Annotated in this window: 51 protein-coding genes (1 of these 51 running past the window's edge); 21 read left to right on the top strand and 30 right to left on the bottom strand. The window is 71.9% G+C overall.

The features are described from left to right. The 4 genes from ABD785_RS34115 to lepA all read right to left on the bottom strand — a co-directional run. Positions 1–811, bottom strand: partial view of an MBL fold metallo-hydrolase gene (locus tag ABD785_RS34115; protein ID WP_344836756.1) — the 5' portion only. 17 nt of this gene lie to the left of the window's left edge; 811 of the gene's 828 nt are visible here — the first part of the coding sequence; its start codon is at positions 809–811; the stop codon falls past the left edge of the window. A gap of 91 nt (positions 812–902) precedes the next feature. Continuing rightward, positions 903–1175 carry a hexameric tyrosine-coordinated heme protein gene (locus ABD785_RS34110; RefSeq protein ID WP_344836754.1) on the bottom strand — a complete coding sequence of 91 codons (273 nt, stop codon included), beginning with the start codon at positions 1173–1175 and terminating at the stop codon, positions 903–905. A 42-nt stretch (positions 1176–1217) separates the two neighbouring features. Next, on the bottom strand, positions 1218–1727 hold the full coding sequence (locus tag ABD785_RS34105; protein ID WP_344836752.1) for a DUF4870 domain-containing protein: 510 nt from the start codon (positions 1725–1727) through the stop codon (positions 1218–1220). Positions 1728–1739: 12 nt separating this feature from the next. Beyond that, positions 1740–3596 carry a translation elongation factor 4 gene (lepA, locus tag ABD785_RS34100; protein WP_344836749.1) on the bottom strand — a complete coding sequence of 619 codons (1857 nt, stop codon included), beginning with the start codon at positions 3594–3596 and terminating at the stop codon, positions 1740–1742. A gap of 188 nt (positions 3597–3784) precedes the next feature. Here lepA and rpsT point away from each other — a divergent pair, with 188 nt between their 5' ends. Together rpsT and ABD785_RS34090 are read left to right on the top strand one after the other, a co-directional pair. Next, a complete protein-coding gene (gene rpsT / locus ABD785_RS34095) occupies positions 3785–4051 on the top strand; it encodes a 30S ribosomal protein S20 (protein WP_344836746.1) in 267 nt (88 codons plus the stop codon). Positions 4052–4146: 95 nt separating this feature from the next. Further along, the gene (locus ABD785_RS34090) at positions 4147–4686 is read left to right on the top strand and encodes an RNA 2'-phosphotransferase (RefSeq protein ID WP_344836743.1); all 540 of its coding nucleotides are present in this window, start codon (positions 4147–4149) and stop codon (positions 4684–4686) included. Positions 4687–5044: 358 nt separating this feature from the next. Here ABD785_RS34090 and ABD785_RS34085 read toward each other — a convergent pair whose 3' ends face one another. The 5 genes from ABD785_RS34085 to ABD785_RS34065 form a co-directional block, all read right to left on the bottom strand. Beyond that, positions 5045–5518, bottom strand: coding sequence for a hypothetical protein (locus ABD785_RS34085; RefSeq protein ID WP_344836742.1), 474 nt, complete (start codon positions 5516–5518; stop codon positions 5045–5047). A 127-nt stretch (positions 5519–5645) separates the two neighbouring features. After that, on the bottom strand, positions 5646–6596 hold the full coding sequence (holA, locus tag ABD785_RS34080; protein ID WP_425547857.1) for a DNA polymerase III subunit delta: 951 nt from the start codon (positions 6594–6596) through the stop codon (positions 5646–5648). A gap of 160 nt (positions 6597–6756) precedes the next feature. Next, complete coding sequence (locus tag ABD785_RS34075) at positions 6757–9204, bottom strand: ComEC/Rec2 family competence protein (RefSeq protein WP_344836737.1); 2448 nt, start codon at positions 9202–9204, stop codon at positions 6757–6759. Between the two features lie 10 nt (positions 9205–9214). Continuing rightward, positions 9215–10246 carry a ComEA family DNA-binding protein gene (locus ABD785_RS34070; protein ID WP_344836734.1) on the bottom strand — a complete coding sequence of 344 codons (1032 nt, stop codon included), beginning with the start codon at positions 10244–10246 and terminating at the stop codon, positions 9215–9217. A 66-nt stretch (positions 10247–10312) separates the two neighbouring features. Further along, positions 10313–10729 (bottom strand): VOC family protein, encoded by a 417-nt coding sequence (locus ABD785_RS34065; protein WP_344836731.1) that lies wholly within the window; start codon positions 10727–10729, stop codon positions 10313–10315. Between the two features lie 87 nt (positions 10730–10816). Here ABD785_RS34065 and ABD785_RS34060 point away from each other — a divergent pair, with 87 nt between their 5' ends. Continuing rightward, positions 10817–11791, top strand: a complete 975-nt coding sequence (locus ABD785_RS34060) for a helix-turn-helix transcriptional regulator (RefSeq protein WP_344836729.1) — start codon at positions 10817–10819, stop codon at positions 11789–11791. On the opposite strand, the gene ABD785_RS34055 is transcribed toward ABD785_RS34060, so the two are convergent. The 3 genes from ABD785_RS34055 to hflX all read right to left on the bottom strand — a co-directional run bounded on the left by ABD785_RS34055 (position 11778) and on the right by hflX (position 15690). Further along, positions 11778–12617, bottom strand: a complete 840-nt coding sequence (locus ABD785_RS34055; RefSeq protein WP_344836727.1) for a DegV family protein — start codon at positions 12615–12617, stop codon at positions 11778–11780. The genes ABD785_RS34060 and ABD785_RS34055 overlap by 14 nt on opposite strands. 154 nt (positions 12618–12771) lie before the next feature. Then, on the bottom strand, positions 12772–13986 hold the full coding sequence (gene hutI / locus ABD785_RS34050) for an imidazolonepropionase (RefSeq protein ID WP_344836726.1): 1215 nt from the start codon (positions 13984–13986) through the stop codon (positions 12772–12774). Positions 13987–14289: 303 nt separating this feature from the next. Then, a complete protein-coding gene (gene hflX / locus ABD785_RS34045) occupies positions 14290–15690 on the bottom strand; it encodes a GTPase HflX (RefSeq protein WP_344836723.1) in 1401 nt (466 codons plus the stop codon). A 214-nt stretch (positions 15691–15904) separates the two neighbouring features. Between hflX and aceB the strand changes: the two genes are divergently transcribed. The 5 genes from aceB to ABD785_RS34020 all read left to right on the top strand — a co-directional run bounded on the left by aceB (position 15905) and on the right by ABD785_RS34020 (position 22315). Then, a complete protein-coding gene (aceB, locus tag ABD785_RS34040) occupies positions 15905–17500 on the top strand; it encodes a malate synthase A (RefSeq protein ID WP_344836720.1) in 1596 nt (531 codons plus the stop codon). A 119-nt stretch (positions 17501–17619) separates the two neighbouring features. Further along, positions 17620–19098, top strand: a complete 1479-nt coding sequence (locus ABD785_RS34035) for an FAD-linked oxidase C-terminal domain-containing protein (protein ID WP_344836718.1) — start codon at positions 17620–17622, stop codon at positions 19096–19098. A 19-nt stretch (positions 19099–19117) separates the two neighbouring features. Next, positions 19118–20254, top strand: a complete 1137-nt coding sequence (locus tag ABD785_RS34030) for an FAD-binding oxidoreductase (RefSeq protein ID WP_344836715.1) — start codon at positions 19118–19120, stop codon at positions 20252–20254. A gap of 29 nt (positions 20255–20283) precedes the next feature. Further along, on the top strand, positions 20284–21552 hold the full coding sequence (locus ABD785_RS34025; RefSeq protein WP_344836852.1) for a (Fe-S)-binding protein: 1269 nt from the start codon (positions 20284–20286) through the stop codon (positions 21550–21552). A 100-nt stretch (positions 21553–21652) separates the two neighbouring features. Beyond that, complete coding sequence (locus ABD785_RS34020) at positions 21653–22315, top strand: hypothetical protein (RefSeq protein ID WP_344836712.1); 663 nt, start codon at positions 21653–21655, stop codon at positions 22313–22315. A 3-nt stretch (positions 22316–22318) separates the two neighbouring features. Here ABD785_RS34020 and ABD785_RS34015 read toward each other — a convergent pair whose 3' ends face one another. The 7 genes from ABD785_RS34015 to miaA all read right to left on the bottom strand — a co-directional run bounded on the left by ABD785_RS34015 (position 22319) and on the right by miaA (position 29894). After that, positions 22319–23986 carry an ABC transporter family substrate-binding protein gene (locus tag ABD785_RS34015; RefSeq protein ID WP_344836710.1) on the bottom strand — a complete coding sequence of 556 codons (1668 nt, stop codon included), beginning with the start codon at positions 23984–23986 and terminating at the stop codon, positions 22319–22321. Then, positions 23976–25376 carry an ABC transporter ATP-binding protein gene (locus tag ABD785_RS34010; protein ID WP_344836709.1) on the bottom strand — a complete coding sequence of 467 codons (1401 nt, stop codon included), beginning with the start codon at positions 25374–25376 and terminating at the stop codon, positions 23976–23978. The genes ABD785_RS34015 and ABD785_RS34010 overlap by 11 nt, the downstream gene beginning before the upstream one ends. Further along, positions 25373–26149, bottom strand: coding sequence for an ABC transporter permease (locus ABD785_RS34005; protein ID WP_344836707.1), 777 nt, complete (start codon positions 26147–26149; stop codon positions 25373–25375). The genes ABD785_RS34010 and ABD785_RS34005 overlap by 4 nt, the downstream gene beginning before the upstream one ends. Beyond that, complete coding sequence (locus tag ABD785_RS34000) at positions 26146–27081, bottom strand: ABC transporter permease (RefSeq protein ID WP_344836705.1); 936 nt, start codon at positions 27079–27081, stop codon at positions 26146–26148. The genes ABD785_RS34005 and ABD785_RS34000 overlap by 4 nt, the downstream gene beginning before the upstream one ends. A gap of 265 nt (positions 27082–27346) precedes the next feature. Beyond that, positions 27347–28075 carry an SCO6745 family protein gene (locus ABD785_RS33995; RefSeq protein ID WP_344836703.1) on the bottom strand — a complete coding sequence of 243 codons (729 nt, stop codon included), beginning with the start codon at positions 28073–28075 and terminating at the stop codon, positions 27347–27349. A gap of 110 nt (positions 28076–28185) precedes the next feature. Beyond that, a complete protein-coding gene (dapF, locus tag ABD785_RS33990) occupies positions 28186–29007 on the bottom strand; it encodes a diaminopimelate epimerase (RefSeq protein WP_344836700.1) in 822 nt (273 codons plus the stop codon). Next, entirely contained in the window at positions 29004–29894 is an 891-nt protein-coding gene (gene miaA / locus ABD785_RS33985) for a tRNA (adenosine(37)-N6)-dimethylallyltransferase MiaA (protein WP_344836850.1), read from the bottom strand. The genes dapF and miaA overlap by 4 nt, the downstream gene beginning before the upstream one ends. Positions 29895–29992: 98 nt before the next feature. On the opposite strand from miaA, the gene ABD785_RS33980 reads away from it, so the two are divergent. After that, a complete protein-coding gene (locus ABD785_RS33980; protein WP_344836698.1) occupies positions 29993–30256 on the top strand; it encodes an antitoxin in 264 nt (87 codons plus the stop codon). On the opposite strand, the gene ABD785_RS33975 is transcribed toward ABD785_RS33980, so the two are convergent. Both ABD785_RS33975 and miaB read right to left on the bottom strand, forming a co-directional pair. Beyond that, positions 30243–30986: a class III extradiol ring-cleavage dioxygenase family protein gene (locus ABD785_RS33975; protein WP_344836695.1), complete on the bottom strand. Its 744-nt coding sequence runs from the start codon at positions 30984–30986 to the stop codon at positions 30243–30245. The two genes, ABD785_RS33980 and ABD785_RS33975, sit on opposite strands and share 14 nt — an antisense overlap. Further along, on the bottom strand, positions 30980–32527 hold the full coding sequence (miaB, locus tag ABD785_RS33970; RefSeq protein WP_344836692.1) for a tRNA (N6-isopentenyl adenosine(37)-C2)-methylthiotransferase MiaB: 1548 nt from the start codon (positions 32525–32527) through the stop codon (positions 30980–30982). Before miaB ends, ABD785_RS33975 begins: the two co-directional genes overlap by 7 nt. A gap of 103 nt (positions 32528–32630) precedes the next feature. On the opposite strand from miaB, the gene ABD785_RS33965 reads away from it, so the two are divergent. From ABD785_RS33965 to ABD785_RS33930, 8 genes are all read left to right on the top strand, one after another. Next, a complete protein-coding gene (locus ABD785_RS33965; RefSeq protein WP_344836689.1) occupies positions 32631–33380 on the top strand; it encodes an amino acid ABC transporter ATP-binding protein in 750 nt (249 codons plus the stop codon). Positions 33381–33390: 10 nt separating this feature from the next. Then, positions 33391–34233, top strand: a complete 843-nt coding sequence (locus tag ABD785_RS33960; RefSeq protein ID WP_344836687.1) for a glutamate ABC transporter substrate-binding protein — start codon at positions 33391–33393, stop codon at positions 34231–34233. Positions 34234–34241: 8 nt separating this feature from the next. Further along, positions 34242–34910 carry an amino acid ABC transporter permease gene (locus ABD785_RS33955; RefSeq protein WP_425547856.1) on the top strand — a complete coding sequence of 223 codons (669 nt, stop codon included), beginning with the start codon at positions 34242–34244 and terminating at the stop codon, positions 34908–34910. Further along, positions 34907–35776, top strand: coding sequence for an amino acid ABC transporter permease (locus ABD785_RS33950; protein WP_344836685.1), 870 nt, complete (start codon positions 34907–34909; stop codon positions 35774–35776). The genes ABD785_RS33955 and ABD785_RS33950 overlap by 4 nt, the downstream gene beginning before the upstream one ends. Before the next feature lie 162 nt (positions 35777–35938). After that, on the top strand, positions 35939–37912 hold the full coding sequence (locus ABD785_RS33945; protein ID WP_344836682.1) for a S9 family peptidase: 1974 nt from the start codon (positions 35939–35941) through the stop codon (positions 37910–37912). 104 nt (positions 37913–38016) lie between these two features. Then, positions 38017–38469 carry a nitroreductase family deazaflavin-dependent oxidoreductase gene (locus ABD785_RS33940; protein ID WP_344836679.1) on the top strand — a complete coding sequence of 151 codons (453 nt, stop codon included), beginning with the start codon at positions 38017–38019 and terminating at the stop codon, positions 38467–38469. A 96-nt stretch (positions 38470–38565) separates the two neighbouring features. Continuing rightward, positions 38566–39114, top strand: coding sequence for a TetR/AcrR family transcriptional regulator (locus tag ABD785_RS33935; protein WP_344836676.1), 549 nt, complete (start codon positions 38566–38568; stop codon positions 39112–39114). A 119-nt stretch (positions 39115–39233) separates the two neighbouring features. Next, positions 39234–41372, top strand: a complete 2139-nt coding sequence (locus ABD785_RS33930) for an MMPL family transporter (RefSeq protein ID WP_344836673.1) — start codon at positions 39234–39236, stop codon at positions 41370–41372. A 26-nt stretch (positions 41373–41398) separates the two neighbouring features. Here ABD785_RS33930 and ABD785_RS33925 read toward each other — a convergent pair whose 3' ends face one another. From ABD785_RS33925 to ABD785_RS33905, 5 genes are all read right to left on the bottom strand, one after another. Then, the gene (locus tag ABD785_RS33925; RefSeq protein WP_344836670.1) at positions 41399–42664 is read right to left on the bottom strand and encodes an RNA polymerase sigma factor; all 1266 of its coding nucleotides are present in this window, start codon (positions 42662–42664) and stop codon (positions 41399–41401) included. Then, positions 42661–43041: a YciI family protein gene (locus tag ABD785_RS33920; protein WP_344836667.1), complete on the bottom strand. Its 381-nt coding sequence runs from the start codon at positions 43039–43041 to the stop codon at positions 42661–42663. The genes ABD785_RS33925 and ABD785_RS33920 overlap by 4 nt, the downstream gene beginning before the upstream one ends. Before the next feature lie 20 nt (positions 43042–43061). After that, the gene (locus ABD785_RS33915) at positions 43062–44483 is read right to left on the bottom strand and encodes an MFS transporter (RefSeq protein WP_344836664.1); all 1422 of its coding nucleotides are present in this window, start codon (positions 44481–44483) and stop codon (positions 43062–43064) included. Between the two features lie 74 nt (positions 44484–44557). Continuing rightward, on the bottom strand, positions 44558–46081 hold the full coding sequence (gene rny, locus ABD785_RS33910; protein WP_344836659.1) for a ribonuclease Y: 1524 nt from the start codon (positions 46079–46081) through the stop codon (positions 44558–44560). A gap of 245 nt (positions 46082–46326) precedes the next feature. Then, complete coding sequence (locus ABD785_RS33905) at positions 46327–46839, bottom strand: hypothetical protein (protein WP_344836655.1); 513 nt, start codon at positions 46837–46839, stop codon at positions 46327–46329. Positions 46840–46912: 73 nt separating this feature from the next. Between ABD785_RS33905 and ABD785_RS33900 the strand changes: the two genes are divergently transcribed. Next, positions 46913–47107 (top strand): DUF3046 domain-containing protein, encoded by a 195-nt coding sequence (locus ABD785_RS33900; RefSeq protein WP_344836651.1) that lies wholly within the window; start codon positions 46913–46915, stop codon positions 47105–47107. Here the strand turns inward: ABD785_RS33900 and ABD785_RS33895 are convergent. The 4 genes from ABD785_RS33895 to ABD785_RS33880 form a co-directional block, all read right to left on the bottom strand. Further along, positions 47100–47549, bottom strand: coding sequence for a DUF350 domain-containing protein (locus ABD785_RS33895; protein ID WP_344836649.1), 450 nt, complete (start codon positions 47547–47549; stop codon positions 47100–47102). The genes ABD785_RS33900 and ABD785_RS33895 overlap by 8 nt on opposite strands. A 14-nt stretch (positions 47550–47563) precedes the next feature. Then, entirely contained in the window at positions 47564–48700 is a 1137-nt protein-coding gene (locus ABD785_RS33890; RefSeq protein WP_344836645.1) for a glutathionylspermidine synthase family protein, read from the bottom strand. A gap of 3 nt (positions 48701–48703) precedes the next feature. Continuing rightward, entirely contained in the window at positions 48704–49063 is a 360-nt protein-coding gene (locus tag ABD785_RS33885) for a hypothetical protein (RefSeq protein ID WP_344836642.1), read from the bottom strand. 129 nt (positions 49064–49192) lie between these two features. After that, complete coding sequence (locus ABD785_RS33880) at positions 49193–50056, bottom strand: ATP-grasp domain-containing protein (protein ID WP_344836638.1); 864 nt, start codon at positions 50054–50056, stop codon at positions 49193–49195. Between the two features lie 256 nt (positions 50057–50312). On the opposite strand from ABD785_RS33880, the gene recA reads away from it, so the two are divergent. From recA to ABD785_RS33865, 3 genes are all read left to right on the top strand, one after another. After that, positions 50313–51437 (top strand): recombinase RecA, encoded by a 1125-nt coding sequence (gene recA, locus ABD785_RS33875; RefSeq protein WP_344836635.1) that lies wholly within the window; start codon positions 50313–50315, stop codon positions 51435–51437. A gap of 183 nt (positions 51438–51620) precedes the next feature. Continuing rightward, positions 51621–52199, top strand: coding sequence for a regulatory protein RecX (locus ABD785_RS33870; RefSeq protein WP_344836632.1), 579 nt, complete (start codon positions 51621–51623; stop codon positions 52197–52199). A 165-nt stretch (positions 52200–52364) separates the two neighbouring features. Next, positions 52365–56387: DEAD/DEAH box helicase (locus tag ABD785_RS33865; protein ID WP_344836627.1), on the top strand; the 4023-nt coding region annotated here is incomplete at its 3' end.

Below are 56387 nucleotides of genomic sequence, written 5' to 3'. Positions count from 1 at the left end.
CGCGGAACTCCTTCGGGTCGTGGGCGGAGAAGATCGTGACCTCCTTGCCGTGCGCGGCGGCGAGCTCGTGCAGCCGGCGCTGGTTGGCGTGGCGGGCCTTGCCGTCGACCTGGACGACCGTCTGGAACAGCCGCAGACCGGGGGTGCTGTGCGGCTTCACGGGGTCGACCTCGCCGTGGAAGAAGTAGGAGTCGCCCGCGTGCAGCAGCCAGCCGTCGCCGGTGTCGACCGCGACGCCCACGTGCCCGCGCGTGTGCCCGTACAGCGGGATCAGCACGAGCCCGCCGGGCAGTTCGCGGACCGAGGCGAACCCGAACCAGTCGTCACCGCCCGCGGCGAGGTCGTGCAGCCGCCAGTCCGGCCCGTGCGACCACTCCACGGCCCGGTAGCGGGACTTCTCCAGCGCGGTGCCCGGGTTCGTCGCCGCGGCGTGCTCAGGGGCGTGGACGTGCACCTGGGCCTGCGGGAAGTCCGCGAGCCCGCCCGCGTGGTCGAGGTCCAGATGGGTGACGACGATGTGCCGGACCTCGGCGGGATCGAATCCCCTGGCCAGGACCTGGGCGTGCGCGGTCTCCTCGGTCCGCAGCGCGGGACGCGTGCTCGCCGTGAAGCTCCTGCCGAGGATCTCACCGGGCCGCTCCACCGCCGCGCGGCCGATCCCGGTGTCGACCAGGATCAGCCCGTCGGAGCCGGTCTCGATCAGCAGGCAGTGGCAGACCATCTCGCCGCGGGCGAACAGGCCGCCCTCGCCGTTGATCAGCTTCTTCGACCCGGGCCGCATCGTGCCGCAGTTGAGGTGATGCACACGCATGAGCCGCCTCCAGTACACCGTACGAATCCGCCGAATGTAGCCCGTTCCTGTACGGCGTACAAGGTGAACCGCGTCATAGGCGCGGCGGCGCTCAGCCGCGGGTGTCCGGGCGGTAGCCGCGCTTCCAGGCGGGCTCGCGCCAGTAGTGGTTGGCGGCGGCGATCGTCGCGAACTCGATGGCGACCACGTGGGCGGCGTCGATGAGGGCGCCGGGGTCGTCGGCGTACTTGAGGCGGCCCGCCTTCAGGACCTCGGAGTCGGGCTGGACGGCCTTGATCGACTTACGGGCCAGGGTGATGGCCAGTTCCCTGCCCTCCTGCGGAGAGTCGCAGATCAGGGAGTTGCCCGGCACGAGTTCTTCCATGATCGGATACCTGCCGGGCAGGGGCTCACGGGAAACCCAAGGTCAGGTGAACAGGGGATAGGCGATCCACTGCGGGTAGCGGTACCACTCGCCGCGGTTCGCCGCCGTCGCCGCCATGATCAGGAAGACGATCTGGGCGACGAACAGGGCCAGCAGCAGCACGATGCCGACCCCGCAGGTGATGATCGTGACGACCCCGCCGATGGCGCCGTAGACCAGGCCCGTCAGCGTCAGGTTCAGGGCCTGGGCGGCGTTGTGCCGGACGAACGCCGACCGGTCCCTGTACATCAGGTAGATCACCAGCGGGACCACGAAGTTGAAGAACGTGAGCACGCAGATCGCGATCAGCGATCCGAGGTGCGCCAGCATCCCCCAGGTCCGCTCCTCCGACGGGCTCACCGGCGGCCCGCCGAATCCGCCCTGCCGGAAACCGCCCGGCTGATATCCACCTTGGCCGCCGTACGGGTCGAAGCCCGGCCCATGGGGCGGCTGCCCGCCGGGACGTCCGTGCGGGTCCTGGTCTTCGGGCGGGGGCGGCGGGGTCCAGCTCACCGGTGATCCTCGCTACTTCTTGGGCTTGTCCGCGGTGGAGCCGGTGGACAGGGCGGCGACGAAGGCCTCCTGCGGAACCTCGACCCTGCCGATGGTCTTCATCTTCTTCTTGCCCTCCTTCTGCTTCTCGAGCAGCTTGCGCTTGCGGGAGATGTCACCGCCGTAGCACTTGGCGAGGACATCCTTGCGGATCGCGCGGATGTTCTCGCGGGCGATCACCCGGGCGCCGATGGCGGCCTGGATCGGCACCTCGTACTGCTGCCTGGGGATGAGCTCCTTCAGCTTGGTGGTCATCATCAGGCCGTACTCGCGCGCCTTGTCGGCGTGGACGATCTGGCTGAAGGCGTCGACGGACTCGCCCTGGAGCAGGATGTCGACCTTGACGAGCTGCGACTCGAGCTCGTCGTGGGGCTCGTAGTCGAGCGAGGCGTAGCCGCGGGTCCGCGACTTGAGCTGGTCGAAGAAGTCGAAGATGATCTCGCCGAGCGGCAGGGTGTACTTGATCTCCACCCGGTCCTCGGACAGGTAGTCCATGCCGAGCAGGATGCCGCGCCTGCCCTGGCACAGTTCCATGATCGTCCCGATGAACTCGGACGGGGTGAGGACGGTCGCCCGCACCACCGGCTCGAAGACCTTGGAGATCTTGCCCTCGGACGGGTACTCGCTCGGGTTCGTCACGATGTGCTCCGCGCCGCTCTCCATGATCACCCGGTAGATGACGCTGGGGGCGGTGGAGATCAGGGCGAGGCCGAACTCGCGCTCGAGCCGCTCCCGGACGATCTCCATGTGGAGGAGGCCGAGGAAGCCGCAGCGGAAGCCGAAGCCCAGGGCCAGCGAGGTCTCCGGCTCATAGACCAGGGCGGCGTCGTTGAGGCGCAGCTTGTCGAGGGCGTCGCGGAGCTCGGGGTACTGGTCTCCGTCGATCGGGTAGAGGCCGGAGTACACCATCGGCTTCGGGTCCTCGTACCCGCCGAGGTCCTCGGGGGCCGGCTTGGACGCCATCGTGACGGTGTCGCCGACGCGCGCCTGCCGGACGTCCTTCACCCCGGAGATCAGATAGCCGACCTCGCCGACGCCGAGGCTGTCCATCGGGATCGGGTCGGGCGAGATCACGCCGATCTCGAGGGTCTCGTGCGCCGCCCCGGTCGACATCATCAGCGACTTCTCGCGCCGCGTGATCCGGCCGTCGACCACCCGGATGTAGGTGACGACGCCCCGGTAGGTGTCGTAGACCGAGTCGAAGATCAGGGCGCGGGCGGGGGCGTCGGCGTTCCCGACCGGCGCCGGAACCTCCGCGACGACCTTGTCCAGCAGCTCGGCCACGCCGACGCCGGTCTTGCCGGAGACCCGCAGGACCGTCTCGGGGTCGCACCCGATGATCCCCGCGATCTCCTCGGCGACCTTCTCGGGCTGCGCCGCGGGCAGGTCGATCTTGTTCAGCACCGGGATGATGTGGAGGTCGGCCTCGATCGCCATGTACAGGTTGGCGAGCGTCTGCGCCTCGATCCCCTGGGCGGCGTCGACCAGCAGGATCGCGCCCTCGCAGGCGGCCAGGCTTCGCGAGACCTCGTAGGAGAAGTCGACGTGCCCCGGGGTGTCGATCATGTTCAGCACATGGTCTTTCCAGGGCAGCCGCACGGCCTGCGACTTGATCGTGATGCCGCGTTCCCGCTCGATGTCCATCCGGTCCAGGTACTGGGCCCGCATGGAGCGGTCGTCGACGACCCCGGTGAGCTGCAGCATCCGGTCGGCCAGGGTGGATTTCCCGTGGTCGATGTGCGCGATGATGCAGAAATTGCGGATCACCGCGGGGTCGGTGTGTTTCGGTACGGGCGGCACGCGGATCCTTGTTCTCTGCCGGGTTGACATGGAGATCTTCCAACTACCATGGTCCCATGTCCGGGCCGATGCTCCGGTCCCGGTCGGCAATGCTTCCGCGTGTTGGTAAGCTGATTCACTGCGTGTGGGCGCGAGTGTCTCCGTGCCCGCAAGTCCGTACCGGCTGCACGGGCTTCCGCGTCCATCCGTACCTGTCGAATACTTTGAGGCTTTCACACGTGGCGAACATCAAGTCCCAGATCAAGCGGAACAAGCAGAACGAGAAGGCGCGCCTGCGCAACAAGGCGGTCAAGAGCGAGCTGAAGTCCGCCATCCGCAAGTTCCGCGAGGCCGCTGCCGGTACCGACGCCGAGGCGACCACCGCCGCGCTGCGCAACGCGACCCGCAAGCTGGACAAGGCCGTCTCCAAGGGCGTCATCCACAAGAACCAGGCCGCGAACCGCAAGTCCGCGATCGCCAAGCAGGCCGCCCAGGCCGGCAAGTAAGTCATCTGCTTCACCAGCGGGGCCGGGATCTCCTCCCGGCCCCGTTTTTTATTGGGATGCCGCAGGCCGTGGAGCCGATCTACCCTTTCCTCATCATGGATGAGAAGAAAGTGGTGAAGGTCTCCAAGTACCTTTCCAAGCACCTCAGGCACGAACCGGAACGGCTCGGCCTGGTCCTGGACGACGCGGGCTGGGTCCCCGTCGCCGACCTCCTCGCGGCCTGCGGGAGCCGGGGGATGACGATCTCCCTCGACGAGCTCCGCCATGTGGTCGCCACCAACAACAAGCGGCGTTTCTCCTTCTCAGCGGACGGCCTGCTGATCCGCGCCGACCAGGGCCACTCGGTCCCGGTCGACCTGGCGCTGCCCGTCACGGCCCCGCCGCCGCTGCTCTACCACGGCACCGTCGCCGCCGCCCTCCCCGCGATCCGCGCCGAGGGCCTGCGCCCGATGAACCGCCACGACGTCCACCTGTCCCCCGACGTCGAGACGGCCCGCGCGGTCGGCGCCCGCCGCGGCAAGCCCGTCATCCTCGTCATCGACGCCCAACGCATGGCCGACGACGGCCACGAGTTCCGCGTCAGCACCAACGGCGTCTGGCTCACCCCCGAAGTCCCCCCGCCCTACCTCTCCTGAGCCCCTCCCCCGCCGCCGCACCGCACTCCCACCGTCACGACACCCGTCATCACGACGCACGGCACCCGCTGCCGCACGCCCGCACCGCAAACTCACCCACCGCCGCGCCACACGCGAACGCAGCACTCGCCGCGGCGGCCACGCCGCCGTCGCGCCAGACGCATCGCACCACAAACCATCGCGGCACAAACCATCGCGGCACACGCCGCCGCCGCGCCACGCGCCGCCGCGCCACGCGCCGCCGCGCCACACGCCGCCGCGCCATCGCGGCGTTCGCTGGTTCGAGGGCGCATGTTCGGCGTCTACAACGTCTGCTGTCGTGACGGCCGTCGTCCTGGCGGCCGGGGTGGTGGTGTGGTCAGGGGTAGCCGATCACCCTTTCGACGTCTGCCCAGGTCAGGGCCGGGGTCACCCAGTCGGGGCCTGGCTCCTCCTGCGGGCCGAACAGGTAGCGGTTGGGCACGATGTCGCGGATGGCGCGGTGCACGTCCATCCGATCGTCGATCATGTGTGTGATCCCGAGCTCCGCGCAGTGGAGGGCCTTCTCCTCGCGGAGCCTGCAGTAGCGGATCCGGTCCCGTGAGATCCCGGTACGGCCGTAGAAGTCGTGGTACTCCAGCCAGGCCAGCGACATGGGTTCGCCCTCCTCGCTGATCCGCGAGATCACCCAGGCCTGCCCCTTGAACCGTTCCACGAGGCGTGGCAGCACCTCGAAGGCCCCCTCGATCAGGGGCATCTTCGTCGGATCATCGAGGAACACCCGCCCCCGAGCGTCCCGATTGGCCCCGACGACCACCCGTCCCAGATCCACGCCCAGCCTCGCCTCACCCATGCCCCCCACCCTGCCCACCCCGCCATTCCCCCGCAACCCGATTCACGATCACGTGACCCGCACTTCGAGACGACGGCACCCGGGCGGCGGTCTCCGGAAGGAGCGCCGGCGTCCAGAGGGGGCGCTCTCAGCGCATGGAGCGGGCGGTGACGATCTCCTTGACGGCCTTTTCGAGCGCGTAGGAGGCGTCGGCGGCGCCCCCCTTCACGGCCTCATCGGCATCGGCGACCACCGTGAGGGCACGGGCGATGCCGTCCGGAGACCATCCCCGGACCTGCTTCTGCAGCCGATCGATCTTCCAGGGCGGCATACCGAGCTGCTTGGCGAGCGCGAACCCGTTGCCGCGCGCGCCCTGAACCTTGGCCAGCCCGCGCACCCCCTGCGCCAGCGCGCTGTTGATCAGAACGGCGGCGACCCCGGTGTCCAGCGCCCACCGGAGCTGCTCCAGCGCCTCCCCCAGCTTCCCCTCGATGACAAGGTCGGCGACGTTGAAGCCGCTGACCTCGGCCTTCCCCCGGTGATACCGCGCGACGGCCGCATCATCGATCTTGCCCCCGGTATCGGAGACCAGCTGGCTGCACGCCCCCGCGATCTCGCGAAGATCGTTTCCGATCGCCTCGAGAAGCTGCTGCGCCGCCGCGACGCTGATCGTCCCCCCTTGCCGCCGGACCTCCCCCTTGAGAAAGTCCAGCCGCTCCCCCGCCTTGGTGACCTTCGGACACGAGATCTTCCGAACCCCCGCGGCCTTCCCCCAGGCCTCCGCCAGCGCCTTGCCCTTGACCCCGCCCGCATGCACCAGCACGAACGTGATGTCATCCGCCGGCGCCTTCACGTACTTCGTGACCTCGGCCGCCAGGTCCTTTCCCAGGTCCTGCGCACTCCGCAGCACCAGGACCTTCCCGCCCCCGAACAGCGAGGGCGACGTCAGCTCCACCAGCCGCCCCACCTCGAGCCCCGAAGGCACCAGCTCCACGACCTCGGTATCCGGATCCCCCCGCCGAGACTCCCGGACGATCTCCCCGATCGCCCTCTCGACAAGCAGCTCCTCATCCCCCACGACCAACGTCACGGCATCCACCCCCCCAGCATCCCACGCCCGCCCACCCCCCACCCGACAATCGACCGCCCACCCCCAGCCCACCTCCCCGGCAACCGCCGCGGGCCCAGGGAGAAGTCCGGAGGCCGGCGCAACTCGACCGCGAGCCCGGGCACGAACACAGGTGCGCGGGTGAGGGCGGTCATGGGCGGTGGGTGGTGATGGTGAGGGTGGGGGCGGTGATGGCTATGTCGCCGGAACGGTCGGTGCGGAGGGTTCGGGTGGGGTGGAGGAGGGTGAGGGCTCGGGTGGAGGGGTGGCCGTAGTCGTTGTCGGCGCCTACCGAGATCACGGCGAGGCGGGGGTGGGGGGCGGTGAGGAAGGCCGGGTCCTGGCGGGCGCTGCCGTGATGGGGGACCTTCAGGACGTCGACGTGGGGGACGTGGTCGCGTAGGGCCTCCTGGGTGGTCTCCTCGATGTCGCCGGGGAGGAGGGCCGACAGGCCCGGCCATCGGGCGACCAGGACGAGGCTGATGTCGTTGACGGCGTCGCCTGAGTCGCCCTCTCTCACCTCGGTGCCGCCCAGGGGGCCGATCACTTCGAGGTCCAGGGCGCCGATGCGCCAGCGGTCGCCTCGGGCGGCGGCCTGCGGGATCGCTTTCAGGCGGGCCGCGGTGAGGGAGCGGGACTCGGCGGTGCGGGCGCTGAACGGGCTGACCGCGACGGTGCCGACGGTGCGGCGCCTGGCCACACCGGGCACTCCGGCGATGTGATCGGCGTGCGGATGGGACAGGACCAGCAAGGGCACCGCGTGGATCGACAGGGATCGCAGGCAACGGTCGACCGCCACCGGGTCCGGGCCCGCGTCGACGACCACCGCCTGGTGGGGGGCGGCCCACAGCACCAGTGCGTCGCCCTGGCCGACGTCACACGCCACGAAGCGCCAGCCCGGCGGTGGCCATCCTGGCTGGAGGCGGTAGATCAGCGCGGCCGCGATGAGGGTTCCGGCCGCGATCGCCGCGGTGATGCGGCGGAGGCCGGAGTGGCGCAGGGCGAACGCGCCGGCCACGCAGATCGTGATCAGGGCGGCCGATCCCGCGAGACTCTGGCGCCAGGGGATCGAGCCGTGGGGGACGGAGGACGCCGTCCTCGCGACGGAGATCACCCAGCCGACCGCGAATCCGGCCGCGTCGGCCAGGTACGACGCGGGGCCCGGTGCCACCGGGGACAGGAACGCCGCTCCACAGCCGAGGACCGTCGCGACCACGATGGCGGGCTCGGCGAGCACGTTCGCCGGGATCGCCACCAGGTTGACCTCGCCCGACAGCAGAACCAGGACCGGCGCCACCGCGACCTGCGCCGCGATCGGCACCGCGAGGCATTCGGCCACCCGGCGGGACGCCCCACGCCGTTCCAGCGCGGCCCGGACCCTCGGCGCGATCACCAGCAGCCCACCGGAGGCCACGACCGACAGCACGAATCCGTAGCTCCGCGCGAGCCCGGGGTCGGCCCACACCAGCAGCACGACGGCGGCCGCCAGGGCCGCGAGCCCCTGCCGCTCCCGTCCGAGCAGCACCGCGAGCAGCCCGATCGTTCCCATGACCGCCGCCCTCAGCACGCTCGGCTCGGCCCCCACCACGCCCACGAATCCGGCCATCACGACGCCCGCGACGATCGCGCCCCACCGGTTCCCCACCCCGAGCCACCTGCACCCGAACAGCACCGCCACCGTCAGGATCGCCAGATTCGCCCCGCTCACCACCATGCAGTGCAGCAGCCCCGACGCCCGGAACTCCTCCTCGACCCCCGGTTCGAGCCCCGACTTGTCCCCCACCACCATCCCGACCAGTACTCCCCGCCGCTCCGGCTCGAGCCCCCTCACGACCGTCCAGAAGTCCCCGCGCACGCCCCTGACCACCCGTCCCCACCAGCCCTCCTCCCCCACGACCTCGGGCGTTCCCCGCACCACGACCACGCCTCCGAGCAGCTCCCCCGCGCCCGGCACCACCGCCCTTCCCACCACCCGGATCCGCACTCCCGCCCCGACCTCACCCCACCCTGATCTATCCGCCTGCCCGCCCTGCCGCGCCCCCGGCGCGTCCGGCCGCGGTGGCGGAGCGGAGGTGCGGCCGATCAGGAGGACGGGGGTGTGGAGGCGGTAGGCGTGGCCGGGCCATGCGACATGCTGGGCGGTGGCCTTGAGCAGGAGGGTGCCCCGGCGCTTGGGCTCCGGGCGGCCCGCGGCGACGGCCTCCAGGGTGACCACGGCGCTCTTGGTGGCGGCTGCGCGGAGGGGGCTGGACTCGACGGCGTGGACGCGCAGCGAGGTGGCCAGTGCGGTCACCGATGCCAGGGCCAGCAGGACTCCGGCGAGGCCCAGGAGGGGGCGGAGGGAGGTCTCGGCCGGGGTGGGGGCAACGGCCCTTCCGGGTCGGGGGGCCAGGGCTGATCTCAGGAAGAGGCAGGTCGCGGCGGCCGCCGCCAGGGCACCGGCCAGGGGGAAACCGGCTCCGGAGGGGAGGGGCAGCAGGACGAAGGCGGTCAGCCAGCAGGTCAGGGCCGGGAGGATGAGGCGGAGGTCCCTCGGAGTGGGGGCGTCGAGGGTGTCCAGGTCTTCGTGCGGGAGGAGACCGGGTTCCAGCGGGGGCATGGTGCTCCTGTCAGACGCGGACGCGGGGCTTGAGGTCGGCGTAGCGGTGCTCACCGATGCCCGTGACATCGCGGAGCTGGGAGGGATCGGTGAAGGGGCCGTGCTGGGTGCGGTGGTCGAGGATGCGCTGGGCCAGGACCGGGCCCACGCCCGGGAGCTCTTGGAGCTGTTCCAGGGTCGCCGTGTTGAGGTCGAGGGGGGCCGATGGGCCGGGGCCGGCGCCCGGGGACTGCGGAGCCGTCTGGGCCGGGGGCTGGGGCGCGCCGACGGTGATCTGCTCGCCGTCGGTGAGTCTCCTGGCGAGGTTCAGGGTGTCGAGTTCCGTTCCCGGCCGTGGGCCGCCGGCCGCGGCCAGTGCCTCGGCCACACGGGAGCCCGAAGGGAGGGTGACGACGCCCGGTCGCCGGACCTTGCCCGTCACGTGGACGACCACCGACGAGGTCGGCGTCGGGGTGGCCGCGCGGGTGGAGGGGACGCCGATCGCGGCGGAGACGGGGGCGGCGGCCGGGACGGGGTCGGTTCTCGGGCGCGCCGTCCAGAGCAGGACCGCGGCGGCCATCGCCGCCAGAAGGCCCACGACGACCAGGGCCCGGCCTCCGGTGATGCCCGGATCCCAGCGCTCCAGCACGTCCGCGAGGGCGCGCCGGGGCGGAAGCGCCCCTGCGCGGCGTGGCTTCCCCGCTTCCGACGGCCCGGCGTCCTCGACGTCCTCCTCCCAGCTCGAAGACGCACCGCCGCCGCGCCCCGGGGAGCGGGCGCCGCGCACAGCGCCAACGGTGGGAAGGGCCGCGGGAGGCAACGGGGCGGCGCGCAGGGAGGCGGCGGGCTCCGTCCAGGGATCCTCGGCTTCGCTCCAGGACCCGCCCGGTCCGCCTGCCCAGCCCGGCCCGCCCGGACCTCGCCCGCCAAAACCCGGATCGGCCGGAACCGGATCGTCCCAGCGGACCGGATCATTCTCGGACGGAGCCACCGGCGGGGAGCGTAAAGAGGCGGCCGGAGGCTCGTCGGGGCTGCGGCGGACATACGGCTCGTCGGTCGTCATGCATCCGAAGCTAATGAGTCCCGCGCCCGCCGTGGGACCCGAATCGCGTTCTGTGGAAAGCCCGGCTCAGTCGGTCTCGCCGTTCACGATCCGCAGGTAGTGCTCGTTGTGCATGACCCCGAGGACGTTGCCGAAGGGATCGACGACCGCCGCCGTGACGAAGCCGGGCCCGCGCTCGATCCGCGGCATGTACTCCTTCGCACCCAGCTCCTGAAGGCGTTCGAGCGTCCCCGTGAGGTCGTCGACGTGCCAGTGGACGACCGCGCCGCCCGCCTCGGCGGCCATTCCCTCCGGTGCGAACGCCCGGGAGACGATGCCGAACTCGGCCTGGTGGTCGCCGATGCGGAACTCGCAGTAGGCGACCCGCCCGTCCGGTCCCGGACGCTCGAAGTAGGCCTCCACTCCGAACAGCTCGGCGTACCAGCTCCTGGCCGCCTCTACGTCGTCGGCCCAGATGTTGACGGTGGCGAATCCCCTGAACATTTCCTGCTCCCTCTCGTTGCTGACCTCTCCCACCCTAGGAGCCCATTAGGTCATCCAAAGTCCTAGTTCACGGGCAGAATCGACGTCATGCGAGATCCCTCCGGCCGCCTGCTCCGCCTGCTGTCCTTGCTCCAGACCCCGCGTGACTGGTCCGGCACCGAGCTGGGCGACCGTCTCGGCGTCACCCCGCGCACCATCCGCCGCGACGTCGACCGGCTGCGCGAGCTCGGCTACCCCGTCCACGCCACCCAGGGCGCCACCGGCGGCTACCGCCTGACGGCCGGTTCGGCCATGCCGCCGCTCCTGCTCGACGACGACGAGGCCGTGGCCATCGCGATCGGCCTCCGCTCGGCGGCGGCCTCGGCGGTCACCGGCATCGAGGAGACGTCCCTGCGCGCCCTGGCCAAGCTGGAGCAGGTCCTCCCCCACCGGCTGCGGCACCGCGTCCGCACCCTGGCCCAGGCCGCCGTCGGCCTCCCGCCCGTCAGCGGGCCCGCCGTGGACCCCGAGCTGCTCGCCGCCCTCGCCGCGGCCTGCGCGACCCACGAGAAGATCCGCTTCACCTACACCACGCCCGGCTCCCCCGGCACCCGGCGCCTCGTGGAACCGCACCGGGTCGTCGGCGTCGGACGCCGCTGGTACCTGGTCTCCTACGACGAGGGGCGCGACGCCTGGCGGACCTTCCGCGCCGACCGCGTCAGCGAGCTGCGTCCCACGGGGGTCAGGGTCGCCGAGCGCACCCTGCCCGGCGGGGTCGACGCCGCCACCTGGGTCGGGCACTGGCTGTCGGGCCGCGAGGGGATCGTCAGGGCGCGGCTGCTCCTGCACCTGCCGTTGGAGCGGGCGGCCGAGCTGGTGCCCGGCTGGCTCGGAGTCCTCGAACCCGTCGACGAGCGCAGCTGCCTGCTCGTCACCCATCCCGACTCGCCGGAGAACCTCGCCCACCGGATCCCGGTCCTGCCGGTCGGCTACACCCTCCTCGGCCCCGCGCGGGTCCGCGCCCATCTGCGCGTCATCGCCGAACGGGCCCTGGCGGGGACGGACGAGGTCAGCGGGGGCTGACGGCCACGCCGATCATGCCCGGGCCGACATGGGCGCCGATCGCGGGCCCGACCTCGCCGATGTGCAGTGAGCCGATGCCCGGGACGCGGTCCCTGAGCCGTGCCGCGAGGGTCTCGGCGCGGGATCCGGCCGCCAGGTGCTGGACGGCCAGATCGACCTCGCCCCCTGAGGCCCGCTCGACGACGAGCTCCTCGAGCCGCGACAGGGCCCGCGACGCCGTCCTGACCTTCTCCAGCGGGATGATCCGGCCGTCGGAGATCGTCAGCAGCGGCTTGACCATGAGTGCCGACCCCAGCAGGTTGGCCGCGGCGCCGATCCGCCCGCCGCGGCGCAGATGCTCCAGGGTGTCCACGTAGAACAGGGAGTGGCTGCCGAGCGCCCGTGCCCTGACGATCTCCGCCACCCGCTCCCCGGACGCTCCCTCGGCGGCCGCCGCGGCCCCGGCCAGCGCCGAGAAGCCGAGGGCCATGCCGAGCGTCCGGCTGTCGATCACATGGACGGGCACCGGGGCGGTCTCCGCGGCGAGGACGGCGCACTCGAACGTGCCCGACATCGCCGAGGACAGGTGCACCGACACGATCGCCTCGGCCCCGCCGCCCGCCGCGACCTTGTAGGCATGGGCGAACCGCTCCGGGGACGGACGCGACGTGGAGACGGGCTGCCACTCGCGGAGCGCCCTGGCGGCGTCCTCGGCGGTGACGTCCACCCCGTCGTCCAGGACCGACCCGCCGATGACGATGTGCAGGGGCACCACTTCGATGCCGTGCTCCGCCACCAGATCAGGGGGCAGATAAGCGGATGAATCCGTAACTATCGCGACACCCATGACTGAACCGTACCTTTGCCCCGTTAACCGCTCATCACACCAACGTGACCAGTGCGATGCGAGTTCCGAAAGGGCCAAAAAGACCCACACTTGCTGACACAGAAGAGCGGCGCCCGGACAGAAGCCCCGGACGCCGCAGCAGATCCTGTGAATACTACGGCTGGACGGGAGTGCCTCCGCGCCAGACGCGGAGGGCCCGCAGGCCGTGGGCCCAGGCGAAGGCGCCCTCGTGGTCGGCGTCCCACAGCACGATGTCGGCGTACATGCCGCGCGCCAGCGAGCCGCGGTCGGAGACGCGCAGGGCCGCGGCGCCGCCGAGGGTGGCGGCGCGCAGGGCCTCGGTCACCGACATCTTGAACATCGCGACGGCCAGGCCGACGACGACCGGCATCGAGGTGATGCCGCACTCGCTCGGGTTGTGGTCGGTGCCGAGCGCGACGGTGACGCCGCGGTCGAGCATCGAGCGGACCGGCGGGAACCGCCCGTTGCGCAGGGCCGAACCGGGGCAGACCGTCGCGACGACGCCCGCGTGGGCGAGCGCCTTGATGTCCTCCTCCGTGGCCTCGGTGAGGAGGTCGGCGGAGGCGCAGCCGAGTTCGGCGGCGACCTGGGCGGGACTGGTGCGCTCCTGCGTGCCGCAGGCGTGGATGCGGGCCTTCAGCCCGGCGCGCTGGGCGGTGTGCAGCAGCACGCGCGCCTCGTCCGGGGTGAAGTGGCCGTCCTCGCAGGACACGTCCATGCTGTCGGCGCCGGCCGCGGCCGCGTCGGCGGCCCACTGCCGGACGGCCTCGACGTAGTCGCGGCGGCGGCCGAAGTACTCCGGCGGCAGCACGTTGGCGGCCATGAAGGTGGCGTGGATGCGCGGCATGGCGGGCTCGTTCTCGAGCGACCGCAGCATGCGGATGTCGGCGAGCTCCCCATCGCGCGTCAGGTGGTAGCCGGTCTTGGCCTCGACGGTCGTGGTGCCGCTCAGGATCCACGCGCGCAGCCGCTCACGGACCGCGTTGCACAGGGTCCACGGGTCGGTGCCGCGCGTCACCGTGACGGTCGAGGCGATCCCTCCGCCCGCGGCGGCGATCTCCTGGGAGGTCGCGCCGGAGGTGCGCATGGCGAGTTCCGCCCACCGGTTCCCCGCGTACACGGGGTGGGAGTGGGCGTCGATGAGACCGGGGGTGACCAGCCCGCCGCCAAGGTTCTCCACATGGTCGACATCGACGATGTCGTCGATGACGCCGGGCACGCTGGCGGGGAGGTCGGAGGCCTGTCCCGCCCACACGATGCGGTCGTTGTGGATGAGAATGGCGGCGTTGCTGCAGACATCGGTGCCCGTCCACAGGCGTCCGATGTTCGTCAGCAGGCGAACCGTCATAGTCGTGTCACCGAACCGTCCGTCGGAGGGGTTTTCCGGACGTCAAGAGCCACCTGCTCTCGCTGGTGCCGCCCTGACTGGGTGCCGGGCGACGGATACGTACCAGTACTCGGATGAGTACCGGGAGCAACGGGACCGGAGATATCGGTTTCGTCACGGTAGTGCACGTCAGGCCCGCCATACAACCTCTTGACATCGGAACGTGGCACGGTCCCGAGAAGTTCCTACGGAATGTAGACGTCCCGGGACCGCTACGTGCGCGAAACCATGGAGATGTGGCCGTTTAGTGACCCTCCGGAAGGCTCACTGAGCCGTCGTGGCGACCTCGAAGCGCTCGAGTTCCGCCGCGAGCGCGAGCGGGACCCGGGCGATCAGCTCGGTGCCGTCCTCGCGGTGCGTCGTCTTGGTGACGTCGCCCGCGTCGTGGATCCGCGCCACCAGGGAACCCTCCGCGTACGGCAGGAGCACGTGCACTTCCCTGTCCATCTGCGGCAGGGCGGCCTCGACCAGCGCCATCAGCTCGTCGATCCCGGCCCCGGTGTGCGCCGAGACGACCGCGTTCGACTTGAAGGCCCGCTGGAGCCTGCCGATCGCGAGCGGATCCGCGACGTCCGCCTTGTTGATCACGATGATCTCGGGGATGTTCGCGGCGTCCACCTCCGACAGCACCTCCCGGACGGCCGCGATCTGCGCCTCGGGGTCGGGGTCGGAGCCGTCGACGACGTGCAGGATGAGGTCGGCCTCGCCCACCTCCTCCAGCGTCGAGCGGAACGCCTCGACCAGCTGGTGCGGAAGATGACGGACGAACCCGACCGTGTCGGCCAGCGTGAACGGCCGCCCGGACGGGGTCTCGGCCCTGCGCACGGTCGGGTCGAGGGTCGCGAACAGCGCGTTCTCGACCAGCACGCCCGCGCCGGTCAGCCGGTTCAGCAGCGACGACTTGCCCGCGTTGGTGTAGCCCGCGATCGCCACGGAGGGCACCTGGCGTGAGCGCCGCGCCGACCTCTTGGTCTCGCGCGACTTCGACATCTCGGCGATCTGGCGGCGCAGCTTGGCCATCCGGGTGCGGATCCGCCGCCGGTCCAGCTCGATCTTGGTCTCGCCGGGGCCGCGGCCACCGATGCCGACGCCGCCGGCCGCCCGTCCGCCGACCTGGCGGGACAGGTTGCCACCCCAGCCGCGCAGGCGCGGCAGCAGGTACTGCAGCTGCGCCAGCTCGACCTGAGCCTTGCCCTCGCGGGACTTGGCGTGCTGGGCGAAGATGTCGAGGATCAGCGCGGTGCGGTCGATGACCTTCACCTTGCAGATCTCCTCCAGGGTCCTCAGCTGCGAGGGGGCCAGCTCGCCGTCGGCGATGATCGTGTCGGCGCCGGTGGCCAGCACGACGTCCGCCAGCTCCTCGGCCTTGCCGGAACCGATGTAGGTCGCCGGATCGGCCTTGGCGCGCCGCTGCATCAGGCCCTCGAGCACCTCGGAACCCGCGGTCTCGGCCAGCAGGGCCAGCTCGCGCATCGAGTTCTCGGCCTGGGTCTGCGTGCCCTCGGTCCAGACACCGACCAGGACGACCCGTTCGAGCCGCAGTGACCGGTACTCGACCTCGGTGACGTCCTCCAGCTCGGTGGACAGTCCGCTCACGCGGCGCAGCGCATGCCGTTCGGCGAGGTCGTATTCGCCGGCGGTTTCGAGGTCTTCGTACTCGGTCATGTTCCTCCTGCGGGTCCGTTGCGTCGTACAACGCTTCTCAGCGGCGGCTTCTTCCGCCGCCCCTAGCCTGCCACGCCCTCCCGGCGGTCTTCATCCCAATAATCGCGGGCAGGTCTCCCCTGGGGGGTACCCCGCTTTGTGGGATCGGGCCCCGGCGGCTAATATTTTCATTACTCAGAAGTAGTATTTCATCTGGCGAAATTTAGGAGCCGACATGGGCGTTGAGGTCAGCGGACCCAGCAACCCGCGTTTCGACGAGATCCTGACCCCCGAGGCCCTCGCCTTCGTGGCCTCTCTCCAGCGCGAGTTCGGCGCACGCCGCCTCGAGCTCCTGGCCGCGCGCGTCGAGCGGCAGGACGCCCTGACCGCCGGCGGCACCCTGGACTTCCTCCCCGAGACCGCCGGGGTCCGCCAGGACGACACCTGGAAGGTCGCCGCCCCGGCGCCCGGTCTCGAGGACCGGCGTGTCGAGATCACGGGCCCGACCGACCGCAAGATGACCATCAACGCCCTGAACTCCGGCGCGAAGGTGTGGCTGGCCGACTTCGAGGACGCCAACACCCCGCTGTGGAACAACATGATCGAGGGCCAGCTCAGCCTGCGCGACGCCCTCGACCGCACCATCGACTTCACCGACGAGAAGTCCGGCAAGTCCTACTCCCTCAAGCCCGACGAGGAGCTCGCCACCATCGTCGTCCGCCCGCGCGGCTGGCACATGGAGGAGAAGCACCTGACGGTCGACGGCAAGGCGATGTCGGGCTCGCTGTTCGACTTCGGCATGTACTTCTTCCACAGCGCCCGCCGCCAGCTCGCCAAGGGCAAGGGACCGTACTTCTACCTGCCGAAGATGGAGTCGCACCTCGAGGCCCGCCTCTGGAACGACGTCTTCAACTTCGCCCAGGACGAGCTCGAGATCCCGCGCGGCACCATCCGCGCGACCGTCCTCATCGAGACGATCCCGGCCGCGTTCGAGATGGAGGAGATCCTCTTCGAGCTCCGCGACCACTCCGCGGGCCTCAACGCGGGCCGCTGGGACTACCTCTTCTCCGTGATCAAGAAGTTCCGCTCGCGCGGCGCCTCGTTCGTGCTGCCCGAACGCAACGCCGTCACGATGACCGCGCCGTTCCTGCGCGCCTACACCGAGCTGCTCGTCCGCACCTGCCACAAGCGCGGCGCGCACGCCATCGGCGGCATGGCCGCGTTCATCCCCTCCCGCAAGGACGAGGAGATCAACAAGGTGGCGTTCGAGAAGGTCCGCGCCGACAAGACCCGCGAGTCCGGCGACGGCTTCGACGGCTCCTGGGTGGCCCACCCCGACCTCGTCCCGGTCTGCCGCGAGATCTTCGACGGCGTCCTGGGCGACAAGCCGAACCAGCGCGACCGCCTGCGCGAGGAGGTCAACGTCTCGGCCGCCGACCTGCTCGCCATCGACCAGACCCCCGGCGAGATCACCGAGGCCGGCCTGCGCAACAACATCGACGTCGCGCTCCGCTACCTCGCCGCCTGGCTGAACGGCTCCGGCGCCGTCGCGATCCACAACCTGATGGAGGACGCGGCCACCGCCGAGATCTCCCGCTCCCAGGTCTGGCAGTGGATCTACAACGGCATCAAGCTGCCGGACGGCACCACGGTCACCAAGGAGCTCGTCTCCACGCTCCTCGACGAGGAGCTGGCCAAGATCCAGGACGAGCTCGGCGACGCCTACAACAGCGACCGCTACAACGAGGCCGTGGCCCTGTTCAAGGAGGTCACGCTCGCCGACGACTACAGCGAGTTCCTCACCACCCCGGCCTACGTCCGCTTCCCGTAGCCGGACTATTTTGGGCCGTGGCGGGCGCCTCCGCCGCGGCCGGACCATCCGGGCCGGGGCGGACGACCGTCGCGGCCCGGCGCGTCCTGCGTCCTGTCGGGTTCGGCTGAGGAGGGTTCGTGGGACAGGTGACGGCGGGACGCGTGCTGGAACGGCTCGCGGTGCGGTTCCGCGAGATCCTCGGCGACGCGGCGGTGATCGACGACCCCGCCCGGCTGCGGACCTACGAGTGCGACGGGCTCACCTACCACCGGGCGGCCCCCGGGCTGGTCGTGCTGCCCGAGAGCGCCGAGCACGTGGCGGCCGTGGTCCGCGCGTGCGTGGCCGAGGGCGTGCCGTACGTGGCGCGGGGCAGCGGGACGGGCCTTTCGGGCGGGGCGCTGCCGCGCACCGACGGGGTGCTCATCGTGACGTCCCGGATGCGGCGGATCCTCTCCATCGACCTCGACGACCAGCGCGCCGTGGTCGAGCCCGGCGTGATCAACCTGGACGTCACCAAGGCGGTCAGGTCCGACGGTTACTACTACGCCCCCGACCCCTCCAGCCAGCAGATCTGCTCGATCGGCGGGAACGTGGCGGAGAACTCCGGCGGGGCCCACTGCCTCAAGTACGGGTTCACCGCCAACCACGTCCTGGCCTGCGAGGTCGTCACCCCCGACGGCGAGATCATCACCCTCGACGACGGCCCCGGCTACGACCTGCTCGGCGCCTTCGTCGGCGCCGAGGGCACCCTGGGCATCACCACGAAGATCACCGTCCGGCTGACGAGGTCGCCGCAGGCCGTCCAGACGCTCCTGGCGGCGTTCCACTCCATCGAGGAGGCCGGCGAGGCCGTCAGCGCGATCATCGGGGCGGGCGTGGTGCCCGCGGCGATCGAGATGATGGACGCCCTGGCGATCGAGGCCGCCGAGTCCGCCGTGGCCTGCGGCTATCCGGCCGGGGCCGAAGCGGTGCTGATCGTCGAGCTGGACGGCCCCGAACCCGAGGTGGCCCACCAGTTCGAGCAGGTCCAGGCCCTGTGCGGGCACGCCTTCGAGCAGCGGGTCGCCGCCGGGGACGCCGAGCGCGCCCTCATCTGGAAGGGCCGCAAGTCGGCGTTCGCCGCGGTCGGCCGGATCTCGCCCGCCTACATCGTCCAGGACGGGGTGATCCCCCGGACCGCCCTCCCGCAGGTCCTGGCCCGCATCGACCGGCTGTCGAAGGACTCCGGGGTCAGGGTCGCCAACGTCTTCCACGCGGGCGACGGCAACCTGCACCCCCTGGTGCTGTTCGACGACGCGGAGGAGGGCGCGGGCGAGCGCGCCGAGAGGGTGTCGGGCGCCATCATCGACCTGTGCGTCGAGCACGGCGGCTCGATCACCGGCGAGCACGGGGTAGGGGTCGACAAGTCCCGCTACATGCCCCGCATGTTCACCGACACCGACCTCGACACCATGCAGATGGTCCGCTGCGCGTTCGATCCGCCCGGCCTCTGCAACCCGGGCAAGATCTTCCCCACCCCGCGGCTGTGCGGGGAGGTCCCGCGCGTCCGCAAGGCGGACGAGCCCTTCCACCGCCCGGCTCCCGAGGCCCCGGCGGCGGAAGGCGACCTCTACTGATGAGCGGAGAGGGTTAGGCATGCTCGACTCACGGCCGGTCACCGATGACGACGCGATCCTCGGGGTGCGCCCCAGGTACGTCGCCGAGCCGTCCACGGTCGCCGAGGCGGCGGCCGTGATGCGCGCGGCCGGCGAGCAGGGGCTCTCGGTGGTCCCGCGCGGCAACGGCACCAGGATCCACTGGGGCGCCGCGCCCCGCGCCTGCGATCTGGTGATCGACACACGGCGCCTCGGCCGGATCGTCGAACACGCCGCGGGAGACCTCGTGGTGACGGTGGAGGCGGGCGTGCCGGTCGCCGATCTCCAGGCGCTGCTCGCACGCGAGAACCAGCAGCTCGCCCTGGACGTGCCGATCGGCGCGGCGGACGGCCCCGGCTCGACGGTCGGCGGGGTGATCTCCGCGGGGGTGGCGGGGCCACGGCGGCTCCTCTACGGGACGGTGCGGGACCTGCTGATCGGGATCACGGTCGTCCGGGCTGACGGGGCGATCACCAAGTCCGGTGGCAAGGTCGTGAAGAACGTCGCGGGCTACGACCTCGGCAAGCTCTACACGGGCGCGTTCGGCACGCTCGGCCTCGTCGTCTCGGCCTCCTTCCGGCTGCATCCGGTTCCCGAGCAACGACGCTACGTGACGACACTGACAAAGGAGCCGCTCCGCGACGTCCTGCGGATCCTGCACAGCGATCTCGTACCGAGCGCCGTCGAGCTGAAGGGCCCCGACACGCTGGTCACGCTGCTGGAGGGCAGCGCCGCCGACGCCAGGGCCGCCGAGGCCGTCCGCCTGCTGGGCCGCGGCACCGAGGTCTCCGACACCCCGCCGGACTGGTGGCTGCGCCATCCGAAGGGCGAGGTCCTGCTCGAGGTCCGCGCGAAGCCGACCGACCTGCCCGCGATCCTCGAGCTGGCCGGGGCGCGCGTCCGGGGCTCGGCGGGCAGCGGCGTCTGGCTGATCGGCGCCTTCGCCGTCTCCGCCCCCGATCTGGTCGCCCGGCTGCGCGAACGCTGGCCGACGATCGTCAGATACGCCCCCGAGGCCGTCCGGGACACCGTCGACCTGTGGGGCCCCTCCCCCGCGCTCCCGCTGATGCGCCGGGTGAAGGACCAGTTCGACCCCGCCCACCGCCTGTCGCCCGGCCGCTTCGTCGGAGGAATCTAGTGAGCCCCGATCCCCACCAGCACGACGGCCTGCCCGACGCCTCCGGCGACGCCGGAAAGGACGCCTTCGGCGAGCTGCTCGGCGACTGCGTCCACTGCGGCTTCTGCCTGCCGACCTGCCCCACCTACGTGCTGTGGGGCGAGGAGATGGACTCCCCGCGCGGCCGCATCCACCTGATGCAGCAGCACCACGACGGCGCCCCGCTGACCCCGGAGATGACCGGCCACTTCGACGCCTGCCTGGGCTGCCTCGCCTGCGTGACGTCCTGCCCGTCCGGAGTCCGGTACGACAAGCTCATCGAGCACACCCGCGAGGAGGTCGAGCAGGCCCGCCCCCCGCAGGACAGGGCGCTCCGCGAGGCGATCTTCGCGGTCTTCCCCTACCCGCGCCGCCTGCGCGCCCTGCGCGGCCCGCTGCGCGCCTACCAGAAGTCCGGCCTGTCCAGGATCGCCGGGCCCGCGCTGGAGCGCCTGCATCCGGTCCTGGCGGCCATGGAACGCCTCGCGCCGCCGCTCGGCCGCGCCTACCGCCTCCCCGCGAAGATCAGCGCCAGGGGTGAGCGCAGGGCCACGGTCGGCATGCTGACCGGCTGCGTCCAGCGCGAGTTCTTCCCGCAGGTCAACTCGGCGACCGCCCGGGTGCTGGCGATGGAGGGCTGCGACGTCATCGTGCCCAAGGGCCAGGGCTGTTGCGGCGCCCTGTCCCTGCACTCGGGCCGCGGCGACGAGGCCCGCGCCTTCGCCAAGAAGACGATCATCGCGTTCGAGTCCGTCGACGTCATCGTGGTGAACTCCGCGGGCTGCGGCTCGGCGATGAAGGAGTACGCCGCCCTGTTCGCCGACGACCCGGCCTGGGCGGGCCGCGCGGAGGCCCTGACCGCCAAGACCCGCGACTTCACCGAGTACCTGGTCGAGCTGGGCCCGCGGGCCGAACGCCACCCCCTGGACGTCACGGTCGCCTACCACGACGCCTGCCACCTCGGCCATGCCCAGGGCATCCGCGCCCAGCCCCGCGAGCTCCTGCGCGGCATCCCCGGCCTGGAGCTGAAGGAGATCGCCGACCCCGACGTCTGCTGCGGCTCGGCCGGCACCTACAACCTCCTCCAGCCCGAGGCGGCGAACGAACTGGGCGACCTCAAGGCCGCGAACGTCCAGAAGACGGGCGCCCGCTGGCTGGTGGCCGCCAACCCCGGCTGCACCCTCCAGATCGCGACGGCCCTGCGCCGCAAGGGCGAGGAGATCTCGGTCGCCCACCCCGCGCAGATCCTCGACGCCTCCCTGCGTGGCCTTCCGCTGTAAAACATGAGCAATTGTCGCATTGGACCGTCCAAACATGCGTTAAGCTGCGCCAACGCAATTTTTCGGGCACTCAGCACATCACCCCCTTGGACGTCCCTTCATGTCTGGATCTCGCCGCGCCACCGGCAGCCGCCGTAAGCAGAACAACTCCTCCGGCCGCTACGCCTTCGCGGCCGTAGCGACCGGTGTGCTCGGCATCGGCGTCATAGCCGGAGCCGTCTTCGTGCTGCGCGGCGAAGGCGAGGAGCCCGCCTCCGCCAGCTCCCCCATCGCGACGAGCGCCGACGCCGGGGCCGTCGAGACCCCCAAGACCGGCCCCGTGGTCTCCCTGACCACCCCCGACGGCTTCCGCTACAAGATCGCCGCCGTCTCCGGCACCCGCAAGTCGACCGGCGAGGCCTACGCCGACTACACGCTGACCAATGTCAGCGGCAAGCGGGCCCCCCTGGAGACCCCCGGCTCCCTTTTCGTGAACCTGGCCACCGCCGGTGAGGCGGGCAAGCGCTGCGCGGCCAACCGCACCGTCCCCGCCGGGCTCTGCGGCGTCCAGACGATCACCGAGGTCGTCGGCTACCTCGGCACCTCCCAGCAGCCGGAGATCGACGGCGAGGACCAGTGGATGCCGCCGGGCGCCGGATACCTCGTCCGGGTCTCCTCCTCCGCGAAGGTCGGCGAGATCCGGCCCTCCGACCTCCGCCTCTACATCTCGGAGATCCGCTTCGTCACCGCGGGCAAGGCCATCCCGATCCCCTTCCCCCGGTGATCGTCAGCGGGTGAATCCCAGGTCGGGGTAGGCGAGGTCCAGCAGGCCCGCGGCGCCCACCCCGGCCAGCCCCTTCCGGACGGCCACGAGCTGCGGCCGCTGGTAGAGCGGCAGGACCCCCGCCTCCCGCCAGACCAGGGCGTCGGCCTCGCCGACGAGCCGCGCCGCCCGCTCCGGATCGAGCTCGCGGCCCGCGGCGTCGAGCAGCCGGTCGATCCGCGCCGAACCGGCCCTGGCGAAGTTCTGCCGCAGGTCCGAGCCGCTCGGCCGGGCGAACACCGAGCGCATCGACGAGGCCGGATGGGGCGTGCCGAGCCAGGCGAACGCCGCCAGGTCGAAGGCGCCGGGGACGACGTACCGGTCGATCAGCTGGTCCTGCGGGACGGTCACGAGCTCCGTCCCGATCCCGGCCCTTCGCAGCATCTCCGCGACGAGCCGCGCCTCGTCGGCGGAGGCCGTCACCCCGGCCGGGACCAGGTAGCGCAGCCGCAGTTCCGCGCCCTTACGGACCCTGCGGCCGTCCGACAGGCGCCATCCAGCCTCCTCCAGCAGCCGGGCCGCCCGGCCGGGATCGGGGAGGCCGAGACCGCCGCTGGTGTCGCGGTAGCCGAGCTGGCCGTTCATGTAGAAGTGGTTGTCGAGGGTCCGCGCGGGCCAGCCGAGATCCTTCAGCGCGGACTCGGCGAGCAGGGCGCGGTCGATGGACAGGAACACCGCCCGCCGCACCCGCACGTCCGCGAGGGCCGTGCCGCCGGCGTTGAGGGTGATCTGCCGCCAGTCGGGCCCCGCGGCGCGCCTGATCACGGCGCCCGGCACCGACCTCGCCCGCCGCAGCGCCGCGGCGTCGGTCCCGATGTCGAGCAGGTCGACCTCCCCGTTGGCGAAGGCCCCCGCCGTGGCGGCCGGATCAAGCGCCCGGAACTCGATGGCGTCCAGCTTCGCGGGCCGCCCCCACCAGGACGGGTCGCGGGTCAGGCGCACCGTCTGGGCCGCCGCGTCGAACCGCGCCACCCGGAACGGCCCCGCCGTCACCGGGATCCGCCCGGTCCAGCCGCCGTTGAACGCCCTGGACGTCGTGTTGGCCGACGCCGGGTACAGGGGGGTGAACAGTGCCCGCCAGTCGGCGAAGGGCTGCCGGAACGTCACCACGACCTCGTCGTCCGACCGGCCGCGGGCGACCTTCGTGATCTGCCGGTAGCCGCTGTCGGAGGCGATCCGGAAGCCTCCGGCGCGGCCCGACAGCGCCCGTGCCTGCGCCGCGAAGTCCCGGAAGCCGAGGCTCGTGCCGTCCGACCAGCGGGCCTTCGGGTTGAGCCGGTAGCGGACCACCTGCCGGGGCCGCTTCGCGATGATCCGTGCCGAGAGGAGGTAATCGGGGTCGGGGGCGGCCGTCCCGTCGGCCGCGGTGCGCATCGGGTAGGGAAGGACCGCCCTGAGGACGGTGTCGGCGACCCCGCTCATGCCGTTGACCTGGTTGAAGTTCCACTGGCGCGGCAGTTCGGGCACCGGCCACCGCAGCGTCCCGCCGTCGCCGATCCGGTCGCGGGCCACCACGCCGAGGTCGGTGATGCCCGCCTCCTGCGGTCTCACCGGCCCGCCTCCGGCCGTACAGGCGGTGAGGAGGGCGGCGCAGAGGGCCGGGAGGACGACACCGCGATGATCAGTGCGCATGGATTCCGTTCGGGTCGGGCCGGAGGGCGGTGATCCGGCCGTCGGACAGGCCGAGGACGCGGTCGGCGAGGGCGTCGAGCAGCCGCCGGTCGTGGGTGACCAGGAGGCAGCCGAGCCCGAGCCGGGTGCGCAGGATCGCCAGCAGGCCGGCGATCTCGCAGGCGGTGCGCTCGTCGAGCGCGGAGGTCGGCTCGTCGAGCAGGAGGAGCTCGGGGCCGAGGACGATGGCCCTGGCCAGGGCGGCCCGCTGCCGCTGGCCGCCGGACAGGGCGGCCGGGCGCCGTCCGGCGATCCCGGGGTCGAGCCCGACGAGCCCGAGGACCTCGGCGACCCTGTCCCTGACGGGACGGCCGTGGATCCGCAGCGGCTCGGCGATGCTCCGGCCGATCCTCATCCGGGGATCGAGCGAGCCCGCGGCGTCCTGGAAGACCGCCTGCATCCGCGCCCGCAGCGCCCGGCGCTCCCCGCGGCTCAGGTCGGCGGTGTCCCGGCCGCAGACCTCGATCCGGCCGTCGACGGGGCCGAGCCGCAGGATCTCCCCGACCAGGCCGCTCTTGCCCGCACCCGAGGCTCCGGCCAGCCCGACGATCTCCCCCGCGCCGACTTCGAGATCGATCCCGTGCAGCAGCGGCGTCCGCAGGGCCGTCACCCTCAGCAGCGGTTCCCGTCCCGAGACGACCGGGGCGTCCCGGCGGGGAGGCGGCACCCGCGGGGCCGTCGGCGGGCTCTCGCGCAGGAGGCCGTCGCGCAGGTGGAGCACCCGGTCGGCGGCGCCCGCCGCCACCGGGTCGTGCGTGATCAGCAGCAGGGCCGTCCCGGGTCGGCGCAGCAGGGCGAGGACCCGGTCCCGCTGGGCGGGATCGAGCGAGGCGGTCGGCTCGTCGGCGATGAGGAGCGGCGGCGCGTGCGCCACGGCCAGCGCCACCAGCACCCGCTGACGCTCCCCGCCGGACAGCTCGTGCGGACGCCGTCCGGCCAGCGGCTCCGCCAGTCCCACCGAGCGCAGCAGCTCCCCCGCCCGCTCCTTCGCCTCCCGCCGCGACGAGGGGGCGTGCACCCTGACCGCCTCGGCCAGCAGCGCCCCGACCGTGCGGCCCGGGGTCAGCGCCGCCGCGGGATCCTGGAAGACCATCCCGAGGCCGCGCCCCCGCAGCCGGGAGAACTCCGCGTCGCTCATCCGGGTCAGGTCCCGGCCCCTGAACCGGATCTCCCCGGTGACGTCCGCCGCCGCGGGCAGGAGCCCCATGACGGCCAGGGCGAGCGTCGACTTCCCCGACCCCGACGCCCCCAGCACCGCGACGGACTCCCCCTCCGCCAGCTCGAGGTCCGCCCCGCGCAGCGGCCGCCCGCCCGGATGGTCCACGCACAGCCCCCTGACGGTGAGGATCACACCGCCTCCTGGAGGGCGTCGCCGAGCAGCGTGCAGGCCAGGATCAGCGCGCTGAGCAGCAGCGCGGCGGGAAGGAACAGCCACGGGTAGACGGTCGCCGAGGCCGTCCCGCCCGCGATCAGGGTGCCGAGGGACGTCCCGGGCTCCCGCACCCCGAACCCGAGGTAGGACAGGCCCGACTCGGCCAGCACCGCGAAACCGACGTTCAGGGTCGCGTCCGCCACCAGCAGCGGCACCAGGTTCGGCAGCAGATGCCGCGCCACGACCCGTACCGGCGAGGCTCCCGCGCACTCGGCGGCCCGCACGAACTCCGCCGCCCGCAGCGACCGGCACCGCGCCCGCACGGCCCGCGCCGTCACCGGCCACAGGAACAGGGCGAGCACCACGACGAGCAGCGGGGTCCGGCCTCCCACCGAGGCCGCGAGCACCGCGGCGAGCAGCACCGCGGGGATCACCACCAGCACGTCGGCGACGGCCATCAGCAGCCGGTCGCAGCGGCCGCCCAGATATCCGGCGAAGGCTCCGGCACCGGCCGCGAGCCCCGTCGCCAGGAGGGCCGCGCCCAGCCCGATCACCAGCGACCGCCGCAGCCCCTCCGCCGTCAGGGCGAAGACGTCCCGGCCCGCGCCGTCGGTCCCGAACCAGTGCGCCCAGGACGGCGCCGACCGGAACGCACCCAGGTCCAGGTCCCGCCCTCCTGCCGCCGGTCCGGCTGCCGCGAGCAGCACCAGCGCCGCGAGCAGCACCCCGCCCGCCGGCCCCCGTGACCTCACCGGGCGCCCTCACGGGTCCGGGGATCCAGGACCGCGGCGAACAGCGAGGCCAGGACGGACGCGACCGGCACCAGCAGGGCGGCGACCGCCAGGCAGGCGGCCACGGTGTTGACGTCGGAGGTGCGCAGCGCGTCGGTCAGCAGCTCGCCCATCCCGTGCCAGCCGTAGATCTTCTCCAGGAAGACGGCCCCCAGCAGCAGAAGCCCGAGGTTGTAGGCGAAGGCGGCCGAGGTCGGCACGAGCGTCAGGGGGAGGCCGTGGCGCAGCAGCGCGCGCCGCCGGGTCAGCCCCCTGGCCCTGGCCGCCCTGACGTGCTCGGACTCCAGCACGTCGCGCAGGAGGGTGCGCTGGTAGCGGCCGTACAGGGCGATCTGGCCGAGCGCCACGGTCAGCGTGGGCAGCACGAGATGCTCCAGCCGCCCGGCGGCCCCCTCGCCCTCCCCGACCCACTCGATCCCGAGCCCGCTGGAGCGGGCGGCGAGCTGGAGCAGCACGGCCAGCACGAACACCGGGACGGCCAGCAGCGGCAGCGAGCACCCCGTCAGCAGCCTGCCGGCCCAGGGACGCAGCACGGCGAGCACCGCGAGGACGACCCCGGCGACCGCGCCCAGGACGGTCCCCGCCAGCAGCAGCCGAAGGCTGACCAGCAGGCGCGGCCACAGCTCGGCCGCCACCGGCGCCCCGTCCCAGGTCCTGCCGAGGTCTCCGCGCACGATCCCCGACGCCCAGCGCCGGTATCGCACCGCCAGCGGCGTCCTGTCGTTCAGGTTCACGGCGTCGAGCTGGGCCTCGACCACCGCGGGGGCGGGTGCGGGGGAACGCCCCTCGAAGTGGGATCTGGCGTCCAGTCCGGCGGCCGCGAGCAGGTAACCGAAGCTCGCGGTCGCGACGGCCAGCAGTACCGCCCCGACGCACCGCCGGACCAACGCCATCACCGCTCCCTCTCCGAGGACAGAGAGCAAGTGAAGTATCACGTTCGGCTATGTTCGCGCCGTCCGTCGGCGGTAATGAGCATGAGGCGGACGAAGGAAGGGCCGATGATCGTCCCCCGCCAAGAGTATGATCATCGGCCCTTCGGTGCGCGCCCTGTCCGGGGCTCCCGACCCGGTGCTGCGCGTACCCCCTTACGTGAACGAAGGTACGGTCCCCGCCATCCCGCCCCTAAGGGACAGCGGTCCCGGCCGTTCCGGGAGGTTTCTACCGGGCGAAGGCCGCGGTGTGCGCCTTGGCGAGAAGGTCCTCGAGCTCGGTCAGCTCGGCGGCGGACAGGACCGCGAACGCCGGGGCGATCAGGACGTCCGTGAGCGCCTCCGCGGCCGTCCAGCGCTCCCGCATGTCCGGCGTGATCTCGTCGAACGGCTCCCGCCAGCCGTACAGCCGGGCCTGGTCGGGGCCGCTGGCCATCGGCGAGCCGCCGATCACGACGGCGTCGCGCGGTCCGAGCCCCTGCGCCTTCACCGCCAGGAAGTGCAGCCCTCCGCGCAGCTCGCGCAGGACGTGGGTCAGCTGGAGCACCCGTGCGGACCCGTCGGCGGGCAGCTCCACGGCCCGCCAGCCGGCGAACAGCGGCACCCCGCCGACCTCGGCCGCGTCCGCGACCGCCTTGAGCAGCTCGGCGAGCCGGTCGGCGTCGCCGAAGGCGGCCAGCTTGCGGCGCCCGAAGCCCTGGGCGGCGCGGGCGTATCCGGCCGTCGCCTCGGCGGCGGGCATCGCCACCGACTCCCAGGCCGCCCGGACCGCGTCGGCGGGGAAGAACCCGACCGCCGCCGTGACGACGTCCGCGTCGACGTCCCCGAGCACCCCGGCCCTGCCGCGCATGTACGGCCCGATGAAGCCGTCCACCCCGGTCGTCTTCCCGAACTCCTTGGCCTCGCGCGAGAACATGAACGCGCCGCCGAGCTGCTGAACGTGGTCCTTGACCGACATGACGACTCCTCACCGAATGACGTTCTAGTGATGGTAGAAGCCGCCGGGACCGCCCGTATCGCCGGGGCCGACGCACTCGCGCGGCGAAAGGTCCGGTTCAGTGACAAAACTCAGCGCAGGACCCCGTCGGCGACGAGCGTCGCGGGCCCGCGCAGGTGGCTCGTTCCGCCGGCGAAGACCACCACGACCGTGCCGCCGAGCACGTCCACGGTCCACTCCGAGTCCTCGGTGAGCGGGTCGGAGCCCGCCAGGAGCGCCGCCGCGACGGCCGTGGCCACCGCGCCGGTCCCGCACGAGCGGGTCTCCCCCGATCCGCGCTCGTAGACCCGCATGGTCACGTGACGGTCGCCGACCGGCTCGAACAGCTCGACGTTGACGCCCTCGGGGAAGTCCTCGGCGGAGAAGACCGGCGGGACGCTCAGGTCGAGCCCGGCCACCGGGTCGCCGATCCGGCAGGCCAGGTGCGGGTTGCCCATCGAGACCTTGCGCCCGGTGTAGGTGCCGCCCGCCACGTCCACCGACGACGAGCCGAAGATCACCGGGGCGCCCATGTCGACGCTGACGTCCCCCTCGGCCCCCAGGGTGACGATCTTGTCTCCCCCGCGGGTGGCCACCGGGAACGTGCCCGGCCCGGCGAGCCCGGAGTCCACGAGGTAGCGGGCGAAGACCCGGACCCCGTTGCCGCACATCTCGGCGACGCTGCCGTCGGCGTTGCGGTAGTCCATGAACCACTCGGCGTCCGAGCCGCCCCCCGGGACCGATCCCGGTTCCGCGGCCTTGGTCCGCACGACGCGCAGGACCCCGTCGGCGCCGATCCCGCCCCGCCGGTCGCACAGGAAGGCCACCCGGGACGCGCTGAGATCCAGTTCGCCGTCCGGGTCCGCGATGATCACGAAGTCGTTCTCTGTCCCGTGGCCCTTGGTGAATCTCATGAACAGATCTTAAGGGCCTGGTCGAGCAGGTCCGGGGCGTCGTAGGGCAGCCAGGTGATGCGGGGGTCGCGCCGGAACCACGACTCCTGGCGCCGGGCGAACCGCCGGGTCGCCCGGACGGTCTCCTCGCGCGCCTCGTCCTCCGAGCACTCCCCCGCGAGGAACCTCAGCACCTGGGCGTAGCCGAGGGCCGCGGCGGCCGTCCTGCCCTCCCGGACGCCGAGCGGCTCCAGGGCCCTGACCTCCGCGACGAGACCGGCCTCCCACATCCGGTCCACGCGCAGCGCGATCCGCTCGTCCAGCTCGGGCCTGGGCACCAGCAGGCCCACCTGGACGGTCTCCGGATCCAGGTAGGAGTGCTGGGGAAGGTTCGCCGTGAACGGCCGCCCGGTGATCTCGATGACCTCCAGCGCCCGGACGATCCGCCGCCCGTTGCTCGCCAGGATGGCCAGCCCGGCGGCCGGATCGAGCCCGCTCAGCCGCGTGTGGAGCGCCGCCGGGCCCAGATCGTCGAGCTCGGCCTCCAGCCGCGCCCTGACCGCGGGATCCGTCCCGGGGAACTCCAGATGGTCGAGGGCGGCCCGCACGTACAGGCCCGAGCCGCCGACCAGCACCGGGATCCGGCCCCTGTCCCGGATGCCGCCGATGGCCGTGCGCGCCAGGCCCTGGTACTCCGCGACGCTCGCCGCCTCCGTGACGTCCCAGACGTCGAGCAGGTGGTGCGGCACCCCCCGCCGCTCGGCCGGGGTCATCTTGGCCGTGCCGATGTCCATGCCGCGGTAAAGCTGCATGGAGTCGGTGTTGACGGCCTCGCCGCCCAGGCGCAGGGCGATGTCGACGGCCAGGTCGGACTTTCCGGCCGCCGTCGGGCCCACCACGGAGATCACATTCACGGAATCAACTGTTTTCGGCTGGGTACGAACGGAATTAACGGGCGCTGGGACGGTGTTCCTTCAGGCGCCCGTACCAGTATCGGGGGGAAGCAATGTCGTTCGTTCAGAAGTTCATGGACCTGGTCGGCAAGAACGCCGACAAGGTCGGCCCCGCCGTCGACAAGATCGGCGACATGGTCGACGGCAAGACCAAGGGCAAGTACAAGGACCATGTCGACACGGTCCAGCAGAAGACCAAGGAGGCCGTCGACGGCCTGGCCAAGCAGCAGGCCGACAAGGCCGCACAGGCCGGAAACGCGCAGACCGGGACCGAGCAGACCGGTACCGAGCGGCCGAAGCCGCCTACGTCCAGCTAGCCACGAAGTAGCCCACTCCGTAGGGCGCCTCGTCGGCCAGGAGTTCCCCGGTCAGGGGGCGGCCGGCCGCGGCTCCCGCGAGGACCTGCCACGCCGCCCGCCCGGCCGCCATCAGCTCCCGTGACTCCACGGGGTCGAGTGCGGCCAGCGCGGAGGCGTCGGCGCTCTTCAGCGCTGCCGCCACCCGTGCGTCGTAGCCGACGGCCCGTTCGTCCAGGTAGCCGGGGGCCTTCTCGTCCCTGCACGCCGACCCGTCGCCCATCACCAGCAGGGCCACGTCGTCGGCCGCGAGCGCCCGGCCCAGCTCCAGGCACTCCTGCGCGGAGGCGTCCAGGGCCACGCTCTGGTAGGAGACCTCGCTCAGCGACGGCATGACGAGCCGCCCGTCGCCGAGGATCACGCACGCCCCCGACGCCCGTTCCAGCAGCCAGCGGCCCAGGGTCAGCGACAGCGGCAGTTCCGGCGCGCCGGAACCGATCGCGAGGTCCAGGCCGTAGGGGCGCAGGCTGCCGCTCGCCGAGGCGCCGAAACTCCGGGTCTCGGCTCCGCCGCCGACGACCACGATGCGCCGGGGCGGATCCTCGACGCTCCCGCCGGCCCTCCGGGCGCAGACCCGCAGGACCGCCCGGTCGGCCGCAGCGCGCAGGGCGTCCAGCTCGGACGCCGCCTCCCCTGCGATCTCCGGGACGAGCAGCGGCGGATGCGGGCAGACCGCCGCGGCGATCAGCAAGTGGAGCAGCCCGTCGCGGCGGGCTTGGCGGCCGGGACGCCGATGCCCGGCATGCCCAGCGAGACGCCCTGGGAGACCGGCTCCGGCCTCGCCTGCGCCCGCTCCCAGGCGTCGCCCGCCCGGGTCCGCCGGACCGAGCGGACCGGGCCGTCGGCGAGCAGGTGGTGCGGAGCGGCGTAGGTGACGTCGACGGTCACCATGTCGCCGGGCCGGGGGCGCTCGTCCCCGGTCAGCGGCCGGGTCTCGCCGGAGTCCCCGACGATCTCGGGGGTGAAGTGCACCAGCCGGTTGTCGGGGGCCCGGCCCGACATCCGCCGGGTGGCGGCGTCCTTGGCGCCCTCGCCCTCGGCGACCAGCAGTTCCAGGGTGCGGCCGACCTGCTTCTTGTTCTCGTCCCAGGAGATCTCCTCCTGGAGGGCGACCAGGCGCTCGTACCGCTCCTGGACGACCTCCTTGGGCACCTGGTCCTCCATGGTCGCGGCGGGTGTCCCGGGACGCTTGGAGTACTGGAAGGTGAAGGCGGAGGAGAACCGCGCCTCCCGCACCACGTGCAGGGTCTGCTGGAAGTCCTCCTCGGTCTCGCCGGGGAAGCCCACGATGATGTCGGTGGTGATCGCCGCGTCGGGCATCGCGGCCCTGACCCGCTGGATGATCCCCAGGTAGCGCTCCTGCCGGTAGGAGCGGCGCATCGCCTTCAGCACCCGGTCGGACCCGGACTGCAGCGGCATGTGCAGCGACGGCATGACGTTCGGGGTCTCGGCCATCGCCGTGATCACGTCGTCGGTGAAGTCCTTGGGGTGGGGCGAGGTGAACCGGACCCGCTCGAGGCCCTCGACGGCACCGCAGGAGCGCAGCAGCTCGGCGAACGCCGCCCGGTCGGCCCCCGAGAGGTCCTCCGAGGCCTCGAGGTCGCCGAACCCCGACCCGTAGGCGTTGACGTTCTGCCCCAGCAGGGTGATCTCGACCACGCCCTCGTCGACGAGCGCCCCCACCTCGGCGAGGATCTCGCCGGGCCGCCGGTCCTTCTCCTTGCCGCGCAGCGCGGGCACGATGCAGAAGGTGCAGGTGTTGTTGCACCCGACGGAGATCGACACCCACGCGGCGTAGGCGGACTCCCGCTTGGTCGGCAGCGTCGAGGGGAAGACCGAGAGGGATTCCTCGATCTCGACCTGCGCCTCCTCCAGCACGCGCGCCCGCTCCAGCAGGACCGGCAGCGCGCCGATGTTGTGCGTGCCGAACACGACGTCGACCCAGGGCGCCCGCTTCACGATCGTGTCGCGGTCCTTCTGGGCCAGGCAGCCGCCGACGGCGATCTGGAGGCCCTCCTCCGCCTGCTTGCGCAGGTGGCCGAGGTTGCCGTAGAGCCGGTTGTCGGCGTTCTCGCGCACCGCGCACGTGTTGAAGACGATCACGTCGGGTGCGCCGGACGCCTTCTCGTAGCCGGCGTTCTCCAGCAGGCCCGCGAGGCGCTCGGAGTCGTGGACGTTCATCTGGCAGCCGTACGTGCGGATCTCGTACGTGCGCGGAGAGGCAGTAGTCATGGCCCGTCCAGGTTACCCGCGGGCCGCTACTCACCGTTCCGTAACTAGATCGGAATCACCGGGGCCTCCCCTGACCGGAACCGTTCACGTAGCGTCTTTGTGCATGACGGACAGCGGCGATCTGCTGGTGGTGCTGGAGAACGTCAACAAGCACTTCGGCGACCTGCACGTGCTCAAGGACATCAATCTCGCCGTCGCCCGCGGCGAGGTCGTGGTGGTGATCGGCCCGTCGGGCGGTGGCAAGTCCACCCTCTGCCGGACCATCAACAGGCTCGAGACCATCGACGGGGGAACGATCTCCCTCGACGGCCGGCCGCTCCCCGCCGAGGGCAAGGCCCTGGCGGGGCTCCGCGCGGACGTGGGGATGGTCTTCCAGTCGTTCAACCTCTTCGCCCACAAGACGATCCTGCAGAACGTCACGCTCGGCCCGGTCAAGGTGCGCAAGATCGCCAAGGCCGACGCCGAGCGCGAGGCCCTGGAGCTGCTCGAGCGGGTCGGCATCGCCGCACAGGCCCAGAAGTACCCGGCCCAGCTGTCGGGCGGCCAGCAGCAGCGCGCGGCGATCGCCCGCGCGCTGGCGATGAAACCCAAGCTCATGCTCTTCGACGAGCCGACCTCGGCTCTCGACCCGGAGATGGTCTCCGAGGTCCTGGAGGTCATGACGTCCCTTGCCCGGGACGGCATGACGATGATCGTCGTCACTCACGAGATGGGCTTCGCCCGGAGCGCCGCGCAGCGCGTGGTGTTCATGGCGGACGGCCAGATCGTCGAGGAGAACACCCCCACCGAGTTCTTCACCGGAGCCCGCACCGAGCGGGCCCGTGACTTCCTCTCCAAGATCCTGACCCACTAAGGAAGAGATCATGCGAGCACGGTTCACGTTCGTCGCCCTCACCGCCCTCCTGGCGACGACGCTCTCGGCCTGCGGAAGCAGCAGCGACACGGTCGTCGACAAGGCCAAGAACGACAAGAAACTCGTCATCGGCATCAAGACCGACCAGCCGGGCCTGGGTCTGCAGACCGCCTCCGGCTACACCGGTTTCGACGTCGACGTCGCCAACTACATCGCCAAGAAGCTCGGCGCCGACAAGGTCGAGTTCAAGAAGACCACCTCGGACGTCCGGGAGCAGTTCATCGAGCAGGGCGACGTCGACCTCGTCCTCGCCACTTACTCGATCAACGACGAGCGCAAGAAGCGGGTCTCCTTCGCGGGCCCGTATCTGATCACCGGCCAGGACATCCTGGTGAAGGCCGACAACACCTCGATCACCGGCCTGGAGTCACTGAAGGACAAGACGGTCTGCGGCGCGGCCGGGTCGAACTCGCCCAAGCGCATCGCGGCGAAGTTCGGCGGCAGCGAGGACATCGCCAACGACTGGGGCAAGGCCCATCTGAAGATCCTCAACGGTTACGGCCTGTGCCTGCCGGACCTGGCCGCGGGCAAGGTCGACGCGGTCTCCACCGACGCGACGATCCTCGCCGGGTTCGCCGCGCAGGAGCCCGGCAAGTTCAAGATCGTCGGCCAGCCGTTCTCGACCGAGAAGTACGGCGTCGGCCTGAAGAAGGACGACAAGAAGAGCCGCGACGCCATCAACGACGCGATCGAGGCCATGTACAAGGACGGCGCCTGGAAGGCCGCCATCGACAAGAACTTCGGCGAGTTCGGCAAGCTGTTCACCACCCCGCCGCCGGTCGAGCGCTACTAGGACCGTCTGTGAGTGCCGTCTGGGACGAACGCGGCCGCATGCTGGCCGCGTTCCTCCTCACCCTGAAGCTGGCCGGGGTCAGCGCGATCGGATCACTGCTCCTCGGCACCGTGCTGGTGTCGATGCGGGTCAGCCCGATCCCGGTGCTGCGCTGGTCCGGCGCCGCGTACGTGAACCTGGTCCGCAACACCCCGCTGACGCTCGTCCTGCTGTTCTGCGGTCTCGGCCTCGGCACGGTCTTCGAGCTCCAGTTCGGCGACGACGTGTCGGTGACGACCTACTGGCTGGCGATCATCGGCCTGACCGCCTACACCGCGACGTTCGTCTGCGAGGTGCTGCGGGCGGGCATCAACACCGTCCCGGTCGGGCAGTCCGAGGCGGCCCGCTCACTCGGCTTCACCTTCCGGCAGAACCTCACCCTGGTGGTGCTGCCGCAGGCGTTCCGGTCGGTCGTCGGGCCGCTCGGCAGCGTTCTGATCGCGCTCACCAAGAACACCACGGTCGCCGCGGTGATCGGCGGCCTGGAGTCGGCGAACGTGATGAAGGACCTGATCAACGCGCACGGTGACGCCTCACTTCCGATCTTCGCCGGGTTCGCGCTGATGTTCGTGCTGGTGACCCTGCCGACCGGGATCTTCTTCGGCTGGCTGGCCAAACGGGTGCAGGTGCTGCGATGAGCGATGTCCTCTACGACGTTCCGGGGCCGAAGGCCGTCCTGCGCAACCGGATCCTCACCGCGGTCCTGACCCTGGCCCTGGCCGGCGCCGGCTACCTGGTGTGGAAGCGGCTCAGCGACCGCGGCCAGTGGGCGGGCGAGCTGTGGGAGCCGTTCACCCACGCCGACGTCTGGACCAACCTGATCCTGCCCGGCCTGGTCAACACGCTGAAGGCCGCGGCCGTCGCCTCGGTGCTCGCGCTGGTGTTCGGCGCGGTCTTCGGCGTCGCGCGGCTCTCGGAGCACCGGTGGATCCGCATCCCGGCCGCGGTGGTCGTCGAACTGTTCCGCGCGGTCCCGCTGCTCATCCTCATCGTGTTCCTGAAGTTCGGCGTCAACGGGCTGAACATCGGGCTGCGCGTGGAGTCGTTCACCGCGGTCGTCGTCGGGCTGATGCTCTACAACGGCTCGGTGCTCGCCGAGATCTTCCGGGCGGGCGTCTCGGCCGTTCCCCGGGGGCAGAGCGAGGCCGCTTACGGGATCGGGCTGCGCAAGACCGGCGTGATGGTCCACGTCATGCTGCCGCAGGCCGTCACCGCGATGATGCCCGCGATCGTCGCACAGCTCGTGGTGCTCCTGAAGGACACCGCGCTCGGCTTCATCGTCGCCTACGAGGACCTGCTCTACCGCGGCGTCAACGTGTTCGCCGTGAACCCGCCGGTCAAGTACATCCAGGCGATGATCGTCATCGCGATCATCTACATCACCATCAACATGGCGATCGGCTTCCTGGCCAACCGGCTCGAGGCCCGCAGCCGGCGCTCCCGCAAGTCCGCCGCGGCGCCGGTGACCTCGGCCCCCGCCGCGCCGGGAATGTCCGCCTCATAGCGGGCACCGGCGACGGTTCAGGTCGGCTTGATCACGGTCCGCCACATCCTCGACGTCTCGGTCAGCACGCCCGTGGCGGACCATCGGCAACTCTCGTATCTTTCCGGGCTCAACTGCGCAGACTTGACTCCAATCACCCTCGAGGTGCGGGACGATTTGGCTATGACCGCACGCGTGACCCCCTACGGTTCCTGGCCCTCCCCGATCTCGGCCTCCGATGTGGCGCGGACGCGCGTCCACCTGAGTTTTCCGACCGTCAAGGGGGAGGACGTGTGGTGGCAGGAGACCCGGCCCGAGGAGGGCGGGCGGACGACGGTCATGTTCAACGGTCATGAGCTCCTGCCCGCGCCGTGGAACGCGCGCACCCGGGTCCACGAGTACGGCGGCAAGTCCTACCTGGCGACCGCCCGCGGCCTCGTCTTCGCCAACTACGAGGACCAGCGGCTGCACCTGCTGTCGCCGGGCGACGCCAAGCCGCGCCCGCTGACCCCCGAGCCCGCGATGGCGACCGGCCTGCGTTACGCCGACTTCGTGCTGTCCCCCGACGAGACCGAGATCTGGTGCGTCTGCGAGGGCCACGTGGCGGCGGCGCCCGCCGAGGACGGCGGCCCGGCCGGACCCACCGGGGTGCGCCGCGCGATCGTGTCGATCCCGCTGGACGGCCGCGCGGCCAACGACCCCGGCGCCATCACCGAGATGGTGACCGGATCGGACTTCTACGCCTCCCCCACCCCCTCGCCGGGCGGCGGGTACCTGGCGTGGGTGCAGTGGAACCACCCGCGGATGCCGTGGGACGGGACCGAGCTGCGCGTCGGCGTCGTCGAGGACGACAAGGTCGTGTCGCCGCGGACCGTCAAGGGCGGGATGTCGGAGTCGGTGCTGGCACCGGTGTGGCGCGACGACAAGAGCCTGTACGTCGTGTCCGACTGGCCCGGCTTCTGGAACCTCTACCAGGTGGGGCTGTACGGCGAGTCGCCGCAGGCGCTCTACCCGGCCGAGGAGGAGTACGCCGCGCCGCTGTGGCAGCTCGGCGGGCGCCCCTACGCGCTGCTCGGCGACGGCCGTCTGGCGGTCCTGCACGGCCAGGGCGGGCAGCGGCTCAGCTACTACGACCCGGAGACCCTCGAGCTCGAGGAGATCGACCTTCCCTTCACCGACTGGCAGATGAGCCTGTCGGCGGACGGCAGCACGGTCGTCGGCATCGCGACGTCGCCGACCTCGGCCGCCTCGGTCGTCAAGGTCACGCCGTCGGGCGTCGAGGTGCTGCGCCGCGAGATGGAGAAGCTGCCCGACGAGGCCTACCTGCCGCGGCCGAGCTCGGAGACGTTCGAGGGCCACTTCGGCCGTCCCGTGCACGCCTACGTGTACGAGCCGCGCAACCCCGAGTGCGTCGCCCCCGAGGGCGAGCTCCCCCCGTACGTCGTCTTCGTGCACGGCGGCCCGACCGCGCGCGCCAACGGCGGGCTCAGCCTGGAGCGCGCCTTCTTCACCAGCCGCGGCATCGGCGTCATCGACGTCGACTTCGGCGGCTCCTCCGGCTACGGCCGCGCCTACCGCGAGCGTCTGCGCCGCCAGTGGGGCGTCGTGGACGTGGAGGACGCGACCGCCGTGGCCGAGGCGATGGTCAGGGCCGGCCGCGCCCATCCCGACCGGCTGGCGATCCGCGGCGGCAGCTCCGGCGGCTTCACGGCCCTGGCGGCCGTCACCCCGGGGACGACCTTCCGCGCCGCGACGTCCTACTACGGCGTCAGCGACCTGACCCAGCTGCTGGCCGAGACCCACGACTTCGAGTCGAAGTACCCCTTCGGCCTCATCGGCCCGATCCCCGGCTACGAGCGCACCTACGAGGAGCGCTCCCCGCTCAACCGCGCCGACCAGGCCTCGTGCCCGGTGCTGCTGCTCCAGGGCCTGGAGGACCCGGTCGTCCCGCCCGCGCAGTCCGGCCGCTTCGCCCAGGCGCTGACCGACAACGGCACCCCGCACGCCCACCTGACGTTCGAGGGCGAGTCCCACGGCTTCCGCCGCGCCGAGACCCTCATCCGCTGCCTGGAGTCCGAGCTCTCCTTCTACGCCCAGACCCTCACCTTCACCGCCCCCGGCGTCCCCACCCTCCCCCTCACCCCCCTCCCCGCCTGAGGACTGCCAGCCGCGTCGCCCGGGGAGCGACCCCGGGACGTGAGGGCGCGGCCTCGGCGACCATCGGCGGGAAGCACGCGCATCCGCCGACGGGGGCCGTACAGATGGCGAACAGGTTCAGCACCGCACTGGCAGCGGGCGCCGCGCGGACGGCGTCGCTGCTGGGCCCGCGCACGATGCGTCTCATCGCGCGGTTCAACCGGCGCGTGACCAATCCGATCCAGCGGCTGTGGGCCTCCCGCCTGCCCTATCTCGCGGTGATCGAGCACACCGGCCGCACCTCCGGCAGGCGCTACCGCACCCCGGTCATGGCCTTCGTCGAGAACGGCACCCTGTCGGTGGTCCTGAACTACGGCGCGGAGTCCGACTGGGTCCGCAACGTCCGCGCCGCCGGCTCCGCCTCCGTCGTCCACCGCGGCAGGCGCTACCGCCTCACCTCCCCCCGCGTCCTCCCGGCGGGCTCCCCCGAGCTCCCCGCCGCCCTACCCCCGGCCGGCGACCCGCCCCGCGACGCCCTCCACGCCACCCTGACCCCGGAGACCCCCGCCGGCGCCTGAGTCCCGTTCTCCGGAACCGCGGTGATGTGGCGGAGGCCACGGCGGAATCCTGCACGATCGGATAGTTCTGTCCGATCGGACAGTTAGAGTGGTGCCATGAGCCGTTCGGGGACCGCGCTGCGCGGGCAGCTTCTGGAGGCGTCGTTGCGGCTGTTCGCCGCGCACGGCTACCGGGGGACTTCGCTTCAGGACATCGCCTCGGAGGTCGGATGCTCCAAGGCCTCGCTGGTGTACCACTTCAGCAGCAAGGAGGCGATCCTCTCCGAGCTGCTCGCTCCGGCCGTCGAGGCCTCGGCCGAGCTGGACGAGCGGCTGGCGGCGATCCCCGCCGACCGGGTGCGGCGCGCGGCCGTCGAGGGCTTCGTCGATGTGACATTGCGCTACCGGCAGGAGGTCTCGCTGATGCTCTCGGAGGCGTCCGAGGCCACCAGCACACCCGCCTTCGAGAAGTCCGGCGAGCCGGGTGAGCGCCTGAGAGCGGCGATGTCCGGATGGTCCGGCTCTCCGGAGGACGGGCTGCGGGCCTGGATGGCCATGGGGGCGATCGTGATCGGCTGCGCCAGCGCCACCGGCATGTCCGCCGAGGAGATGCGGGAACCGCTGATCACCGCGGCCCTGCGGCTGCTCGACACCGGCGGCGCATAGGACCGTCCCGTAATCCGCACGAACGAGTAATCCGCACGAACGAGGAGGCCCGCGCGCGCCGTGGGGCCTGTTTCGCCGTGCCCTCGATTTTCGATCCACTATGAAGGGCGTTCGCACAGATGGCCGCGTTGCTGTACCGATTGGGCCGGTTCTCCTTCCATCGCCGGGGGCGGGTGCTGGCCGCCTGGATGCTGCTGCTGGCGGTGCTCGGCGGGGCCGCGCTGGCCTTCAAGGGGCCCTCCAGCAGTGAGTTCTCCATGCCGGGCACGGAGTCCTACCGGGCCATGACCACAGTGGAACGTGACTTTCCGCAGGCCGGCGGAGCCACCGGGACGATCGTCGTCGCCGCGCCGGACGGCTCCACACTGACCGCGGAGCGGGTGGCTCCGATCGTCGCCGAGGCCAAGGCCGTTCCCGGCGTGCTGGCCGCGACCGATCCGTTCACCTCGAAGGCGGTGTCGGCGGACGGCCGCTACGCCCTGGTCCAGGTGCAGTTCGAGGCGGCGAAGGCCGATCTCACCGCCGCCCAGCACGAGGCGTACCTGAAGGTCGGCGAGAGCGCCGACGGGCTGCGCGTCGAGCACGGCGGGGACGCCGCCGACGGGAAGGCCGAGGGCGGTGCCACCGAGGCCCTGGGCGTGCTGGTCGCCGCGGTCGTCCTGGTCATCACCTTCGGTTCCCTCGCCGCGGCCGGGATGACCCTGGTCAACGCGCTGATCGGGGTCGCCGCGGGCATGGCGGGGCTGTACTCGCTCAGCTCCGTGGTCGAGCTGAACTCGGCCGCCCCGACCGTCGCGCTGATGCTCGGCCTGGCCGTCGGCATCGACTACTCGCTGTTCATCACCTCCCGCTACCGGCAATACCTCGCCGACGGTCTCGAGGCACGGGAGGCCGCCGGGCGCGCCGTCGGCACCGCGGGCTCCGCCGTGGTCTTCGCCGGCATCACCGTCGTCATCGCGCTGGCCGGCCTGTCGGTCGTCGGCATCCCGTTCCTGACCGCCATGGGCCTGGCCGCCGCGGCCACCATCGCCATCGCCGTCCTGGTCGCCCTCACCCTGCTGCCCGCAGTCCTCGGCTTCGCGGGCGACCGGGTCCTGCACCGCAGGGACCGCAAGGAGAAGAGCGCCGCGGGCCGGGAGGCGTTCGGGTTCCGGTGGGGCCGCCTGGTCCTGCGCCACCGGATCCCCGTCCTGATCGCCGGGCTGGTCGGCCTGGGAGCGCTCGCGCTGCCCGTCACCGACATGCGCCTGGCCCTCCCCGACGCCGGCAGCCAGTCCCAGGACTCGCCCCAGCGCCAGGCCTACGACCTGATCAGCGAGGGGTTCGGCGCCGGCTTCAACGGCAGGCTCATCGCCGTCGTGACCGGCGACGACCGCGCCGCGACCACGGCCGCCGCGACCGAGGCGGGCGACGTGATCAAGTCCGTCGACGGCGTGCTCGCGGTGGCCCCGCCGCAGCTCAACGGCGCCGGGACCACCGCCCTCGTGCCGATCATCCCGCAGGACGGCCCCGACTCCGCGGCCACGGAACGGACCGTCCACGCCATCCGCGGCGCGGTCTCCGGCATCGACGGCGCCGACGTCGCCCTCACCGGTGCCACCGCCGTCGGGATCGACGTCTCCGAGAAGCTCGCCGACGCCCTCCCGGTCTACCTGCTGCTCGTCGTCGGCCTGTCGGTCCTGCTGCTCATGCTCGTGTTCCGCTCGATCCTCGTACCGCTCAAGGCGGCGGCGGGGTTCCTGCTGACGGTCGGGGCGACCTTCGGCGTCACCGTCGCGGTCTTCCAGGAGGGCCACCTCGCCGGGCTCGTCGGGCTCGACACGACCGGGCCGCTGGTCAGCTTCCTGCCCGTCCTGCTCATCGGCATCCTGTTCGGCCTCGCCATGGACTACGAGGTCTTCCTCGTCTCCCGCATGCGCGAGGACTTCGTCCACGGCGCCTCGCCCGAGCGGGCCGTGGTCGGCGGGCTCGGCCACAACGCCCGTGTCGTCACCGCGGCGGCCCTCATCATGATCTCGGTGTTCGCCGGGTTCATGCTCGCCCCCGATCCGGTCGTCAAGTCCATCGGGTTCGCGCTGGCCGTCGGGGTGTTCATCGACGCCTTCGTCGTCCGCATGACCCTCGTGCCCGCCCTCATGTCGCTGCTCGGCAAGGCCGCCTGGTGGCTGCCGCGCCGTCTCGACCGGGCCCTGCCCGACCTCGACATCGAGGGCGAGTCGCTCGGCGGCCCGGCCGAGCGTCAGCACCTGGCGGCCTGACCGGACCGCCCGGCGAAGGGACGCGTTCACAGGGCTTCGAGGCGTTCGGCGAGGAAGGCCCGTTCCGGCTGGTTCTCGGTCAGGAGCAGGGCCTCCTCGTAGGCGTCCCGGGCCTCGGGGAGGCGGCCGAGGCGGCGGAGGAGATCGGCCCTGGTGGCGGAGAGATAGCCGTAGGAGGCCAGGCGCGGGTCGGACAGCAGCGGGGTCAGGGCGTCCAGGGCGGGTCCCGGGCCGTCGGTGAAGCTGAGGGCGACGGCCCGGTTGAGGGCCACCACCGGGGACGGCCACGTCTCGAGCAGGAGGTCGTACAGGCCCAGGAGCTCGTGCCAGTCGGTGGTCTCCCCGGTGTGGACGGCGGCGATCGCTGCCATCAGCGAGAACCGGCCCGGCCTGCGGCGCAGGCGGTGGCTGGAGCGGCGGAGGGCGTCCTCGACCAGGGCCCTGCCCTCGGCGATGGCGTCGTGGTCCCAGCGGGTGCGGTCCTGGTCGGCCAGCAGGACGAGACGGCCCTCGGCGTCCAGCCGGGAGCCGCGGCGGGCGTCGGTCAGCAGGATCAGCGCCAGCAGGCCCGTCACCTCGGGATCGGTGCCGAGCAGGCAGTTCAGCATGCGCGTCAGGTCGAGGGCGCGGTCGATCAGGTCGCCGCGCAGCAGCCGTTCACCGGCGGGAGCCGTGTGGCCGGTGGTGAACATGAGGTGGACGACCTCGAGGACCGCCCGCGTGCGGGCCGGGAGCTCCCCGGCCGAGGGCACCCGGTAGGGGATGCCGGCAGTGGAGATCTTCTTCTTGGCCCGGGTGATGCGGGCGGCCATCGTGGCCTCCCCCACCAGGAAGGCGCGGGCGACCTCGGCCGTGGTCAGGCCGCAGATCAGGCGGAGCGTCAGGGCCACCTGCGCCTCGATGGCCAGGGCCGGGTGGCAGCAGGTGAAGATCAGCCGGAGCCTGTCGTCGGGGGCTCCCGCCCAGAACGGGTCCTCCGGCCCGTCCGTGAAGGGGTCCTCCCCGCCCAGGGCGTCCACGACGAGCAGCGGAAGGCGCCGCCGCAGGGTGGCGTCCCTGCGGACCAGGTCGAGGGCGCGGTTGCGGGCGACGGTCGTCAGCCACGCCCCCGGGGCGGCCGGAACGCCGTCGGCGGGCCATTTCTCCAGCGCCTTCGCGTAGGCGTCCTGCACGCACTCCTCGGCCAGGTCCAGATCGCGGGTGACGCGCACCGTCGCGGCGAGCACGAAGGCCCACTCGCGACGGTGCGCGTCCGCGACCGCGGCTTCGGCGGTCACGGTCTCGGCGGTCACGGCCGGTTTCCACCGCCGGTTCCCGCCGTGGTCGTGTGGACCAGGATGGGCCTGATCTCCAGGCCCCCGCTGAAGACGGGGATCTGCCGGGCCATGGCGATCGCGGCGTCGAGGTCGGGCGCCTCGACGAGGTAGTAGCCGCCCAGGGCCTCCTTGGTCTCGACGAACGGGCCGTCGGTGATGGTGAAACCGCCGGACCCGTCGGGACGGACCGAGGTGGCCGTCGCGGTGGGCTGCAGGGCGTTGGCGCCCACGACGTCCTTCTCGTGCCGCGCGCCGAAGGCGTAGTGCCCCTCCAGCATGTCCGCCGACGACCGTTCGTCCGCGGAGTCCCAGGCGGCCTCGTCGTCGTAGATGAGGATCAGGTACTGGCTCATCGCTCTCGTCCCTTCCTTGCTCAGTCGGCAACAGTCTGCGGAACGCGTACGACATTCCCGGCGGGCCGCCGGAGGCGCCTGGGGACGAACGCCGCGGCGACCGCGCCGCACGCCGACAGGCCCGCCGCGGTCCACAGCGCCGGGACCAGCCCGTCGGTGAACTCCCGCGGCGAGCCGTAGCCGCCGTGGGCACCGAACACGACCGCGGCCAGGGCGACGCCGAAGACGCCCCCGACCTCGCGGATCGCGCTGTTCACCCCCGAGGCGACGCCCGCCTCCCGCAGCGGCACGGACGTCATGACCTCGGTCGCGACCGTCGGGAACGTCATCGAGATGCCCACCCCGGCCAGGACCAGCGCCGCGCACAGCCACCCGTAGGACACTCCCGGCGAGACGATCAGCGCGACCCATGCCAGGCCCGCGGCCTGCATGAGCACACCGGCCAGCATGAACGGCCGGTTGCCGTGCCGGTCGGCGAGCGCCCCGACGACCGGGGCGACCAGCATCGGGGTCGCCGTCCACGGCAGGATCCGCAGCCCCGCCTCCAGCGGCGACAGGCCGAGGCCGACCTGGAAGAACTGCGACAGCAGGAAGAGCGAGCCGAACAGGCACGCGAAGGTGAAGAAGACCACCCCGTCGGCGGCGGCGAACCCGCGGAACCCGAACAGCCGCGGCGGCACCATCGGATAGGCGGCCCTGCGCTGCCACAGCAGGAAGAGGCCGACCAGGACCACGCCCGCGGCCAGCGATCCGGCCACCTCGCCGCTCCCCCATCCGGCCGTGTCGGAGCGGACGAGACCCCAGGTCAGGCCGAAGAGCCCGGCCGCCGCCAGGACGAGGCCGAGAAGGTCGAGCTGGGGGCGCGGGCCGTGGCTCTCGGTCAGGAACCGTGCCGCCAGGGGCGCGATCACCAGGCCGATCGGCACGTTGACCCAGAAGATCCAGCGCCAGTCGGCCCCGTCGGCGATCGCGCCGCCGACGACCGGTCCCGCCGCGACGCCGAGCCCGGAGATCCCGCCCCACAGGCCGATCGCCGCGCCCCGCTTCTCCGCCGGGAACGCCTCGCTGATCAGCGTGAGCGTCAGGGGCATGACCAGCGCCGCCGTCCCGCCCTGGACGGCCCGCGCCGCGATCAGGGCGCCGATGGTGGGGGCCAGCGCGGCCGCGGCCGAGGCGGCGGTGAAGCCCAGCGTGCCGAGGACGAACATCCTGCGCCGCCCGAACCGGTCGCCGAGGGCGGCCCCGGTCAGCAGCAGGCAGGCGAAGGCGAGGTTGTAGCCGTTGACCGTCCATTCCAGGTCGGCCAGTGAGGCGCCGAGGTCACGGCGGATCACCGGCACGGCGGTGGACACCACGAGGGTGTCCAGTGAGCTCATGAAAAGTCCCAGTGAGACCAGGACCAGCGTCCACCCCTTGCGCGGGGCGGCGTCCGTTGCCGACATGCCCGAGTCCCTTCGATCACGGCCCCTCGCGGGCCGTCCGAAGGGACGACGAACGGGTTACGCCCGCATCGACATCAGCGGGCGTACTCGGTGGAGCGGCTCTCGCGGACCACGGTCACGCGGATCTGGCCGGGGTAGGTGAGCTCGTCCTCGACCTGCTTGGCGATGTCGCGGGCGATGACCTGGGCCTGGATGTCGTCGACGGCCTCGGGCTTGACCATGACGCGGATCTCGCGGCCCGCCTGCATCGCGAAGACCTTCTCGACGCCCTCGTGGTTGCTCTTGGCGATCTCCTCGAGGCGTTCCAGCCGCTTCACGTAGGCCTCGAGGGACTCCCGCCGCGCCCCCGGACGCCCGCCGCTGATCGCGTCGGCGGCCTGGGTGAGGACGGCCTCGACGGTCCTGACCTCGACCTCGTTGTGGTGCGCCTCGATCGCGTGGACGACGTCCTCGTGCTCGCCGTACCTGCGGGCGATCTCCGCTCCGATCAGGGCGTGGCTGCCCTCGACCTCGTGGGTGAGCGCCTTGCCGATGTCGTGCAGGAGCGTGCACCGCTTGACGACCTCGACGGGCAGCCGCAGCTCCGCCGCCATGATCCCGCCGAGATGGGCGGACTCGATCAGGTGCTTGAGGACGTTCTGCCCGTAGGAGGTCCGGTAGCGGAGCTGGCCGAGCAGTGCCACCAGATCGGGGTGCATCTCGGTGATGCCCAGTTCGACCAGGGCGTCCTCGCCGGCCCGGACGCACAGGGTCTGCACGTCGGTCTTGCTCCGCTCGTAGATCTCCTCGATCCGGTGCGGATGGATCCGGCCGTCCAGGACGAGCTTCTCCAGGGTGAGCCGCCCGACCTCGCGCCGCACCGGGTCGAAGCAGCTGAGCAGCACGGCCTCGGGAGTGTCGTCGATGATCAGGTTGACCCCGGTGACGGCCTCGAACGCGCGGATGTTGCGGCCCTCGCGGCCGATGATCCGGCCCTTCATCTCGTCGTGCGGCAGGTGCAGCACCGACACGACCGACTCGGTGGTCTGCTCGCTGGCGACCCGCTGCACGGCCAGGGTGACGATCTTGCGCGCGCGCTGCTCGCCCTCGTCCCTGGCGGTCTGCTCGATCTCCCGGACGGTCAGCGCCGCCTCGCGCTTGGCCTGGTTGCGGATCTGGGCGACCAGCTCGGCCTTGGCCTGCTCGGCGGTCAGCTGGGCCGCCTGCTCGAGGACCTTGGTCCGCTGCTCCTCCGCCCTGGCGACGTCCAGCTCGCGCTCGGCGAGCTCCTTGGACCGGTCGGTGAGGCGCTGGGCGCGCTCCTCACCCCGCCGGTGATCCTCGTCGAGCCGCTGCTCGCGGTCCGCCAGCCTGGTCTCGCGGCGCTCGAGGTCCTCCCGGAGCGCGCGCACGTCGTCCTTGAGCGCGCGCGCCTCGTCCTCCAGCTCCTTGCGGGCCTGGGCGGTGACCTCCTCCGCCTGCTGGATCGCCCGTTCCTCGGCCTGCGCGAGAAGTTCCGGCGACGGCTCCCGGCCGTTGCCGTGAGGACGGCGCAGCACCACGAACGCGAGCAGCAGAAGAGAGACGAGCAGCGCCGCTCCCATCACGACGCTCTCCATGGTGAAGACCTCACCGATCTATAGAAATCCGCAGCTGCGGAAGTAACCGATTCGCATACTTTCCGGCCACCGTAAGCCGCACCGCCGACATGAGCAAGCAAAGCACCGGCGATACGTGAGATCCGTACAGGTCATCCGATACCCGTCACCTGCGGTTCCATGCGCGTGACCTCGAGTCAAAGATCGTATGACTCGCGGGCGTGTCCGCACCCCCTTCCACCAGGGTGCGGATCACGGACTTCCGGTCAGTAGACGCGGCCCATCCTGGTGGCCCTTTCCTGGGCGGCCGAGCGCTTCTGGTCGCCCAGCAGCCTGCGGGAACGGATGCCGGGGAGGCCGCCGCGGAAGAAGGCGACCAGGATCATCCAGCCCGTCGCGAAGGGGGCCAGGCTGATCAGCAGGGCGATCGACGGGCGCATCCAGGGGTGGCCGGAGGCCGTCCAGACCGAGCCGCCGGGCGACATGACGGCGTCGCGGACGACACCGGCGGCGTCCGCGCCGTTGATCCGGACGCCCGTCCTGACGACGGAGCCGTCGGCCGAGGTGAAGGTCCCCTCGCAGTGGCCGTCGAGAAGCCCGGAGCCACAGCGGGTGACCGTCACCGAACCCGCGACGCCCTTGCCGTTCGTGACGGCCTGATAGCCCTCGGCGCGGTGCTTGAAGTCCCCCGTGAGGAAGACCAGGCAGCCGACGAGGACCAGGAAGGAAAGAGTCGTGACACCGGAGAGGGATCCGCCGTCCGAGTTCGAGCGGGCCATGTTCGTCACCTCCTCACTATGAGAGTGACGCGGCCGTTCGCCGGTTCCACTGTCAGCTGACACACTGTCGGGCGTGAGGCTGACGGCGTTCTGGGCGAAGATGAATCAGCAGTTCGGGGAGAACTACGCGGAGAGCGTCGCGAAGGACCATGTCATCGCCGACCTGGACGGCCGCACGGCCGCCCAGGCGCTCTCCGACGGGGTCGACACCAAGACGGTGTGGCGCGCGGTGTGCGCCACCTTCGACGTCCCCGACCGGATCAGATGACGCTGACCGCGGTGACGAGGCCGATCATCACGTAGGTGACGGCCAGCATCCAGGTGCCCGGCTGCAGGTCCGCCTCGCCGCACAGGTCTTTGATCTTCAGGCCGATCAGCAGGTTGAACACCAGCATCGCCAGCACCTGGGCGAGGATGCCCACGATGCCGTAGACGGCCGTCGCGATCAGGCCCTCGGCCAGGGCGGCGTCCGTGGCGTAGATCGAGGCGCTGACGATGACGCCGACCGAGATCATCGCGGCCGTCGCGAGCAGGGTGGCGTTCGGGTTGCGCTCGTGCCGGATCACCGAGACCAGGTGGCCCGGTGTGGCCAGGTCGATGACGTAGAAGCCGACGACGAACAGGACCAGGCCGACCAGCGCGTAGGCGACGATCGCGAGGGTGTTGTCGCCCAGCACGTCGCCGAAGGCGCTGTCGAGAGCGAGTGCCATGGAGGGCTCCTTTATTACAGGGGGATGCGATGGGGGACGAAGGATGAGGTGTCGTCGGTGATCAGGCCGGACGTCTCACGGATGCCGATGCCCGCGGACTCCTCGCCGACCACCCACGCGCCGATCACGGGGTGCTGGCCGTCGAAGTCGGGCAGTGCCTGGAACTCCTGGAAGACGAAGCCCTCCGCGCCGTAGCGGCCCTCGGTGGCGTGCCGGAGACCGGGTGTGACGATCTCCATGGACGCGCCCTCGCGGCCGAGCAGCGGCTTGCGGATGTAGGACTTCATGTTGCCGGGGGTGTCGAGATAGGCGCGCAGCAGGTTCGGATGGCCGGGGAACAGCTCCCACAGGGCCACGAGCAGGCCCTTGTTCGACAGGAGCATCTTCCACATCGGCTCGACCCAGTCGGTCTCGTCGATGTGGGCGCCGAACTCCTCGGCGACGATCCACTCCCACGGGTAGAGCTTCCAGAGCGTCTTGATCTCGTTGCGGCCGTTGTCGCGGAAGTCGTGGCCGTCCCAGCCGATGTCCTGCATCGTGATGCCGACGCCGAGGCGGCCCGCCTGCTCGGCGACCTCCTTCATGTAGGCGACGGTCATGAACTCCTCGCCCGACTCGTCGTCCTCGGTCCAGGCGAAGTGGACGGGCCCGTCCCGCAGCGGGAGGGACTTCCAGCGGTCGACCAGGCGCTCGTGCAGGGAGTTCCACTGGTCGTCGGAGGGGAAGAGGTCCTCCTTCCAGTACCACTGGATGATCGAGGACTCGACCAGGGAGGTGGGGGTGTCGGCGTTGTACTCCAGCAGCTTGGGCGGGCCGGCGCCGTCGTAGCGCAGGTCGAAACGGCCCGAGAGGTGCGGGTCCCTGCGGTTCCACGACGCCTCGATCGCCGGGACGAGGTGCGGGGGGATGCCGAGCAGCTCGTACCGGCCGGACGTGACGATGTAGGCCGCGGCCTCCATGCACATCCGGTGGAGTTCCTCGACGGTCTCCTCGAGGCGGAGGACCTCGTCCATCTCGAAGGTGTAGTGGACCGACTCGTCCCAGTAGGGGCGGGTGAGGTTCTCCGGATGGGAGGTGCGGTGGTAGGCCAGGCCCTGCGCCTCGATGATCTGCGGCCAGCCCGTCCGGGGCTCGGCTCTCTCCCTGCGCACGGCTCAGCTTCCGCCGCTGCTGCCGCTGCTGCCGAAGCCGCCCTTGCGGATCGTGGTGCCGCTGCTGGTCTTGATCCCGCCGCTCTTGGGCTTCAGCGTGGTGCCGCCGCTGATCCGGTTGCCGGTGCGGTGGTGGGCGTTGTAGTACCAGAACGCGTGGTGGTTGGAGCTGTAGACGCCGTCCTCGCACTCGTCCTCGTCGACGAGCGTGTACTCGCCGTTCGCGTCGGGGCCGGTCACGCAGTCGGCCCGCGAGTCCTCGCCGGGCGAGCAGGCGACGAATCCCCAGGTGGCCAGCGCCGCGGAGATCGCGCCCACCGCGCCGATCTTGACGGCGCGCGAGCTCAGGCGACGCTCTGACATAGGGGGTCCCTCCGGTTTGACGCGATGCGCACAGAGCATAGGGGGGCGCATGTCGTTGATGTGACTATTTTGGCGTCACTTAGGTTCCGATTCTTCTTTGATCCACTTTGTGGCGTATGTGCCGTGCGATCAGGAGGGATCCGGGAGGTGGAAGTAGAGATCCCCCACGTCCGATCCGGCCGGCAGGTCGCTGACCTGACCGTCGCCGACCTCCACGACCCGCCAGACGCCGTCGGACCGGCGGGCGAGATCGGTGGTGACGAAACGGCAGCCCAGGGCGCGCACGGCCGGGCGGACATGGTCGAGCTCGGGCTCGCGCTCCTCCCCCGGGGTGTCGGGATGCGGGCCGATCAGGACCGGTTCCCCGTCCACCCACCAGACGCGGCACTCGGCGGCGTCGTACTCCTCGAACTGGCGGATGACCAGGCCTCCCGCGAGGAAGGCGTCCTGGAGCTCGACCATGTTCCGCGCCGTCCTGGCGAGGGCGGCGGGATCGCGCAGGTCCGGGACGTAGCAGGCCTCGTGCCACTCGTGCTTGCGGGACTTCACGTAGTCCTTGACCACGCCGGGGCCCGGCGGGAGCTGGGCGGCGGCCGCCTCGAGGGCGGCCGGGTCCGGGACCTCCCGCGGGTCGAGGGGCAGCCACGCGCTCTGCGGGGTGAGGCCCGCGAACGTCTCGTACCAGCCGGGGAGCTCGTGGGCGCGCCGGTAGCCGTCCGGCGGGGTCATCAGGGGGGCGCCGCGGGCCGCGAGGGCCTTGGCCAGGGCGTGATATTCGGCCGAGGTGACCATCCAGCCGCGGTACCACAGGGCCCCCAGGCCCCTGGGGACGCGCTTGGCCGCCTCGACGGCCTCGCCGCGCTGGAGGAGATCGTGGTCGAGCAGGACCGGGGTGCCGCCGGTGGCGCGCACGGTGTCGGCCTCGCGGGTGAAGTGGTCGTCCACCCGCCTCGGATCGAGGGGGTCGGCGCAGAAGAGGACGGTCAGGGTCATGGCGTGGCCCCCGGGTGATCGCCTAGCTCGGGGCCAGAGTACGTCCCTTCCGGGTAGCCGCGCAGCCCTATTCCCGGGACGAATCCGCGAGTTCCCGGGACGAATCGGCGCGCCGGTCAGTGATCGAAAAGATGTTCGGTAGAGTGTGCCGCGCGAAGCGGTCCGCGTTTTGTCAGTGGGCTCTCGTAGCTTCGTTCTCGACATGACGAAGATGAAGGCTCCGACGATGAAGACTCCGACCCGACAGGGGCAGACCATGGCAGCAGGAAACGACCGCGACAAGGCACTCGAGACAGCGCTCGCCCAGATCGAGCGCCAGTTCGGCAAGGGCTCGATCATGCGCCTCGGCGACGAGGTGCGCGCGCCGATGGAGGTGATCCCCACCGGGGCGATCGCCCTCGACATCGCGCTGGGGATCGGCGGCCTGCCGCGCGGCCGGGTCGTCGAGGTCTACGGTCCGGAGTCCTCCGGCAAGACCACGGTGGCCCTGCACGCCGTCGCCAACATGCAGAAGCTCGGCGGCATCGCGGCGTTCGTCGACGCCGAGCACGCCCTCGACCCCGAGTACGCCGAGAAGCTGGGCGTCGACACCAACTCCCTCCTGGTCTCCCAGCCCGACACCGGTGAGCAGGCCCTCGAGATCGTCGACATGCTGATCCGCTCCGGCGCGGTCGACCTCGTCGTCGTCGACTCCGTGGCGGCCCTGGTGCCCCGCGCGGAGATCGAGGGCGACATGGGCGACAGCCACGTCGGTCTCCAGGCCCGCCTCATGTCGCAGGCGCTGCGCAAGCTCACCGGCGCGATCAACCAGACGAAGACCACCGTGATCTTCATCAACCAGCTGCGCGAGAAGGTCGGCGTGATGTTCGGCTCGCCGGAGACCACGACCGGTGGCCGCGCGCTGAAGTTCTACGCCTCGGTCCGCCTGGACGTGCGCCGCATCGAGACCCTGAAGGACGGCACCGAGCCCGTCGGCAACCGGGTCCGGATCAAGGTCGTCAAGAACAAGGTGGCCCCGCCGTTCAAGGTCGCCGACTTCGACCTGCTCTACGGCATCGGCATCAGCCGCGAGGGCGGCCTGATCGACCTCGGCGTCGAGCACGGCTTCGTCCGCAAGTCGGGTGCCTGGTACACCTACGAGGGCGACCAGCTGGGGCAGGGCAAGGAGAACGCCCGCAAGTACCTCAAGGAGCACCCCGAGACCACCGACGAGATCGAGAAGAAGATCAAGGAGAAGCTCGGCATCGGGCCGCGCGTCGACGCCCCGGCCGGCGATGCCGCTCCCGCCGCCGCTGCCGCCGCTCCCGCCGCGGAGGCCTCGGTCCCCGCTCCGGCCACCCGCCGCACCCGCACCGCGTCGGCTCCCAAGCCGGGCGACTGATGTCCGGCCCCGGGTGGGCGCCCCCTTCGACGGGCGTCCACCCGGCATCGCCCACCGGCCCGCCGTCGGGATGGGCCGTCGGGACGGGGCCGCTGGCGCGGGGCGTCGTGCCCGGAGTCTCTCCGGGCGTCTTCGGGGGCGGCCTCGGGCCGTCAGGCAGCGGGTTCGGATGAGGGGGTTCGGATGAGCGGATACGGACGACGGGGATCGCGGCGGAACGAGCCGGGCTCCGAGGACGCGCCGGCGCGCAAGCCGCCCGCCGACATGGAGGCCTTCGCCCGCGAGATCTGCCTGCGGCAGCTCGCCATGGCGCCCAGGACCCGCTCGCAGCTCGCCGACGCCCTCACCCGCAAGGAGGTGCCGAAGGAGGTCTCCGACAAGGTCCTCGAGCGCTACTCCGAGGTCGGCCTGATCGACGACGAGGCCTTCGCCCAGTCCTGGGTCCGCTCCCGGCACGCCAACCGCGGCCTGGCCCCCCGCGCCCTGTCCGCCGAGCTCCGCCAGCGCGGCGTCGACGACGAGACCATCAAGGAGGCCGTCGCCGAGATCCAGCCCGAGGACCTGGAGTCCGCCGCCCACGCCCTCGTCGCCAAGAAGCTCTCCAGCACCCGCTCCCTCCCCCCGGACAAGCGCACCACCCGCCTCGTCGGCATGCTCGCCCGCAAGGGCTACCCCCCGGGCCTCGCCTACCGCGTGGTCAAGGAGGCCCTCACCGGCGCCGCCCACCCCGACGAGGACGACGACCTCAGCCTCCCCGATTGACGACCGGCGATTCCGCGGACCCGGCCTCAGGCAAGCGGAGGCAAAGCGGGGGGCGGGATCCCCTTTTCGCCGCTCGGGCCGATACCGCCTCGGAGGGCACGCGGACGAGGGGCCGGGGAGGTGGGTGGGGATTCTGTCGGTAGGGCGGGGCACCATGGAGGGGTGATGGAGGGGTTCTCCGCGGCTACGCGGGAGTGGTTCTCTGGGGCCTTCAGCGCGCCGACCGCGGCGCAGGCGGGGGCCTGGGGGGCGATCGCCCGCGGGGAGAACACTCTCGTGGTGGCGCCGACCGGGTCGGGGAAGACGCTGGCGGCGTTCCTGTGGTCGCTGGACAGGCTGGCCTCGACGCCGCCGCCGGAGGAGCCCCGGCACCGGTGCCGGGTGCTGTACGTGTCGCCGCTGAAGGCGCTGGCCGTCGACGTGGAGCGGAACCTGCGGGCGCCGCTGACCGGGATCGGGCACGCGGCGCGGCGGCTCGGGCTGCCGGAACCGGCCCTGCGCGTCGGGATCCGGTCGGGCGACACCCCCGCCGACGAGCGCAGGCGGCTCGTCAGCAAGCCGCCCGACATCCTCATCACCACGCCGGAGTCGCTGTTCCTGCTGCTGACCTCCCAGGCCAGGGAGTCGCTCCGCGGCGTCGACACGGTGATCATCGACGAGGTCCACGCCGTCACGGCCACCAAGCGCGGCTCTCATCTCGCCCTCTCCCTCGAACGCCTCGACGCCCTGCTGGAGCGTCCCGCGCAGCGGATCGGGCTCTCGGCGACCGTCCGTCCGGTCGCCGAGGTGGCCGCCTTCCTCGGCGGGGCGCGGCCCGCGACCGTCGTCCAGCCGCCCGCGGACAAGACCTTCGACCTCAGCATCGTCGTGCCCGTCGAGGACATGTCGGAGATCTCCGGAGACCAGAGCACCCAGGCCGGTGAGGATCCGCGCAACCGCTCCATCTGGCCGCACGTCGAGGAGCGCGTCCTCGACCTCATCGCCGCCCACCGCTCCACGATCGTCTTCGCCAACTCCCGGCGCCTGGCCGAACGGCTCTGCGGGCGGCTCAACGAGATCACCTACGAGCGCCTCCACGGCCCGCTCGAGGAGGACCACTCCCCCGCCGCGGTCATGGCCCAGGCCGGTGCCTCGCGCGGCACCCCGCTCCTGGACGATCCCTGGCGCCTGCCCGCCCCTCCCCCTGCGGCCCCGGAGGTGACCGGGGACCTGGACGAGGACCCCGCCGGCGGACCTCGGCGGGTGGACTTCGGGGAGGCGTTCGCGGCGCTGGCCCGCCGGGCGGCCCACGGCGAGGTCGTGGAAGTGGCCAGGGCGCACCACGGGTCGGTGTCGAAGGAGGAGCGGGCCGGGATCGAGGACGCGCTGAAGCAGGGACGCCTGCCCGCCGTCGTCGCGACCTCGAGCCTCGAGCTGGGCATCGACATGGGCGCCGTCGACCTCGTCGTGCAGGTGGAGTCGCCGCCGTCGGTGGCGAGCGGGCTGCAGCGCGTCGGACGCGCCGGGCACCAGGTCGGGGCCGTCTCCCGTGGAGTCATCTTCCCGAAGTACCGGGGCGATCTGGTGCAGACCGCCGTCGTCGCGGAGCGGATGCGCGACGGGAAGATCGAGGAGCTGCGCTACCCCCGCAACCCGCTCGACGTGCTCGCCCAGCAGATCGTCGCGATGGTCGCCATGGAGGAGTGGACGGTCGAGGACCTGTACTCCGCCGTGAGGAGGGCCGCCCCCTACGCGACCCTGCCGCGCAGCGCCTACGAGGCCACCCTCGACATGCTCGCCGGGCGCTACCCGAGCGAGGAGTTCGGTGAGCTGCGGCCGAGGATCGTCTGGGACAGGGTGACCGGCGTGCTGCGGGCCCGGCGCGGCGCCCAGCGCCTGGCGGTCGTCAGCGGCGGCACGATCCCCGACCGTGGGCTGTTCGGCGTCTTCCTGGTCGGGGAGAAGTCCTCGCGGGTGGGCGAGCTCGACGAGGAGATGGTCTACGAGTCGCGCGTCGGCGACGTGTTCGTGCTCGGCGCGAGCTCCTGGCGGATCGAGGACATCACCCCCGACCGGGTGCTCGTCTCGCCGGCTCCGGGGCGGCCGGGGAAGCTTCCGTTCTGGCACGGCGACTCGCCGGGCCGCCCCGCCGAGCTCGGCCGGGCGCTGGGCGCCTTCACCCGCGAGCTCGGCGCGCTCGCCCCCGGCAAGGCCAGGGAGCGCGCCACCGCGGCGGGCCTCGACCCGTGGGCCGCCGACAACCTGATCTCCTACCTCGCCGAGCAGAAGGAGGCGACCGGGCGGCTTCCCGACGACCGCACCCTGGTCGTGGAGCGCTTCCGCGACGAGCTCGGCGACTGGCGCCTGATCGTCCACTCGCCCTACGGCGCGCTCGTCCACGCCCCCTGGGCGCTGGCGATCGCCGCCAGGCTGCGCGAGCGGTACGGCGTCGACGCCCAGGCCATGCACGCCGACGACGGCATCGTCGTGCGCGTCCCGGACACCGACGAGCCGCCGACGGCCGAACTCGTCCTGTTCGACCCCGACGAGATCGAGCGGATCGTCGTCGACGAGCTGGGGGCGTCCGCGCTGTTCGCCGCCCGGTTCCGGGAGTGCGCCGCCCGGTCGCTGCTGCTGCCCCGGCACCGTCCCGACCGCCGCATGCCGTTGTGGCAGCAGCGCCAGCGGGCCGCCCAGCTGCTGGCCGTCGCCTCGAAGTACGCGACCTTCCCGATCGTCCTGGAGACCGTCAGGGAGTGCCTCCAGGACGTCTTCGACGTTCCCGGCCTGGTCACGCTCCTGCGCGACCTGTCCGCCCGCAAGGCCCGCCTCACCGAGGTCGAGACCCCCACCGCCTCCCCCTACGCCCAGTCCCTGCTGTTCCGCTACATCGCCGCCTTCATGTACGAGGGCGACTCCCCGCTCGCCGAGCGCAAGGCCCAGGCCCTCGCCCTCGACTCCGCCCTGCTGTCCGAGCTCCTCGGCCAGGCCGACCTCCGCGAGCTCCTCGACCCCGAGGTCCTCACCGAGGCCGCCGCCGAACTCCAGCGCCTCACCCCCGCCCGCCACGCCACCGACCCCGACACCTGCACCGACCTCCTCCGCGCCCTGGGCCCCCTCACCCTCCCCGAGCTCACCGCCCGCTCCACCCCGCCCGACGCCGCCCGGCAGGGCGACGCTCGTGAGGGCGACGCTCGTGAAGGCCGTGTTCGTGAGGGTTCGGAGGCCGTCGGGGAGTGGGTGCGGGGGCTCGAGGCGGAGCGGCGGGTGGTCCGGGTGCGGATCGCGGGGATGGAGTACTTCGCGGCGGTGGAGGACGCGGCGCGGCTGCGGGACGGGCTGGGGACCCCGCTGCCGGTCGGGGTGCCGGAGGTGTTCCTGGAGCCGGTGGAGGACCCCGTCGGGGATCTGATGATCCGGTACGCGCGGACCCGGGTGCCGTTCGCGGCGGGGGACGCGGCGGCGCGCTTCGGGCTCGGGACGGCCGTGGTGACCGAGACGCTGAAGCGGCTGCCGGGTGTGGTCGAGGGCGAGTTCACGCCGGGGGCGACGGGGCTCGAATGGGTCGACTCCGGGGTGCTGCGGATGCTGCGGCGCCGGTCGCTGGCGCGGCTGCGGGCCGAGGTGGAGCCTTCGCCGCCGCAGGCGCTGGGCCGTTTCCTGCCCCAGTGGCAGGGGCTGGGCGGACGGCACGGCGGCCTCGACGCGCTGGCTCAGGCGATCGAGCAGCTCCAGGGCGCGTCGGTGCCGGGTTCGGCGCTGGAGACCCTGATCCTGCCGTCCCGGGTGCCCGGATACACCCCGGCGATGCTGGACGAGCTGACCTCGGCGGGCGAGGTCGTGTGGGCGGGCCGCGGCTCGCTTCCCGGCGGGGACGGCTGGCTGTCGCTCTACCTCGCCGACACCGCCCCGCTGCTCCTCCCCCCGCCCTCCGACCTGACGCTCACCCCCCTCCACCAGACCGTCCTCGACCTCCTCGCCGACGGCTCCGCCCACTTCTTCCGCACCCTCTCCAACCGCGTCAACGCCCCCGCCGGGCCCGCGGAGGGCGAAGGTGCGGGGCGGGTGGCGGACCAGGATCTGGTGGAGGCGCTGTGGGATCTGGTGTGGGCCGGACGCCTGACGAACGACACGCTGGCTCCGCTGCGGGCGGCGCTGGGCGCGGGGCGGCCCGCGCACCGGGCGCGGGCCGGGGGGCGCGGGCGGGCC

Source organism: Actinocorallia longicatena, from assembly GCF_039534125.1.
Taxonomy (GTDB): domain Bacteria; phylum Actinomycetota; class Actinomycetes; order Streptosporangiales; family Streptosporangiaceae; genus Actinocorallia; species Actinocorallia longicatena.
This window is presented reverse-complemented; position numbering and strand designations above follow the sequence as displayed.

What these genes read in the sequence shown, in the direction of transcription:
- ABD785_RS34085 (WP_344836742.1), bottom strand. Translation starts at nt 5,518, where the DNA reads ATGGGTGAGGCGAGGCTGGGCGTGGATCTGGGACGGGTGGTCGTCGGG.
- ABD785_RS34030 (WP_344836715.1), top strand. Translation starts at nt 19,118, where the DNA reads ATGCTCGACTCACGGCCGGTCACCGATGACGACGCGATCCTCGGGGTG.
- ABD785_RS33945 (WP_344836682.1), top strand. Translation starts at nt 35,939, where the DNA reads ATGACCGCACGCGTGACCCCCTACGGTTCCTGGCCCTCCCCGATCTCG.
- ABD785_RS33980 (WP_344836698.1), top strand. Translation starts at nt 29,993, where the DNA reads ATGTCGTTCGTTCAGAAGTTCATGGACCTGGTCGGCAAGAACGCCGAC.
- ABD785_RS33920 (WP_344836667.1), bottom strand. Translation starts at nt 43,041, where the DNA reads ATGAGCCAGTACCTGATCCTCATCTACGACGACGAGGCCGCCTGGGAC.
- ABD785_RS34060 (WP_344836729.1), top strand. Translation starts at nt 10,817, where the DNA reads ATGCGAGATCCCTCCGGCCGCCTGCTCCGCCTGCTGTCCTTGCTCCAG.
- ABD785_RS33885 (WP_344836642.1), bottom strand. Translation starts at nt 49,063, where the DNA reads ATGTCAGAGCGTCGCCTGAGCTCGCGCGCCGTCAAGATCGGCGCGGTG.
- ABD785_RS34065 (WP_344836731.1), bottom strand. Translation starts at nt 10,729, where the DNA reads ATGTTCAGGGGATTCGCCACCGTCAACATCTGGGCCGACGACGTAGAG.
- ABD785_RS33995 (WP_344836703.1), bottom strand. Translation starts at nt 28,075, where the DNA reads ATGTCGGTCAAGGACCACGTTCAGCAGCTCGGCGGCGCGTTCATGTTC.
- ABD785_RS33905 (WP_344836655.1), bottom strand. Translation starts at nt 46,839, where the DNA reads ATGGCCCGCTCGAACTCGGACGGCGGATCCCTCTCCGGTGTCACGACT.
- ABD785_RS34075 (WP_344836737.1), bottom strand. Translation starts at nt 9,204, where the DNA reads ATGCCCCCGCTGGAACCCGGTCTCCTCCCGCACGAAGACCTGGACACC.
- ABD785_RS34055 (WP_344836727.1), bottom strand. Translation starts at nt 12,617, where the DNA reads ATGGGTGTCGCGATAGTTACGGATTCATCCGCTTATCTGCCCCCTGAT.
- ABD785_RS34070 (WP_344836734.1), bottom strand. Translation starts at nt 10,246, where the DNA reads ATGACGACCGACGAGCCGTATGTCCGCCGCAGCCCCGACGAGCCTCCG.
- ABD785_RS33935 (WP_344836676.1), top strand. Translation starts at nt 38,566, where the DNA reads ATGAGCCGTTCGGGGACCGCGCTGCGCGGGCAGCTTCTGGAGGCGTCG.
- ABD785_RS33940 (WP_344836679.1), top strand. Translation starts at nt 38,017, where the DNA reads ATGGCGAACAGGTTCAGCACCGCACTGGCAGCGGGCGCCGCGCGGACG.
- ABD785_RS33930 (WP_344836673.1), top strand. Translation starts at nt 39,234, where the DNA reads ATGGCCGCGTTGCTGTACCGATTGGGCCGGTTCTCCTTCCATCGCCGG.
- ABD785_RS33915 (WP_344836664.1), bottom strand. Translation starts at nt 44,483, where the DNA reads ATGTCGGCAACGGACGCCGCCCCGCGCAAGGGGTGGACGCTGGTCCTG.
- dapF (WP_344836700.1), bottom strand. Translation starts at nt 29,007, where the DNA reads ATGAGATTCACCAAGGGCCACGGGACAGAGAACGACTTCGTGATCATC.
- ABD785_RS33950 (WP_344836685.1), top strand. Translation starts at nt 34,907, where the DNA reads ATGAGCGATGTCCTCTACGACGTTCCGGGGCCGAAGGCCGTCCTGCGC.
- ABD785_RS33870 (WP_344836632.1), top strand. Translation starts at nt 51,621, where the DNA reads ATGAGCGGATACGGACGACGGGGATCGCGGCGGAACGAGCCGGGCTCC.
- lepA (WP_344836749.1), bottom strand. Translation starts at nt 3,596, where the DNA reads ATGTCAACCCGGCAGAGAACAAGGATCCGCGTGCCGCCCGTACCGAAA.
- recA (WP_344836635.1), top strand. Translation starts at nt 50,313, where the DNA reads ATGGCAGCAGGAAACGACCGCGACAAGGCACTCGAGACAGCGCTCGCC.
- ABD785_RS33880 (WP_344836638.1), bottom strand. Translation starts at nt 50,056, where the DNA reads ATGACCCTGACCGTCCTCTTCTGCGCCGACCCCCTCGATCCGAGGCGG.
- miaB (WP_344836692.1), bottom strand. Translation starts at nt 32,527, where the DNA reads ATGACTACTGCCTCTCCGCGCACGTACGAGATCCGCACGTACGGCTGC.
- ABD785_RS34015 (WP_344836710.1), bottom strand. Translation starts at nt 23,986, where the DNA reads ATGCGCACTGATCATCGCGGTGTCGTCCTCCCGGCCCTCTGCGCCGCC.
- ABD785_RS34110 (WP_344836754.1), bottom strand. Translation starts at nt 1,175, where the DNA reads ATGGAAGAACTCGTGCCGGGCAACTCCCTGATCTGCGACTCTCCGCAG.
- ABD785_RS34020 (WP_344836712.1), top strand. Translation starts at nt 21,653, where the DNA reads ATGTCTGGATCTCGCCGCGCCACCGGCAGCCGCCGTAAGCAGAACAAC.
- ABD785_RS33960 (WP_344836687.1), top strand. Translation starts at nt 33,391, where the DNA reads ATGCGAGCACGGTTCACGTTCGTCGCCCTCACCGCCCTCCTGGCGACG.
- ABD785_RS34090 (WP_344836743.1), top strand. Translation starts at nt 4,147, where the DNA reads ATGGATGAGAAGAAAGTGGTGAAGGTCTCCAAGTACCTTTCCAAGCAC.
- ABD785_RS33965 (WP_344836689.1), top strand. Translation starts at nt 32,631, where the DNA reads ATGACGGACAGCGGCGATCTGCTGGTGGTGCTGGAGAACGTCAACAAG.
- hflX (WP_344836723.1), bottom strand. Translation starts at nt 15,690, where the DNA reads ATGACCGAGTACGAAGACCTCGAAACCGCCGGCGAATACGACCTCGCC.
- aceB (WP_344836720.1), top strand. Translation starts at nt 15,905, where the DNA reads ATGGGCGTTGAGGTCAGCGGACCCAGCAACCCGCGTTTCGACGAGATC.
- hutI (WP_344836726.1), bottom strand. Translation starts at nt 13,986, where the DNA reads ATGACGGTTCGCCTGCTGACGAACATCGGACGCCTGTGGACGGGCACC.
- ABD785_RS33895 (WP_344836649.1), bottom strand. Translation starts at nt 47,549, where the DNA reads ATGGCACTCGCTCTCGACAGCGCCTTCGGCGACGTGCTGGGCGACAAC.
- ABD785_RS34000 (WP_344836705.1), bottom strand. Translation starts at nt 27,081, where the DNA reads ATGGCGTTGGTCCGGCGGTGCGTCGGGGCGGTACTGCTGGCCGTCGCG.
- rny (WP_344836659.1), bottom strand. Translation starts at nt 46,081, where the DNA reads ATGGAGAGCGTCGTGATGGGAGCGGCGCTGCTCGTCTCTCTTCTGCTG.